We start from the raw sequence: 57,671 nt of genomic DNA on the forward strand, positions 1-57,671 counted from the left end.
ATAAGAGGCTGACTTCGAATCCAGCACAGTGATATCACCCTCACGCTCTAACAAAGACTTGCCGAGCAGGGCCGATTGATAGGTACCACTCATGCCGGATGACAGGTGGATCGATACAATCGGACGTTCCGGATTCTCATCGAGCAGCGCTTGATACACATTCATGAAATCCGTTGGAGATGGCTGTGAAGTTGTAGGCAACACAGAAACCTTCTTCAACTTATCGTAGAACTGTTCGGAAGTCAGATCAACGCCGTCTGCATATGTTTCTTCCCCGAACTGAACACGCAGAGGAACAATTTGGATTCCATATTTGCGAATGAGTTCTTCGGGAATATCTGCGGTACTGTCCGTTATAATCGCAACCTTGTGGCTCATGAGATCTCCTCCTCTTCGCTCAAGTGCTATTAGTGCAAGTTCAAAAAGTCAACGATTCAGCACTTTTTGAACAGCCTCTATTAGGACTCTACAGAGAACAAATAATAATACACCGGTTGTCCTCCAAGATGCACCTCTACCTCAGCATCAGGATACTGTTCATCAAGCCATGCAGCGAGGGCAGCGGTAACCTCAGGGTCAGCTTCGTCCCCTTCAAGGATCGTCACCACTTCATCTCCACTCTCCATCATCTGTCTGAGCAGATCTTCACATGCTTGCAGCATCGTTTCATCCGTCGCTACAATTTTGGAGTTATGGATCCCGATATAGTGCCCTGCCTTGATATCTAATTCGTCATATTGCGTATCACGAACCGCATGAGTCACTTGGCCGGACTGCACCCGGCTGATTGCCTCCAACATCTGATCGCGGTTCGTATCCGCAGACTCATCCTCCTGGAAAGCAAAAGCAGCTGCCATTCCCTGCGGAATGGTCTTGCTTGGAATAACCGTGATTCGACGCTCATCCTCAAGCAATTCCCGAGCCTGTTCGGCAGCCAGTACAATATTGGAATTGTTCGGCAGAATAAATACCTGCTCCGCAGCAATCGAACGTACCGCTTTCACAAAATCTTCGGTACTCGGATTCATGGTCTGTCCACCAGACAGAACGACATCCACACCAAGACTCTGGAAAATTTCCGCGATACCATCACCGGAAGATACGGCGATAAAACCATACGGTGCCATCTCATCCGCAGGAAGCACAGCCTCTTCCATGCTGCGTGTTGCTTCAGGCGGAATCTCTGCAAACAGCTCAGGTGAAGGAGCGATGTCCATGCCGGCAGTTAACAAATCCCGATGCTGCTCACGCATATTAAGAATGTGGATCTGTGTGATTTCTCCATAACGTAAGGCCAGGTTCAATACCTCTCCAGGCGTCTTGGAGTGCACATGCACCTTGATTACTTCATCATCTGCAATAATGATGATGGAATCACCATCCACTGATAACGCTTTCCGGAAGGCCTCGTCATCGAAAGCCACGCCTGCGTTCTCTCCAAGCTCGCGGTTAATGAAAAATTCCATGTCATACAGGAACTCAATATCTTCCGTTTCCAATCTCGCCTGTGCAGATAACGGCATCTCCGGTGCGATCACCTGCTGTGCAGGCTTCGTGATCACCACTTCTGGTTGTGCAGCCGATTTCAGGGCAGCTGCTGTCGCAGAAGGAGTTACCTCTTTCTTCAGAGACGTACGACTGACTCCGTCACTTTGCAGCAATACTTCCATGAAGCCCTCGTAAATATATACAAGCCCCTGACCGCCTGAGTCCACAACACCGACCTGTTTCAGTACAGGCAGCAATTCTGGAGTCATAGCCAGTGCTTCTTTTGCTTTTAACAAAACTTCATTCATTAATTCAGTAATATCATTCGTCCGTCTTGCGTAGTAGCTGGCATGTTTCGCCGCTTCCTTGGCTACGGTAAGAATGGTCCCTTCAACGGGTTTTACGACGGCTTTATACGCTGCGTCAACACCGTTCTGCAGGGCTGCGGCAAACTGGAGCGTGTTCAGTTCCTCGTAAGGAGCAGCTGAACGACTGAATCCACGGAACAATTGCGACAGAATAACTCCCGAATTCCCCCGTGCGCCCATAAGCAAGCCTTTCGATAAAATACCGGCAGCTTCTCCGATGGAGGCAGAACTTTTTCTTTTAATCTCTGCCACTCCTGCACTCATTGTCAAATTCATGTTCGTTCCCGTGTCACCATCCGGCACAGGGAAAACATTCAGGGAATTGACGTGCTCTGCATGCTGTCCAAGTTGTTCCGCTCCGGCAAGTACCATTGCGGTGAAATCTGTTCCATTTAAAGAACGTATACTCAAGTGAGAATTCCCCTTCCTAGCTTGATACACGAACACCTTGCACCAAGATGTGTTCTGGTCTGTTCATGCGCTAACGCGGACTGCGTTATTCTTCGTCCATACCTTGTCCGGCACAGGCATACAATACAAATGTCAGCCGGATTAACGGTCTGGGCGGCCGGGCTACCAATATCCTGCACTCTCTGCACCCCTAACTTCGGGGCATACGGATATGCACCGGTATCAAGCGCCGGCATGAATGCCGCATGGAGACTGGTGCCAAAGATGGAATGCCGCAGCTCACAGCGTTGCCAAAAAGCAGACCACCGACATCTAAGTACGGTTTATTCTCCGACTTCCTTGCGGCAACAGCCTGTTCACCACTGTATTATGGACTATTCAACATTGTACTATATTAGACAGGAGAAATAAATAAAGTTTTTGGATCAGTTGACGAAGCTTTTTTGATTATGATATTATATTTAAGTATTGTTTTATGCAGGTTAAGTAATGGAAATGATCCGGCCATGCCGGTTTGAACAACGCCATTAGCTACTGGAACCTGACCATTGCGGTCAGGAAGAACAATTTTAATCCGTATGGATGGACAATCGTCTCTCCGAAGGATCACTGGTTATTTTAGGATAGGAGGTGTAATCTATGTCTCGCAAATGTTATGTGACAGGTAAGAAACCGGGCACCGGTAACCACGTATCCCACGCTAACAACCGTAACCGTCGTACTTGGGGCGTAAACGTTCAGAAGGTCCGCATTCTCGTTGACGGCAAACCAAAACGTGTATACGTAAGCACCCGTGCACTGAAAGCCGGTAAAGTGACTCGCGTATAATCCACGCAAAGCTACTATAAATCGGGTAAGCAAAAAGCACCTTGTTCCTTGCAGGTGCTTTTTTGGTATTCAAAAGAGGATCTTGAATACTCTCATTAACATGTGAATGGCCGCCGCATGGCGCTTCGCAGGTACGAATCTCAGATAAGCCTGAGCCAAAGCGGCGGTATTCTCTGTTACCTTGTCGATCTTGTCAGTTCTTTTGAAACGTATTAAGAATCGCCTTTACAAACCCTCCCAAAAACTTCGGCAGTTTGAATGTGTAAAATTTCATAATTCACCCTCCCCATCATGCTCATGCGTCCGTCGTATTCTATGCTTCAGGCCTTTTTCACCCTAAACACGACAAAAAAGGCTACATGAGAAACCTGCTCATGTAACCATATTTATGCGGAACCTTCGATCCCTATTCCACAATGACAAGCCCGAAACTCAGGTCATTTACGTTTGAGTAGGAATATATTGATAAGCAGCGATCATGAAAACACTCATTAAATAATACAGTATGCCGAATATCACAAAAGTAACCCGATGTCCCGTACGATCAAATTTGCGGAAATACATAATGACAACGCCCACCCCGATCAATGACGTAATGGCATTATACGGGGATTGAATAACCGCAAACAGAGCAAGCACGAGTCCCGTCACGAGACTCGCAGCCATCGTCCACAGCGTCTCCTTGAGGGTCATAGATCATCCTCCGTAGCTACGGCGAATTTCCGTAATCGCAGCAGCACGATCTTCACGTCCGAATACGGCGCTTCCGGCAACGAGCACATCTGCTCCAGCTTCTACCACAAGCGGGGCTGTATCCGCAGCAATTCCGCCGTCTACTTCGATATGTACATCATGACGTCCCTTTTCGTTCAGCCAGGTGCGAATCTGTTTGATTTTGTTCATCGTGCCCGAGATGAACGCCTGTCCGCCAAAACCGGGATTTACAGTCATGACAAGAACCATGTCCACGTCATCCAGAACTTCCAGAATGGCACTGGCTGGCGTTCCTGGGTTAAGAGCAACCCCAGCCTTCACTCCCTGCTCCTTGATCAGATGAATGACCCGGTGCAGATGCACACAAGCCTCAGCATGAACGGTAATTACCGCTGCTCCCGCTTTGGCAAAATCCTCAACATAACGCTCCGGATTCTCAATCATCAAGTGCACATCAAGAGGCAAGCTTGTATGTGGCGCGATTGCTTTCACAATGGCAGGTCCAAGCGTAATATTAGGGACGAAATGGCCGTCCATAACGTCAACATGAATCCAGTCTCCTCCTGCAGCTTGGGCTTCTGCAACTTCTGCACCAAGTTTGGCAAAGTCAGCTGATAATATCGATGGGGCAATTTTAATCATGTTAATACCTCCGCTTCTTATCTTTCATTTCGGTAAGGAACAGCACATAGTGGTGATAGCGGCTTTCGGAGATCAGACCTTCCTCCTTGGCTGCAAGGACTCGACAACCCGGTTCATGGGTATGGGTACAGCCTCTAAACTTGCATTGATCTGCAAACTGGGCGAATTCCCGGAAACAAGTGGAGAGTTCCTCCACACCGATCTCCAGAAAGTCCAGTTGGCTGAATCCCGGCGTATCTGCCACAAAGCCACCATTATCCAGGGGTATAAGCTCCACGTGTCTGGTGGTATGTTTCCCTCGTCCTAGACGCATGCTGATTTCATTCGTCTCCAATGTCAGACCTGGCATCAATGCATTCAACATGGATGACTTGCCTACACCGGATTGACCAGAGAATACACTGATCTTGCCAGCAAGACGCTCCTTGAGCAGGTCACTGCCTTCACCGGTACGTGAACTTGTGGAGATCACTTCATAACCTACCTGTTCATATAATGCTTTCACTTCAGCAACAATGTCCCGGTCTTTGGCTTCCGGATCAACCAGATCCTGTTTGGTCAGCACAATAAGTGCATCCAGTCCCGCCTGCTCAATATGAACAAGGAACTTGTCCAGCAGGTTCAGGTTCATATCCGGTTCCTTCACAGAGAATAAGAGAACAGCCAGACTTACATTGGCTACCGGAGGACGGATCAATTCCGTATCACGCTTTCGGATCTCATCTACCGTTCCTTCTCCATTCTCTGTCAGCATGTAGTTGACGCGGTCACCTACAAGCGGTGATGTTCCTCGCTTTCTGAAGATACCTCTGGCTCGGCATTGAACGGCGGAACCTTCGACCGAAGGAACCCCGTTGTCTTCCACTGGCATGACATAATAGTAACCGCTTAGCGCTTTAACGATGATACCTTCTGGCATAGCTCCGTCGCCCTCCTTTAGATGGTGATACATTTACTCCAGACGCCAGCATAAGCCGCCCTTATGGACGGCTTGATGCGTTAATAACTTCCTTTTTCTTTTCTTTTTCCTTGCCGTGACCTTTACCATTGTTCATGGCAGAAGTATCTTCCTCTTCGCTATCACCCTCAACATCCGCCGGCGTGGATTCAGGTTCACCTTCCTGATTAGGGTCAACACTGCCTTCATCCCCACTACCTTGCGTTGGCTCATTGGCAGGTGGCGTCTCTGTGCCTTGTTCCGGATCGATCGAAGGCACGATTACTGTTCCATTCTTGGCCTCACTGTAGGAAACCAGATACGTATCCAGGAATTGACCATCGCGATAGACCGATACAGCACCATTTTCATTTGGAGCGAGCACCAGCGGAATGGTTAGCATCTGGGCTGAGTTAACCGTACGTGTACCCCACTCCTGATTCTTGCCGCGTGCATCTTCATATGTGATGCGTATCTTACTATTTTTACCGTCTTCTTTGGGTGATACATTGATATTAAAAGAGTATTTCAGTGCTTCAGGCGGATACCCTGTGCTGATAAAGATCGTTATTTTATCACCAGGATTCACTTCTGTGCCCGCTTCCACAGGCCATTGCTGCGTCACTTTGCCCCGCTCCACTGTATAACTGAATTCTTCCTGTACCTGAGCAAGCTCAAGTCCGGCTGATTTAAGCTCTTTTTCAGCTTCACTACGGGTAAGATCCTTCAAACTAGGCATTTTAACCGTTTCAGTCCCTTTACTTACGGTTAACTCAATTTGAACCGTTTCCGGATCGAATTCTACATTCACACCAGGTGTCTGGGAAATAACAGTACCTGACGCCACATCATTGGAGAACTCCTCTTTGCGCTGAATCTGATCTTCTTTAATGCCAAGCGCAGTCAATGTTTTGACAGCCTCATCATATGTTGCCTGTTTGACATCGATCATCTTCGTCAGTTCTTTTTCTGCACCAACACTTAACTGGATCTCGGAGCCTTCTTTGACGACATCGCCTTCTTTTCTGCTCTGGTCAAAGACAATACCCGGTTCAACATCTTTCTGGTATAGACGGACTACCTCGTCACTGACGACAAGTCCCTTCTCCTCTAACATTTCCCGAGCCTTTTCTTCCGTTTGGGTAAGTACGTTAGGTACGATTACCTCAGGCACAACCAGCATACCCTTGACATACCATACAACCCCACCATGGCGATCAGAATGAGAACGGTTAATGAGATCAGTAGTGTCGGTTTCTTCCAGTTCTTAGATTTGGATTTATTCTTACCCGTCTCTTCGTTCGATTCCATCTCAGGCACAGCACCCGTTGATGTAATTCCACGAGGTTCCGGCTTGATGGCTGGCATGACACGGGTCTGATCAATATCATCCTCATCCGGAAAATCAATCTTCGTTTCATTGCGTCTCTCCGGCATAAGACAAGTTTCCAAATCGGTCTGCATTTCTTTGGCCGACTGATAACGCTCCTGCGGATTTTTACGCATGGATTTCAGAATGACATTTTCCACACTTTGCGGAATCAATGGATTGAATTTACGTGGTTCATCGAACTCTTCCTGCAAATGCTTCAACGCAACACTAATTGGACTTTCACCCAGGAATGGAAGCTGACCAGTAAGCATTTGGTAGAGTACGATACCCAGAGAATATAAGTCCGACTTTTCGCCAGTAACGATGCCCTTAGCATGTTCCGGTGAGAAGTAATGTACAGAACCGACCACGGAGCCGGTCTGTGTAATCGTTGTGGATGTAACCGCACGGGCAATCCCGAAATCCGTTACTTTCACACGGCCATTCCGGCCAATCATGATGTTATGCGGTTTGATATCCCGATGAATAATCTGGTTATGATGTGCATGATCGAGAGCATCTGCAATCTGGGAAGCGATTCGAACCGCTTCGTCCACTTGCAAAGGCGCCCGCTCTTTAATAATTTCATTCAGGTTTTTGCCTTCAACATACTCCATAACAATATAATGAACGTCATCTTCCTGCCCTACATCATAGACACTGACCACGTTAGGATGAGACAGCGACGCTGCGGATTGTGCTTCCCGGCGGAAACGACGAATAAACTCTTCGTCATGCACAAATTGCTGTCTCAATACCTTGATCGCCACATTCCGGTTCAGAAGAAGATCCTGGGCCTTATACACAAGAGCCATGCCGCCACCACCGACACGCTCAATCACTTCATAGCGTCCGCCTAGCTGGTGCCCAATCATGACTCACACCCCGTTTCCGTGTCTACGGAACCTTCCTTCTGCAACTCGAACAGTGCAATTGTGATGTTGTCATCTCCCCCGGCAAGTAAAGCGAGCTGTAGCAGTCGATCTGCACGATCTTCCAATGGCAGTTCCAGATTGCCGGCAACCTGAATGATCTGCTCATTGCTAACCAGGTTACTGAGACCGTCACTGCACAGGAGAAGAACTTCGCCTTCCTCCAGCTTGACGTTATCCAGATCCACCTTCACTTCAGCATCTGTTCCAACCGCACGGGTCAGCACGTTGCGACGTGGATGATGGGGTACATCTTCTTTGCTAATCTGACCATTTTTGAACAATTCATTCACGAGCGTATGGTCTTCGGTCAACTGAACCACATCTTTGTTTGCAATTTTGTAGGCTCTACTGTCACCGATGTGACCAATAACCCCTTCTGCATCATTCAATAACGCCGCAACCACCGTCGTTCCCATGTTGTGGTACTTGTCATCTGTGGATGCCGTACGGAATATGACTTCGTTGGCATGCAAAATAGCATCGCTGAGCGCAGCGGACAGAGACGCATGCGACAGACCTGGTTCCAGCGTTCCCAGATCATGTACCAACGTCTCCACCGCCAGGCGGCTTGCCGTATCACCTGCAAGATGTCCACCCATGCCATCGGCAACAATACCAAGAATATATCCTGTATCGAGACTTCGAATCCAGGCTGAATCTTCATTCACCGAACGCACCCGTCCGATATGGCTCACATGAACTGTTTTGATCAAAACGTTCTCACCTCAACTCCATATGCTTTGCACGAAGCTGACCGCAAGCGGCAGCAATATCATGTCCCTGTTCACGACGAATGGTTACATTGACTCCCTGATCCGAGAGAATCTTCTGGAAATTGAAAATGTCGCTTCTCGCTGTTCGTACATACTTGCGTTCAGGTACATGGTTAACCGGAATCAGATTCACATGGCACAACATGTTCTTAAGCACACTTGCCAGTTCTTCTGCATGCTCCGGCTGATCATTCACCCCGCCAATGAGTGCGTACTCAAACGTAATTCTCCGACCTGTTTTGGCCAGATAATAACGAAGGGACTCCATCACATCTTCAAAAGGAAAACGCCGGTTAACCGGCATCAATTTCGAACGAAGTGCATCATTCGGTGCATGGATCGAAATAGCGAGGTTAATCTGTGTATCTTCATCTGCAAACTTGTAGATGTTCGGAACGATCCCACTCGTGGATACAGTGATGTGACGCTGACCGATATTCAGTCCTTTTTCATGAATCATAATGCGCAGGAAAGTCATCGTTGCTTCGTAGTTTTCGAAAGGTTCACCCGAACCCATGATTACGATGCTGCTGACACGCTCACCGCGTTCATCCAGAATCTTCTGAGCCTGCACAACCTGAGCTACAATCTCCCCAGCCGTAAGGTTACGCTTGAGACCACCCAATGTGGATGCACAGAAAGTACAACCAATACGACATCCAACCTGTGTGGTTACACAGATGCTGTTTCCGTAGTTGTGCTTCATAATTACGGTCTCAATGGCATGATCATCATGAAGACCAAAGAGGAATTTAACGGTTCCGTCCTTGGATTCAAACTTTGTAATTTCCTTAAGTGTTACGAACTCAAACTGTTCTGTCAGCTTTTCACGCAATGGCTTGGACAGATTCGTCATTTCACTGAAATCATTCACACGTTTCACATAAATCCAGTCAAAGATTTGACCACCGCGAAAGGCTGGCTCCCCATTCTCCACAGCCCATTGCTGCAGTTCTTCCAGAGAATAATCATATATAAAAGGTTTCATTTTGTTGTCAACACCTATTCCTTCTTTTCTTTTCGTTTAGCTTCCATCTTTTCGTTCCATTCGTCCTATTCTATCACAAAGACCACTTTACATCCATGTATCCCCTTGATGCCTGTACTTCATGCATTATAACACCTCAATGCCGCCATCGCACCCCGTCATCCCTTTTCTCAACAAAAAAATTGGAGTCCTATCACAAAGAAATCCGCCGAAGTTCCCCTCGGCGGCCATCCTCCGTGCTCTATTAAACTGTTATTCTGCCGTTCTTGTCAACCTCGCGATGAAAAAACCGTCGCTGTGTGCATCTTGTGGCAAAATCTGAACCCCACCGTTCACTACCTTCAAGTTCACTGTCTCCGATTCGGAGCAAACGGACGCTTCAGCTGGACTGTATTCCGGATGTCTGTTCAAGAAGTCTGCAACCATAAGTTCATTCTCGGAAGGCTCAATAGTACACGTACTGTAGACCAGAATCCCCCCTGGTTTTAACAACGGTGCAACCCGATCCAACAGTTCACGTTGCAGGTTGGAGATATCTTCGATATCTTCTACAGATTTGGTCCATTTTACATCTGGCTTGCGACGAATAACACCCAGACCGGAACATGGCGCATCCAGCAAAATACGGTCAAATGACGACATCGGATACCGCTCACCCAGATCAAGAGCATCCCCTGTCACAGCATCGATACAACTCAGACCGAGACGATCCGCCTGATCGAGGATCAACTGACGCTTGTGAGCATGTACATCGTTAGCGACAATGTGGCCACGATCCTGCATTTTCTCCGCCATATGAGCTGTCTTTCCGCCCGGAGCTGCACAGCAATCCAGTACATTCTGTCCCTCTTCCGGAGCAACAGCCTCGGCTACAAGCATGGAACTTTCATCCTGTATTGAAAACAACCCATTCCGATACCAGGACGTTAGAGCCATATTCCCGCCACTGCGAACAAGAATACCGTCGGAACTCAGCTTGGAAGCTTCAACGATTGCACCCGTGTCAGCCATCTCTTGCATCAACTTCTCCCGAGTGGTCATCGTTGTATTCACCCGAACACTGACCGCTGGCGGTTCGTTATTTGCACGACAGATTGCTTCTGCCGCCTCTTCACCATATTGAGCAATCCAGCGTTCAACCATCCATAGCGGGTGAGAATGCTCAAGTGATATACGTTCGGCAACGGGCAGATGCTCAGAAATACGAAGTTCATCCCGTTGACGAATCATATTCCGCAGCACACCATTGACCATACCCGAGATTCCCTGATGGCCCAGCTTCTTCGCCAGATTGACCGCTTCGCTCACCACTGCGTGTTCCGGGATACGATCCAGATAGATCATCTGATATACACTGATTCGTAGCAGGCTGCGAACCCAAGGTTGAAGTTTGGATACCCCTTTGGCGACGAATCGTTCCAGATAATAATCAAGTGTATTCAATCTTGCAATGGTTCCGTACACCAATTCAGTAGCCAGTCCAGCATCTGCCGGACTAAGGTCCGCCTCTTTCAGGCGACGGTTCAACTCCAGATTACTATAAGCCCCATCTTGCTCAACCGCACTGAGAACCTTGACTGCCAATGCGCGAGCAGAGGTCTTCGGTTTCTGGGAGCGAGATGCACCATTTGCAGAAGCATGGCCTGCGCCACCCGATTTACCTGAATTCGGACGACGGTTTCCTTCGCGCCCAGATGTATCTCCTGCGGCTCTATGACCTTTGCCTGACGAACGCCCCTGTATATTCCCGCTCATCGCAGCACCATTCCAGGTTTCAGTGTACCGCCACGAGCAAAATCAGCGGCTTGCATCACTTTTTTGCCTGCAGGCTGCACCTCAGTCAACCAGAGAGATCCATTGCCTGTACGAACTTCAATACCCGCCTTATTCAATTGCAGAACCGTTCCCGGCTCCGCTTGTCCACTATCCGAAGAAGGGGCCAGATCCGCGTGATCGGGATTAGCCGCTGCCCAGATTTTGAAGACCTGATCATCCCACATCGTAAATGCACCTGAGAAAGGTACAAGACCACGAATCTGGTTGAACAATTCGCGTGATGTCCGACTCCAGTCCATCTTCTCGTCATCCCGGGTCAGATTACGGGCATACGAAGCCTCGGCTTCATCCTGAGGGACAGCCGTTGTCTCGCCTGCAATCAAGCGTGGCATTTCAGCCTGAAGCAGTCTGGAACCCGCTTCACTTAGTTTTTCGAACATGGAGCCTGATGTATCTTCATCCGTAATCGGCAGTTCCACACGCGAGATCATATCGCCAGTATCTAGGCCTTCAGCCATATACATCAATGTGACTCCTGTCACCGACTCTCCATTAATAATGGAACGTTGGATGGGTGCTCCGCCGCGATATTTCGGCAAAAGAGAACCATGCACGTTCACACAACCGCGAACGGGCATATCCAGCACGGCTTTGGGCAAAATCTGCCCAAATGCTGCGGTTACGATCAAATCCGGCTTCCATTCAGCCAAACGTGCCACCGCTTCCGGATCACGCAGTTTGACAGGTTGAAACACCGGCAGACCATGGCGTTCTGCTGCGGCCTTCACCGGTGTTGGCGTGAGTACTTTTTTGCGCCCCTGTGGTTTGTCAGGTTGAGTCACCACACCCACCACATGGTATCCTTCTGCAATCAGCATATCCAGAGAAGGAACTGCAAATTCAGGTGTTCCCATAAAAACAATATTCAAATCAATCACTCCTTAATTACGACGCGGCCCAGTTTGTTCGGCTGCAATTTCGTACACTTTCTCGGCAATATCCGTAAAGAGTACACCATCCAGATGATCAATTTCATGCTGGAATGCACGGGACAGCAGACCACTCCCCGTAATAATCAACTCTTCACCTTCACGATCCAGTCCTTTGACCGTAACGGTCTCAAAACGACGAACGTCACCATTAATTCCAGGAATACTCAGACAACCTTCCGGTCCGAATTGTTCCCCCTCACTCGCAATGATCTCCGGGTTAATCATCTTGATCAGTCCCTGCTCATCACCTGCGTCAATAACAATCAGACGTTTCAAAATTCCTACCTGCGGCGCAGCAAGCCCCACACCTTCAGCGTCGTACATCGTATCAGCCATATCATCCAGCAATTTTTGTACATTTGGTGTAATCTTTGGTACTTCTTTGGCCCTCTTGTGGAGTACCTCATCTGGTTCTTGAACGATAATGCGAATCGACATGTTGTAAGCACCTTCCTAATCCTCATCATAATTTCAGGACGATATTCTGTATTTTTGGTTTGTTCTTTTTATAATCTATGTTTATACCGCTTGTTTGCATCCACATTGCTGTATCATGCTTACATCAACATTTGCGGGTCTACATCCAGACTAATGAGTAATTTTTGCGCCTGAACATCATCGTCCATGCGCCGGGCCGTAGCCAAAGCGAGTGCGATGGCGTCGACATCCCCCCGCCATTTTATCATACATTGGAATCTGTATCTATTCTTGATCCGCGGAATTGGAGACGCTACCGGGCCCAGCACATCAAAGGCATCATTGCTGAAACGATCCAGACTGCCCAGCCATCCGGCTGCATTGGCCTTTTCTTTTAGTATGCGCGTGTAGTTCTCGGCAAGTCGGATCAGTACCGGAAGCTGCTCATGCGAAAAGGTCACCAAAATAAGGCGACAGTATGGCGGATATTGCAGATTCCGACGGTGCAATAACTCTTCGCGAACAAACGATACATAGTCATGCTGGCTCGCATGCCCGATGGAGTAATGTTCCGGCGTATAGGACTGGACAAACACCTCACCAGGCAATTGGTGACGACCGGCTCGACCAGCAACCTGTGTTAACAACTGAAACGTTTTTTCGGCGGCCCGAAAATCGGGTAAATTCAGTGCCGAATCCGCAGTTATGACGCCAACCAGGGTTACATCCGGGAAATCAAGTCCCTTCGCAACCATCTGGGTGCCGAGCAGTACGTCGGCCTTTTTCTCGCGAAACTGTTTCAAGAGCTTCTCATGAGCCCCTTTTTCCGTTGTTGTATCGACATCCATCCGAATGACCCGAATGCCCGGAAAGAGCTTCGCCAGCTCTTCCTCTACCCGCTGCGTACCTGTACCAAAGTAACGAATATGCTCACTTCCACAATCTGGACACACTTCTGGAGCTGCTTCTGCATAGCCACAATAGTGACAACGCAAGTTGTTCGAGCGCTGGTGGTACGTCAAAGAAATATCGCATTCAGGACAACCTGCCACATACCCGCAGCTCCGGCACATCACAAAGGTCGAATATCCACGGCGGTTCAACAGCAGCACCGTCTGTTCTCCACGCTCTATGCGCTCCTCCAGCCCTTTATGCAAAGCCCTGCTGAACATGGAGCGGTTACCATCCTTCAACTCTTCGCGCATGTCAACGATTCGCACCTCAGGCAGCTTGTTACCCAGCGCCCGTGTTGGCATTTTCAGCAAAAGTGGTGCAAACTCATCATTGCTCTGCGAGCGTGCGGCATAGTAACTTTCCAGCGAAGGTGTCGCAGAGCCCAGAACAACGACTGCCTGGTGCTGCTGTGCTCTTTTTACCGCTACATCACGGGCATGGTATTTCGGTGTTTCCTCCTGTTTGTAGGAAGTCTCATGTTCTTCGTCCATGATGATCAGACCGAGTCGGCTGAACGGAGCAAATACGGCTGAGCGCGCTCCAATCGCAACCTTCACCTGACCCTCACGAATTTTGCGCCATTCATCATAACGTTCACCGCCAGACAGACGACTGTGCATAACAGCAACCTGGTTACCGAAGCGCCCTTTGAAGCGCTCCACCATCTGTGGTGTCAGTGCGATCTCGGGCACCAGAACGATAGCCTGCCGATCCTGTTCAATGCACTGTTGAATGGTTTGAAGATAGACTTCCGTCTTGCCACTTCCGGTGACACCATGTAGCAGAAAGACTCCGTGACGTTGTTCCTGCAATCGGCCATTGATATCGTCATAGACCTGTTTTTGCTCATCGGTCAGAACCAGCGGTTCCGTCGCTTTGAACTTCCTGCCCTGATAAGGGTCACGGAAGACCTCAACATCCTCGGTTACGATTAACCCTTTTTCCTCAAGACCCTTCATCGTTGCCGCTGATACCTGCAGCGTAGATAACACTTCCTTCATCGGCATGGGCAGCAGCTCTTTCATTTCCAGCAAAAAGGTAAGAATCTCCTTCTGCCGCTGTGCTTTTGCCGGGAACGAAGCAAGTGCTTCCTGCGCAGCAGGGACATCTACAGCCAGATTCACAGACTTCATTGTTTTTTTATTCAACTTGTCCTTGATAGCCTGACTCTCCAGCAACACGCCACCAAGCAATAATTTCTTAATTAACGCCGCATGATTGGGGTATTTTCGACTTAGCTGTTGCAGCGGTATCTGACCTCGACTTTGGACAAAGCGGATGATATCCTGCTGCACTTTCTCCGTTGTAGACTCTTCTCCCCAAACAAGTAGAACCTCATTATCAGGCTGTGCACCAGCCACCTTTCCGTCCAATGCATCTCCCAGCGAGATGTAACGTTCCGCCTTGCCTTTCAATGCGGTTGGTACCATCACCTGCAATGACATAATCCGGTTGCTGGCATAACGCCCACTCATCCATTCGGCCAACTCAACCAAATCTTTGGACAATGGGGGAACGATGTCCAGCAACTCCTGAATCGGTTTCAGCTTGAAGGATTCCTCCCCGGTACGCGGCACAAGATCAATCACGAATCCCTGTACCGTCCGATGACCAAAAGGAACACCTACCCGGCTGCCGATCTCGATCCATTCCCTCATCGATTCAGGTACCAAGTAATCAAACGGCCGGTCTGTTGCCTTCACGGGAACATCGACAATGACCTTGGCAATCTCCATATCCTAATTCCTCCCGGCAATGCGCTCCGCAGCAATCCGGAGCAACCGATGAGCCACATCATCCTTGGCCATCACCTGTAGCTCCTCCACCAGACCCTCCCGGTCATAGATATGTACCGCGTTGGTGTCTGTTCCAAATCCTGCACCCGTGCGGGTTACGTCATTGGCTACGATCAAATCACAGTTTTTCCGTTCCAGTTTCTCACGTGCATACCTCTCAAGCGACTGAGTCTCCGCAGCAAAACCGATCAAAAACTGATGGGTCTTCCGCTTGCCCAGCGTTTCAAGAATATCTATATTTTTAACAAGTTCAAGCGACAGTGTGTCGCCTTTCTTCTTGATTTTCTCTGTGTAAACTTCCTTCGGACGGTAATCCGCTACAGCCGCCGCCTTAATCACGATATCCGCATCATCCCACTCACGCGATACCGCTTCATACATGTCCTGTGCAGACAGCACAGGAATGATCTCAACATTCCCTGGTGGCTGTGCCTGTGTATTACCCATGACGAGCTTCACATCGGCCCCCAAATCACGTGCAGCGGCGGCAATGGCAAATCCCATTTTCCCCGACGAATCGTTAGTAATGTAACGAACAGGGTCAATCCGTTCCACTGTACCTCCAGCCGTAACGACAACCTTTTTGCCTTGTAAAGGTAAAGCTTGTCCCTCCCGCGGACGAACTGCTGGCTCACGCTGTTCAAAGAAACGTTCTACCACATCCACAATGGACTCCGGTTCTTCCAGGCGCCCCTTGCCCACATATCCACATGCAAGCAGACCTTCACCAGGCTCGATCATCATCGTTCCTCGTTCAGCAAGCAGACTCATGTTATGCCGTACAGCTGGATGATCGTACATATGTACATTCATGGCTGGGGCAATCATTACAGGAGCTGTCGTTGCCAGAAGAGTCGTTGATAGCATATCATCTGCCATGCCATGCGCCATCTTGGCAATCACATTGGCCGTAGCGGGAGCAATCAGAACGAGATCAGCCAGATCGGCCAGATGAATATGGGATACGACGGAGGGCTCACGCTCATCAAATGTATCGGTATATACAGTGTTTCGGGTCAACGTTTGCAGCGTTAATTCGGTAATAAACTGTGTAGCGGAAGCTGTCATAATCACATGAACATCCGCCCCCTTTTGCACCAGTCTGCTGCACAATGTCGCCGCTTTGTATGCGGCTATGCCGCCTGTTACACCCAGCACGATTTTTTTACCGTTCAACATGTTTATTTCCCCCGATAGTTATACGACGTCTAAACAATGATTTCATTGAAATATGCTTATTCGTAAAAAAATAACAACCTCGCGGTTGTCAAATAAATGCGGCTTGCGCCGTATGCAGTTGAAGAGCAGCCGCAGGCGGCTTACTCTTCTTCTTCGTCTTGTCCTTTGATGACAACGAGCAGGTCTCCATAGATCTCTTCCAGTGCAACGCCAACTTGTTTGTGGGACTTCGCACCTCTTAAATCCGTTTTTTCACCTTCACGTAGCTGTCTGGCCCGGCGGGAAGCAGCAACAACAAGGGAATACTTGCTGTCGACTTTGTTCATCATTTCATCAATAGAAGGATACAGCATATTAAGAAACACCTCTTCGCATTAGTATAATCGCAAGTTGCCGCCTGACAGAACTCATGTGGCATGTCTTCACATTCGAGCAGTCCGAGATGGACTTCATCTGTACATGATATGACAACAGCCCCACTAATATCGCTTTCTGCAGCGGCAAAAGGGATTATTTATTGATCTTACAATGTTCGGCGATTATGATGCTTTCTATTCTCTTGCACGCCAAATCAATTTCATCATTAACAACAGCGTAGTCATACTGCTCCAGCAGACTGATCTCATCCACCGCTACGGACATCCGGTGATCAATCGTCGCCTGGCTTTCCGTACCACGGCCCTGAATGCGATCTTTCAGCTCGTCCAATGAAGGAGGCAGCAGGAAAACAAAGATCCCCTCAGGGAATTTCTCTTTCACTTTTAACGCGCCTTGAACTTCAATTTCAAGAATAATGTCATGGCCTTCGTTAATCGTTTTCTCTACAAAATCACGCGGTGTTCCGTAATAATTGCCGACATACTCGGCATGTTCCAACAATTGATCTTCTGCAATCATGCTCTGAAATTCTTCATGACTTCTGAAGAAATAGTTCACACCATGTTCCTCACCCAGACGAGGCTGACGGGTTGTCGCCGATACGGAATAGATCAATTCCGGCACCCGTTTGCGCAAAGCGTTGCATACTGTACCCTTCCCGACCCCAGATGGGCCGGACAACACTACCAGTAGTCCTTTAGACATATTACACTCCATTTTATTCGTCGTTGTCATCATCTTTCGAAGAAAGACGATGGGCGACCGTCTCAGGCTGAACGGCAGACAGAATGACATGGTCGCTATCCGTAATAATTACGGCACGAGTACGTCTTCCGTACGTTGCATCAATCAGCATGTGACGATCTCTTGCCTCTTGTATAATTCTCTTGATCGGCGCCGATTCCGGACTCACGATGGATATAATCCGGTTCGCCGATACGATGTTACCGAATCCAATGTTAATGAGTTTGATTGCCATAATCAGGTTCTTCCCCCTATACATGCGACTCTTTTGCCGAAATTTGGCCGATTATTCGATATTCGCCGCTTGCTCACGAATCTTCTCCAGTTCCGCCTTCATCTCGACAACACGGTTCACCAGAGCCAAATGGTTGGCTTTTGAACCAATCGTATTAACTTCCCGATTCATCTCTTGAATTAGAAAGTCCAACTTACGACCTACCGGTTCCTCACTCTTCAGCAGATCCCTGCTCTGTGCAAAGTGACTGAGTAGACGCGTAAGCTCCTCCTCTATGTTAGAACGATCGGCAAACATTGCAATTTCCATACCCAATTTATGCTCATCAAAAGGGAAAGAGCCTTCTTCCTGCATCTCCGTAAGTCGCTGCCTTAACTTGTTGCGGTAATCACTCACCACAGTCGGTGCAAGAGCGAGCATCTCGGTATGCAGTGACTCCAGACGGATAATCCGCCGTTCCAAATCACTGGCCAGATGAAGACCCTCGACAGCACGCATCTGCTCCAGGCTAGACAGAGCCACCTTCAATCCTTCCTGCAGTACCCGCTCCCATTCATCCTTCTGCTCTTCCGGAATAGAACTTGTCCCATCCGAATGAACCATGACGTCTGGCAGCCCAAGCATATCCACAATACTTGGTTTGCCCTGCATTCCAAAGTGAGTCTCCAGCTTCTCTGCAGCCTGAAGATAGGCCCTGACCGCCTGCTCGTTCAGAACAGCGGGAAGAGCCTGGTCTTCTTCTTTTTCTTTCATTACATAAACATCAATCCGCCCACGCTTCAAACGGCTCTGTACCATCTTCCTCAAACCGTCTTCATAATACGTCCACTCTCTTGGCAGACGCATCATCACTTCGCAATAACGATGATTAACAGATTTGATCTCTAATTGTACCTTATAGCCGCCAAAATGAAAGGCGGATTGACCGTATCCGGTCATACTGAATGACATCGGCATCACATCCGTTTTACTATTGTAATTGATTATTAGGGTTGAAACAAGTAGGACATTGATGCTCCGACTTCTCCCATACATATTGAGTCAGTTCAGCCGTCATGCCGTAGAACATAAAAGGGGTCATCAGATAGATCCCCTTGAAATGTGCTGTTGCTACGTCCAGCAATTCCTTGGCAATCTTTACACCCATGGCACGACCCTCTTCACCTTCCAGACCTGCCATGCGGGAACGCACTTCATCTGACAGTTGAATACCCGGAACCTCGTTGTGCAGATATTCTGCATTTCGACCGCTTGCCAGTGGCATGACACCTACAAAAATAGGTACGTCCAAGTGCTTGGTTGCTTCATGCATAGCCACAATTAATTCAGGGTCATAGATCGGCTGTGTCATGATGTAATCTGCGCCAGAGGCAATTTTCTTCTCCAGGCGCTGCACGGCTTTCTCCAGATATTTCACATTGGGATTGAACGCCGCTCCAATAACGAAGCCCGCTTTTTGCTTCAGCGGTTTACCGGAGAATGCAACCCCATCGTTCAATTGTTTGATCATGCGTATAATTTCAAAAGAAGTCAGATCGTATACCGAGCTTGAACCAGGCAGATCGCCAAATCGTGCAGGATCACCTGTCACTGCGAGCACATGATTAATACCCAAGGCATCAAAACCCATCATATGTGACTGTGTACCAATCAGATTCCGGTCACGGCAGGCAATATGCACGAGTGGACGGAGGCCCGTACGGTCCTGAACGAGATGACCCAGCGCCATGTTGCTCATACGTGTAACCGCAAGTGAATTATCAGCCAATGTCAATGCATCTGCTCCGGCTGCTTTCAATATCTCGGCACCTTTCATGAACTTGGCAATGTCCAGATCACGCGGCGGGTCGAGTTCAACAATGACCGTGTGGCGCTGCTTGACCAAATCCACGATGGTTGGCTGCCCTCCACGTCCGGCACGTTCATCCACATTTTCGTGTAATACAATACGTGGTTTGAATTCTGACGGATCGGGTTCCAATATAGGCAAAGGTACAAATTCAGCAAGCGCCTCTTTAATGGCGGTAATATGATCCGGTGTTGTACCACAGCAACCGCCGATAATACGAGCGCCCAGATCAGCAAATTGCACTGCCGTCTGACCAAAGTACTCCGGAGTTGCACCATAACGGAACTGACCATCCACATAATCTGCTGCACCCGCGTTCGGATAGACAGACATCGGAATACCGATACGTCCGGAGACGGTTTCCATGGCACGCATAATCCCGTTCGGACCGGAGCGACAGTTAAAACCGATGACGTCCGCGCCCTGCTCCCGCATGATTCGGAAGGCTTCCGGCATCGTATATCCATCCAAAGTATGTCCTACATCCTCAACAGCAAACTGACCAATCACGGGCAGATCACTGAGCTTGCGCGCTTGCAAAAGGGCAATATCCATCTCCTCAATATCATAGAAGGTTTCAAGCAGAATGCCGTCTACCCCTTCATCGAGCAGAGCAAAGATCTGTTGTTGATAGAAACGTTTCAGTTCACTTGTCGACACATTTGTCCGCTTGCCACCGCGAATGGAGCCAACTGCACCAAGAACATAACCGGTATCTCCCGCGACTTCTTTGGCAATACGTACACCCGCACGGTTCACATCCTCCACCTTGGACTCCAGGCCGAACTTGGACAACTTGTCGTAATTGGCAGAGTACGTATTCGTCTCGAATACTTCTGTACCTGCATCTCGATAACGTCGATGTACATCAGCCACCACTTCCGGTGAAATCAAGTTCAACTCTTCATATGAGATCCCCACCGGAAATCCCATTTGGTACAGAAATGTTCCCATTGCCCCATCTCCAACGAGAACCCGTTCCTGCATAGCCTTGCGCAAATCTGCCTTCATCCCTTTTCCCCCCGCCTGCTGTGATCATTTCATACTAATGTAACACAAAAAACGCTAACAAAACGAAGAAAAACACAGGTTTTTGTTGAATATCCAGCTCATATGGACTTTCTTGCCACACAGCTCCCGGTATGTCTCTGTACAGGAGACACACACTATCCCTTGACAAAAAAAGAGGCCCGCAGGCCTCCTCGATTAAACCATCCACTTTTTAGGATGTTACTCCCTTAAAAACAACTTCAGCAGGTCCAGTCATGTACACATGATTGTCAGCTTCATTCCACTCAATGTGGAGATCCCCACCCTTGAGGCTGATGACAGCTGTACGATCTGTATGTCCATTCAGAACAGAGGATACGAGGGTTGCGCAAGCTCCGGTTCCGCAGGCAAGTGTTGGGCCAGCTCCGCGTTCCCATACACGCATGTCTACATATCCACGGTCAGAAACTGTCGCGAATTCCACATTGATTTTTTTCGGGAACATAGGGTGTACTTCGAGAAGAGGTCCCCATGTCGTGAGATCAAAATTCACAGCATCATCCACATAAATGACCGCATGAGGGTTGCCCATGGATACAGCAGTAAATTTGAATGCATGTCCATTGGCTTCAATATAGTGATCGACCACGGGATTAGCATCCACCGTTGTAGGAACTTGAAGACCGTTCAGGATGGGCTCACCCATATCCACACGAACTGTTTCCACTTGACCATCACGAATGTTGAGGCTCACAGGTTGTACCCCTGCACCAATGGTTTCAATGGTAATCTGCTCCTGGCTGACATGCCCATGATCGTATACATATTTGGATACACAGCGGATCGCGTTACCACACTGCTCTGCCTCTGATCCGTCCGAGTTCATGATGCGCATCTGGAAATCCGCCTTCTCCGAAGGCAGTATATAAACCAGGCCGTCCGCACCGATACCAAAGAACCGGTTGCACCATTTCACAGCCAATTCCGCAGCATCTGCCGGAAGCTCTTTTTCACCAAATATAACGATAAAATCGTTCCCAAGTCCGTGCATTTTCGTAAATTCCATAACCTTGCCCACTCCTTTTGGCAGTCTGCTGCCAAAGCATTATCTTGCTCTTCTACAGGGTCACCATAGACGTTCATATTCAACATTTGAATACCAAAAAAGCTACCCTGCAAAATGCCAAAGCTTCCGCTTTGAATCATTTTGAGGATAGCATAACGAAACGGGTACGGAAAAGCTATTGATTTTATGCCGAAAACTTTGTACTTTTCGGTACGAAGCGTCCAGGACCCACGCGGCGACGGTTGCGACGGCCTCCCCAGACGCTGCCAGCTCCCATGAGGAACGTTGGAATGCCTGCGGCAACAATGGAGAGCGCCCACTCACGCATACCCAGAGGTACCGTTTTGAAGATCGGTTGCAAAGGTTCAACGTACATCACAACCAACATCAGCACAACCGATGAAATGACGGCCAGAACAAGGTACTTGTTCTGTAGCGGATTCCGATGAAAAATCGACCGTGAACTGCGGCAGTCAAAAACATGAATGAGTTGAGCCAGAACGAGTGTAGCAAAAGCCACAGACTGTGCTTTGATCAGTTGACCCGGGTTATCCGGTGCAGCCTGAAGAGTAAGCCAGAAGGCCCCGAGTGTACATAATCCGATCAATACACCCCGGCTGACGATTTTCCATCCCAGTCTGCGGGCAAAAATATTTTCCTTGGCACCCCGAGGCTTGTGTTCCATCAAATCCTTTTCAGGCTGATCCACACCCAGCGCCATGGCAGGCAAGCCATCCGTCACCAGGTTAACCCACAGAATCTGAATAGGCACGAGCGGCAACGGCAAGCCCATCATCATCGCAAAAAACATAGTCAAAATCTCACCTACGTTCGATGCCAGCAAATAACGGATAAACTTGCGGATGTTCTCATAAATATTACGGCCTTCTTCAATGGCAGCCACAATGGTCGAGAAGTTATCATCACTCAGAATGAGTGCGGAAGCTTCCTTCGTGACATCCGTACCTGTAATGCCCATCGCTATACCGATGTCAGCCGCCTTAATGGCTGGAGCATCATTGACCCCATCTCCCGTCATGGCGACGACATGTCCCTTGCGCTGGAACGATTTCACGATGCGAAGTTTGTGTTCCGGCGATACTCTGGAGAACACATAAATGCCCTCTACCTGTTTATCCAGTTGTTCATCCGTCATACCTGCCAGTTGCTGTCCACTTAGTGAAGCTCCTCCGCGCGGAAGAATCCCCAGTTGATGGGCAATCGCCTCTGCCGTGGTTCCATGGTCCCCTGTGATCATTACGGTACGTATGCCGGCCTTACGGCAAGTTGCAATCGCATCTCGCACTTCACGCCGCGGCGGGTCGATCATACCTGCAAGCCCTACGAATACAAGTTGACTTTCGGCAGCATGTTCGTCAGCCACTTTTTCTTCCGGCCGCACTTCACGGTAGGCCATACCCAGGACACGCAGTGCTGATCCGGCCATACTTTCATTGGCTGCCATGACTTTCTGCCGCAGCGTTCCGGTGAATGGTACTACCCTGCCTTCCCATAAAATATAGCTACAGTGTCCAATCAGCACATCCGGTGCACCTTTGGTATAGATCATTCGTCCACCCTGATGATGTACCAGAACAGACATGCGTTTCCGCTCCGAATCAAACGGGAACTCTTGCTGACGTGTATACAACTCTTTGAGTCCTGCCGGGGTCAGGCCCATCTTGGATGCGAGTGTAACCAGAGCTCCTTCCGTTGGATCGCCTTTCAGCTCCCAAAAAACACGATCTCCCTTAACCGCTTCTTCGGGTTGCTCCCCTTTTTTCCGGCCATTCTTCCCGTCTTTTTTGGGTTCCTTGCCCTTTTTCTTATTTCCCGCCTCGTTCGCAACAGACTCGACAATACTGGCATTATTACACAGCGCGCTAATCTGGAGCATTCTTCTTAATGACTGGTCACTCTTCAGCTCCACCAACCGGTCATTCTCCAGCATGTTTCCTTCGGGTGCATATCCGTCCCCGGTCACCTTAATACTACGACCCTCCAGCCATACATCCGTCACTGTCATCTTGTTCTGGGTCAACGTGCCTGTTTTATCCGAGCAGATTACGGATGCACAGCCAAGGGTTTCGACGGAAGGCAGCTTTCGTACAATGGCTTTTCGTTTGATCATTCGTTGCACGCCGAGTGCGAGTGCAATCGTGACTATGGCAGGCAAGCCCTCCGGAATGGCAGCCACCGCGAGGCTAACCCCTGCCAGAAACATGCCAACGGCTGGTTGTCCATGCAATATTCCTGCGACAACGACCATCACGGTTAAGCCCAATGCAACAAAAATCAAAATTTTGCCCAATTGTTCCAGTCTGTGCTGTAGTGGGGTCTCCTGTTCTTCCGTATTCTGGATCAGATCGGCGATCTTGCCCATCTCCGTCTCCATGCCTGTACGGATAACCACCCCTTTGGCTGTGCCACGAGTGATCATGGTTCCCATGAAACCAATGTTTTTCTGATCACCAAGTGGAACATCTTCGTCGGCGATTGGACGGCAATGTTTGCTTACGGGAACCGATTCACCGGTAAGTGCCGACTCCTCGACATCCAGGCTGTTCGTCTCCAGCCAGCGCACATCCGCAGGTATACGGTCACCACTTTCCACCATAATAATATCACCGGGCACAAGCAGTTTGGCAGCCAGATGCACTTCCTGGCCCGACCGAAGCACTTTGGCAAGAGGAGCCGACAACTGTTTGAGTGCACGAAGCGATCGCTCCGCCCGAAATTCCTGTACGAAACCCAAAATAGCGTTCAGAACGATAATCGCAACAATCGTTACCGCATCCAGATACTCTCCAAGCAATCCGGATACCAGCGTTGCTCCCATCAACACCAATACCATAAAATCCTTGAACTGATTCAAGAGCAGTGTGATTGGAGATATGCGTTTCCCCTCGCTCAGCTCATTTGAACCGGCGGCTACCCTCTTCTCTGCCACAGCTTCATCTGTTAACCCCTCCTGCGGGCTGACGCCAAGAGTGTTGCGAAGCTCTTCATCGTTTAATTGATGCCACTTGGTATGTTCCATGCTTCAAGATTCCCTCCCAGTCTGTATTTCATCTGCAAAATAAGCTCACTGCTTCACCGGCGCGCTGGTCAACAGGCTGTACACAATGCCGGACAAACTACCTGCTCTATATGTATTCGGACAGGTCTGCAATTAGCACCCGGAAGGTGAATCCTTTCCCTGATGGACAGAATAGGCTAGAATAAAAGTCTGCGATGTTCTCTGCGCAGTACCGATTCCAGTGTTCAACTGCAAGCAACGAAGAATATGCAGCCGGTCCTGGTTTTTACATAACCTGGTTGCTCGTTTCAGTTATAGATGAAGCATCTAGCATAATATCATGCAGATGCTCGATAGAGAGGAAGTGGATAAAATGGCATTGGACGGCATCGTAACACGAGCCATTGTTCATGAACTGCAAGGCTGCATTGGCGGACGTATCAGCAAAATTCATCAGCCTAATGGTCATGATGTAGTTCTCACACTGCGTGCTCAGCGCGGAAATAGTAAATTGCTTGTTTCGGCAAGCCCAACATATCCCCGTGTACATTTTACGGAAAAGACATTCCTTAACCCCACTGAAGCACCTATGTTCTGCATGCTGCTTCGCAAGCATTGTGAAGGGGCAATCATTGAAGAGATCCGCCAGATTGGCATGGAACGTATCATTCATATCGATGTGCGCCAGCGCGATGAACTGGGTGATGTGTCTATGAAACGGATCATCATTGAGCTGATGGGGCGTCATAGCAATATTATTGTCATGGACCCGGTCACAGGAACGATCCTGGATGGAATTCATCATGTGACTCCTTCCATCAGTAGTTACCGGGTGATCATGCCTGGATTTTCATATACGGAACCACCGGAACAACATAAGAGCAATCCATTGGAAGTAAGCAGAACTGAATTCGAAAACAGCTATAACACCTCTGAAGAAGAAGCTTCACGCTGGCTTGTGAATTCGTTTAGCGGTCTTAGCCCATTAATCTCCGGAGAAATCACTTCTCGGGGATCTGCTGCTGAAAGCACAGAGTCAACTGTAATCGATAGCGAGATCCGTATTGAGGCTGGAGCGCTCTGGAACGCTTTTGATTCCGTGATGGCACCCGTCAAAGACCATATCTACAGTCCCGTAACCGGAATGAACGCCAAAGGCAAAATGATTTTCTCGGCCGTGCATCTTCATAGTATTCAGGACTTGGAGAAAACCTATGACACGATGAGCAAGTGCATGGAAGATTATTATGGTGATAAAGCCGAGCGGGATACGGTAAAGCAGAGAGTGAGTGATCTGCTACGTTTTCTGCAGAATGAGCGCAGCAAGAACATCAAAAAGCTGGACAACCTGAATAAGGACTTGCTGGACGCGGACGATGCAGACAAGTTCAGACTTTGGGGTGAATTGCTGTTTGCCTCCCTGCATCTAGTCAGTAAAGGGGACAAGAGTGTAGAGCTTGTGAACTTCTATGATGAGAATCAAGCCAACATGACCATCCAGCTTGATCCGCTGCTTACACCGTCGGACAACGCACAGCGCTATTTCAAGCGATATAACAAATACAAGAACAGTCTGGCTGTCATTCATGAACAACTTGGCAAAACCAAAGACGAGATTGCTTATCTAGACAACCTTTTGCAGCAACTGTCCATTGCATCCATGAACGACATTGAGGAAATACGGGATGAGCTTGTGCAGCAGGGGTACCTTCGTGACCGTAACAAAAAGGGCAAAAAGAAAAAGAAAAATGATCGCCCTACCGTTCATCAGTTCACGTCCTCAGAGGGCATTGATATCCTGGTGGGCAAAAACAATTTGCAGAATGAGTATGTGACCAACCGTTTGGCGTCTGCCAACGATACATGGCTTCATACGAAAGACATCCCGGGTTCGCATGTCGTCATTCGCAGTACAGACTTTGGCGAAGCAACATTGGAAGAAGCTGCTCAACTCGCGGCCTATTTCAGCCAAGCCAAAGAATCGAGCAGCGTACCTGTGGATTACACATTTATCCGTCATGTGCGCAAACCAAGTGGTGCGAAGCCAGGATTCGTCATCTATGATCATCAGAAGACCTTGTTCGTCACGCCTAATGATGAATTGATCAAGAGTCTGCCATCCACCATTAAAAATGGGTAAGGCTATATAAGTTGAACTAAAGATTATTTACACGGACACTACGATGACAGAATAACCTTCCAATCGCTGTTATGGATAAAGGCGAAGCTTATGCTTCCGAAGTAGCTTTCTTGCAGAAAGCTTTTAGCTCCGCTTTTTCAGGTTTTTTCTGTCCTCTCCGTTATCGTGTAAATGATTAGTTCAACTTATATAGATGTAACAGTAACAATAGCAAAATCCCCTGAAGAGTAAACGGTTCAGGGGATTTTGCTAGTTGCATTGTTTGTTTGAATTAAATGTGAATCTAAGATTATTTATCTCCTTATTGAATATTAATTCATTTATATGTATAATAATTCAATTGTAGTGAATTAAAAACGATAATTAAGGATGTGTACCATGACCATACATATTAGAGAGACTCAACCTGATGATCTGAAATCACTGACTGCATTGATGCATGACTATGTGGTGGGATTCTACAACAACCCCTGGCCTGGTGATCAATCCATCGAGCTTTTGATTAACAACCTGCTTGATCAGCAGATCGGTGCACAATTTGTGGCAGAACAGAACGGAAAATTGATCGGATTCTCCACATTATTCTTTACTTACAGCACGATGAAAGCGAAGCGCGTAACCGTTATGAATGATCTTTTTGTCGTGGAAACCTGTAGGGAGGGTGAGGCAGAAGCCTTATTATTTGAACACTGTCAGCAATACACCCGTGAACAAGGATGTGCTTACATGTCCTGGATCACTGCGGTGACTAATGAACGCGCACAGAAATTATTCGAACGTCTCGGAGCTACACGCGGCGCTTGGGTAAACTATTCTATTAAGTAAGCCTCTATTCAAAAAAGGACATGAGTACATGAGGGCTGAGCCCTGACCATGTGTCATGTCCTGAATTTATTTAACATTTCAATGTGCCAACAGAAGTGAACATCCATGATACTCAAGCAGCAGCGTCTAATATTTCCCGCTTACTTCCTCTTGCTGTGAACAGCTGCCTGCAGCCTTTCCAACACATCCACTGATACCGTCTTGCTACCGAGATCTCCATGAAAAACAACACCTTGCCGTTCACCATGATAATCCGATCCACCCGTTTCAATAAGATCATATTCCTTGGCCATTTCAGCATATTTGCGTTCCTCTTCCGGTCCATGGTCCGAATGAAATACCTCCATACCGTCCGGACGAGAGTCTGTGATGATACGACGAACCAATTCATCGTCTCCATACAGCCCCGGATGGGCGATAACAGCAGCTCCACCAGCAGCTCTGATCCACTCGCACGCATCCTTAGGCGCAACTCGGGGTACAGACACGAAGCCAGGCTTGCCCTCAGCAAGGTAACGATCAAATGCATCTCGCATGTCGACAGCATATCCTTTCTTTACAAGCACATCGGCCATATGAGGTCTGCCAATGCTTTCATCCGGCTCTAGCGGCCGTCCCAGCCCGTCCAACACTTCCCGCCAGCTTATCTCAAGACCAAGCTCTTGAAGTTTGGCTATGATCAGATGATTACGTTCTTCTCGCGCTTGTCTTAATCCGCGCAACTCTTGCAGGAATTGCTCATCCTCTGTATTCACGTAATAGCCAAGCACATGAATATCCTTCCCGCCAGCCCGGGTACTGATCTCCACACCGGCAATGACTTCGATGTCGTACTCTACCCCGGCCCGCTGTGCTTCCGCTACACCAGCTACCGTATCATGGTCCGTTAGGGCAACCGCAGATAATCCTTTTCGCTTGGCGAGCTTCACATTATCGGTGGGTGATTGCATTCCATCCGAGGCTTGGCTATGGGTATGAAGATCACAGCGTCCTTGACGTTGATCCATGAACAACAGCTCCTTTGTTTATGGTGGGATTATAACTCAACTTTAGCCTGCTATTATGCCTTTTCCGTCTTGTGTTCCAACTCATTCTGCTCCTGTAGACGCAGATAGTTCAGGAAAGCAACAGCGGATAGAGGCAACAAGGACGATTTAAGATGGATGGCATAGAACTGCCGTTTGAATTCGAGTCCTCGGATATCCACAATATGAACGAGACCCAATGCCAGTTCATGCTGCACCGAAGAAGGAGATAACATCGTAATGCCCACCCCTGCCTCCACAGCCGATTTTACCGCTCCTGTGCTACCAAGTTCCATCACAACATTCATATCCTGTGGATCAATTTTTCTCTTTTGCAGTTGGTCTTCCATCACCTGTCGTGTACCGGAACCCTTCTCTCGCAGGACAAAAGGGTAATTCATCACATCTTCAAGATTGACTTTGCCTCGCTTAGCCAGATCATGCCCGGCAGGTACAATCAGTTTCAGTTCATCTTGCATGACAGGCTCCACAATCATATCCGGGTGGTGCACCGGCGCTTCAATAAGGCCAAAATTAAGCTGATGTTTCAATATATCATCCATGATTTGCGTTGTATTCATCACTTTCATGACGATAGAAATATCGGGATATTGACGTGCAAACGGTCCAAGCATGCGAGGGAGCACATATTCCCCAATCGTTAAACTGGCTCCAAGCTGAAGTCGGCCCTGCAACATCTGGGTAAATGCCGACATTGCCTCATCGGTCTGTCTGACCAAATCAACGCTCCGTTTGGCATGAGGCAATAATGTCCGGCCAGCCTCGGATAATTCTATTTTTTTGGTGGAACGATGCAATAACTTGGTCCCATAATAGTCCTCCAGGGATTGAATCTGCATCGTCACTGCGGGTTGTGTCATATGTAATGCTTGTGCAGCAGCGGAGAAGCTGCCCTTCTCTGCTACCGTATAAAAAATATGCAATTGATGAAAATTCATATCTTCGCCCCTCTTCGAGTACACTCCCTATATTGTAGCCGATTTCCACGCTTGCCAACAAAAAAAGCATGCAGCTTGTCTGCATGCGATGGTACCTGAATCTATGATTTCAACATATTGGATCTACTCCACTTACTTATGCTTGCGACTATTTTTGACCAGCGTCATTCTTCTTGAATGTCTGAGCCATGAATAATACGATTTCAGGTCTCTCAGTTCAATGGTCTCCGACATTCGCCCCAGAAACGTCACTACAATCATTTTGTGCAGCGGGTTGCCAGCAATATCATATTCTCCTTCAAGTTCGGAAAATTCGGCGACCACGACCAGATCCTCATCAATAAGGTAGACGTCCTGTTCATTACGGTAGTATGGTGTTATACGGTCCTGCTTCAGACACTCCCATAACCACGCCGCAATATGATCATCATCACTACGTGCAGGCTCAATACGGTCTTCATACCGCATCTTGGCATGATGGGTAATGACGATGTCGGCCACTTTCTTGTCTCCAAGAGCCACGAAAAACGGCTCGTAGGTGCTCCAACGTTGCATCACCTTATCACGCATGGGAATCACTCTCCACCAGATAGGACTTTCTATCTATTTATTACCAAATATATTACAACATAAGTCCTGCAACCTCAAGGCGTAAGTTTAACTTTTTTTCACAAAAGCCTATTTGTGAATAATTTAAGAAAAGAGCGACCACAAAGGGTCCCTCCAGTTCCTCGTCTATACTCCATAAAAGCTGGTTTTATCCATGGTTTTGCTGGCATACTCTGTTTTGATCTCATTTCGATACGAACGTTCGATTTTGCGCACATAGGAAAGTCGCTTCACATTTTTCATCGTATCATCTGCCCGTTCTGCATTAACATACATGACCACATAATGCATACGGCGGGAGATATAATGCACGGTGCCATATTTTTCGAGATTACGGGCAGCCTTCAAATCACTGACCCAAATAATGAATCCAGTCCGTTCCGCAAACATCATCGTTCCCCGCCTTTCTATAATGGAGACCGGCGCCTTGGATGATTGTTGCTCGGTCACTTGCACCAAGCAAGCATTCATCCCCGGATGATTGTTGCTCGGTTACTTGCACCAAGCAAGCATTCATCCCCGGATGATTGTTGCTCGGTTACTTGCACCGAGCAAGCATTCATCCCCGGATGATTGTTGCTCGGTCACTTGCACCGAGCAAGCATTCATCCCTAAGATCCGATCTGTCTGAGTCTGAATTAATTACCCGATGCTGGCTACTTAACTGCAACCGCACTTGCCACCACTACCGCAGCCGCCCTTCGGATTCGGATCATTGCTCGGCACCTTAATGGTTGTTGATACGGCAAATGCAATGGTCTCTGACATCTGAAATAACATCTCATCCAGCGACTTCTCTGCCTGCTTGAAGCGGGCTACCGCTTCAAAATTCTCCAACTCCATTTCCAGAGCGTTCACTTGATCTTTCGCTGCGTGAAAATCCGGGTGGAAATGACCGAAACGTTGTGTTTCTTCAAATAATTCCTTCTTGGCATTCAGCTTTCGGATCCCCGCTTGAATCTCAGGGTTACTCTCGACTTGCTGCTTCCAATATAAATAATCCGATACTTCGGCAGATTGGTTAATCATGTCGCCCAGTTCATATGCGCCCGTTAACACTTGGGCCATATCGACCGTGTTCATTTCCGCTACGCTCATGAAATTCATCCTATCTATATATAAAGTTCTACTTAACGTAGACTACTTCATCATAGCATATCCATGAATAGTTAAGAAGAGTTTTTCCTACAAATAGAAATAGATGGAACCCAGAAATTCGGGTTTGGTCCTGGCAATCCTCTGAAATGATCAGGTTATGACATCACCAGGCAGGATAAGACGCATTGTATCCCACTCTGACGGGGAGAATGTACGCCATTCAGTCTCTGACGTATGTTCATTTGAATCCAGTATGCACCAACCGCTTAATGTCCATTGTTCATGTCCCTGTACCTGATGTGGAATGAGATATTGGGTACATTTATCCTGTTGTATTCCCAGCTTGGTCTGCCACTCAATGGCTTTGGTAACGATCTGTCGTGCTGTTGACATATGATATCGCCGCCACTCCCTGTACCAGTTCTCCGGTATCTCATCAACCCCCAACATAGAGTACGTCTTCTCGATAACAGAATCATCCCGTTCCATCGCATGGAATAATACAGGGACTTCAACCAGACCTTGATTACGGGGTGAGTAGAAAGACAAATACATATCGCTCAGCACATCTTTTTGGATTAAATCCTGATCTGAGGTCGTGTCTCTACACGCTTCCATGTACCGTTCTATATTCGAGGGTGCACAGTCTGCTTCCTTTCCCCAACCCTCTAATGCAATAAGAACATGTTCCGGCACACCTGTCAGGGCATACTGATACAGAAAATTCATTATTTTTTGCAGTTCCATTCCTCCAGCTATGGCCGAGAGCATTCGTTCACGCGTCAAGCGATAGATGGACATATGATCACGGGTAACCCGTTCAGCGCATAGATCCAGCATCCAGTACATATCAGGTCTCACTTCAGGTGGCACCAACATTTCGAAATCAGCCTGCACGTAAAACCCACACTTCTCCGTTTCTGTGACCCTCTCTTGCCCACGATATAACAGGCTTTTCGGTTCGATCAACCAGCGAAATGCCAGCTCCCCTGACGAATTTTCTCCAACTTCACCGTAACCCCAACCAGCCAACGCATTAAGCCAGCTTCTGATCTGTGGTTCCCATTTCGAATTCAATATTCGGCACCATAGGTCCTTTCCCGGAGTAAGGACTGTCAATTGATTACGAAAATGCTGCAACGCAGGTTCGGTATCCCCATATCTGCCCACACAAGCATGATATATCTCCCGATGCATCTGGGTCCATGAGAGTTTTAACCATTCTTGTAATTGATCATCTACGATCTGAATTCGGCCTTTTACCTTCTGAGCCAGATTCAGACTAAGTAGCAGATCGAGAAGGATTGCAACGTGGATCGGATATAGGTCCGAATCTTCATATCGGATGCGCAAACCATCAAAGTCTGCAGAAGAAAGTACCGTTATCACACTTAATTTTTGAATCGTTCTCTTATGTATGGTGCCCTTACCTGTCAAGGGCAACCCTTCTCTTCTTATCCATGCGATCAGATGGAGCAACTCTCCAGCTATATCCGGCTTTCCCTCCTCTAATACATCAGCATGTATCGTCATCTGTTCAACGTATACACCCACTCTTCGGGCATAAGCAGTCGTCAATATCTCCAATAAGAAAACAGGAATATAAAATAAACGTTCTCCCAACTCTTATAAACAGACTCAATCCATCTTCGATTTTTCAGCATCGCAAATGTAGCTTTGGCCTCTGCACCACTTATCCCTTCAATAGCCCATTGTTCTGGTGGCATGAGAGAAGAAAAAGGTTGTCCCGCATGTTTGTGAAAAATGGCACCAAGCACTCGCTGTTCTACTGAAGTAAGCTCCGACCATGAATTAAGGTCGGGTTGTACGGCAGGCACATCTTTGGGGTCTAATGATGGGTCCAATGATGGGTCCAATGAAGATGACATTCCTATTCCCTCCTTTTCCACAAGTGCTAACAAACTATTCGGATTCATGAACGACAGCATACTCATAGCCCTGCTCAACCAAGAACATCTGACGATTTAATGCAAACTCCTGTTCCTTACTATCCTCTGATACCAAAGCGTAGAAGTACGCCTTGTTCTCCCCAGATTTCGGTCTCAAAATCCGTCCCAATCGCTGTGCCTCTTCCTGCCTTGAACCGAAACTGCCTGATATTTCAAGAGCAACCGCAGCATCAGGTAAATCCACGGCAAAATTGGCTACCTTGGACACAACAATCGTTCTAATCTCACCTCGCTTAAATGCTGAAAACCATTGTATTCTCTCTTGCTGAGACATTGCTCCTGAGATCAGAGGTGCTTCAATTTCCCGGGCAATCATCTCAAGCTGAGTCAGATATTGTCCAATCACAAGTGCAGGCAGATCCCGATGACGCTCCAGCAAACGCTTGACTACATGCACCTTTGCCGGATTTTCAGCAGCCAAACGAAATTGATGCTTCGCCTCAGCTTGCAGATAATTCGATCTTAACTCTGACGAGAACGGGACACGTATCTCCTGACACTGTACATCAGCAATCCAGCCTTGCTGCTCCAGTTGTTTCCATGGCATATCATAGAGTTTCGGTCCAATCAACGAGAATACATCCTGTTCACAGCCATCCTCTCGAACCAGTGTGGCTGTTAATCCCAGCCTTCGCGTAGCTTGGATATCCGCAGTTGCACGAAACACCGGGGCTGGTAGCAAATGCACTTCATCATAGATGATCAGACCCCATTGCCGCTCGCTGAGCAGTTTGATATGGGTAAAATCAGCATCCTTTGATTTCCGATGCGTAAGAATCTGATAGGTTGCCACCGTCACAGGTTTCACCTGTTTCTTCTGACCGGAATACTCACCAATCTGTTCACTGGTAATCGTTGTTTTGTCTTGAATTTCCTGAATCCACTGTCGCACAGACGTTGTATTGGATGTCAAAATGAGGCATTCACATTGAAGCCGCTCCAGAACGGCTATGCCAATGACCGTTTTACCAGCTCCACAGGGCAAGACAAGCAACCCGCTGCCCCCCATGCCCTCACTGCCTTCAAAAGCATCCACGGCTTCTCTCTGGTATGAACGTAACGCAAACCGCTCTGATTGATCACCAGAAACATTGCACTGCCATTCAAATGAAAGCCTGGTTCCCTCCCGATATCCCACATAATCAAGCACCGGATAACCCAGACGTGTTAATTCCCTCTTCAATAAACCTCTCTGTTCCCCTGACAGCAGAAGCTCATGAGCATCCGTGCGTTCCATGCGAAAGGCAGCTATTGTTTTCAGTCTGCTCAGTTCATCCAGTAATTGCTCATCTTCACTGATCAGACGCATTCTGATGTGATCTGCTTCAGAATGTAGCTTTAATTTGCCATACTGATCTATTATTCTTCGAACATCCTGCATTAGTGCTGCAGGCACATTCCAGCGGGATACCGACTCCAGACTGCTAATGACCTGATCTGCATTCCATCCCAGTGCAGCTGCATTCCAGAGGGACAGTGGCGTAATTCGGTATGTATGAAACCCCGCCGGTGTCTTGACCAGTTCTGAATACATCCCGATTTGCGCTCTTGCTCTTTCGAATCCAGGATGGCCGACTTCCAGCAAAACCGTAAAATCTCGCTGCACGATACAGGCATCCGTTCTTTCTATATGTTCCGATCCTTCCATTCAGCCCTTCCTCCTATCACAAAAAAAGTCCAGTTTCGGTAACCACCGAAATGAACCTCTATAATTGCCAGTTCAAAAAGTCTAATTTTCAGTACCGAGAAGATGGAATGAAGCTAGAAATGGAGTAGCGGAGCGTAGGAAACCTACGTGAGCAACGGACATTTCGGCTGAATTTCATATTCGATGCTGATGATGCCGCTAGGCATGATTCGTAATCAAAAGTGGACTTTTTGAACAACCTCTATAAAAATCCACAAAAAAGCATCCTGCTCATACCTTGGTATGAAAAGGATGCCCAACTGCCTATAATGTCATTCGGCTGTATATCCCTTCGCCATGGCAATAAACAATTGTACAGCCGTTTGCATGGCGTCTTCATCAAAATCAAACATCGGATGATGATGCGGATAGATGGCATTTTTATCCGGATTGCCGGCTCCGACAAACATAAAGCATCCCGGGATCTTCTGCAGGTAATACGCAAAGTCTTCCGCAGGCATTAACATCGGAGATGTTTGCACACGTTCTGTACCAAATACTTCAGTAGCTTCTCTGAAGAAACGTGCTGTCTCCTGTTCATCATTCACCACAGGTGGATACCCTATAATATAATTCACTTGAGTCTCTGCTCCATACGCAGCACCTGTCTGAGCCACCATGGTAAGCACCCGCTCTTTCATCCCCATTCGTGTCTCTTCATCGAATGTTCTTACCGTGCCGCTCATTTTACACTGCTCTGCGATCACGTTCTGAGCAGAACCCGCCTGCATTGTACCAATGGTCAGCACCGCAGGGCGCAATGGGTCAACTGAACGACTAACAACAGTCTGAAGTTGCATCACAAGTGCAGACCCCACAATAAGACTGTCAATCGTGGATTGCGGCATCCCGCCATGTCCACCTTTTCCTTTGATTTCAATGTAAAAGTCATCTGCTGCCGCCATCATCGGCCCTGCTGTACTGGCAACAACGCCCACAGGAAGCGGGGTCCACAGATGAATTCCGTATATAACATCCACACCCTCAAGTGCGCCATCCGCAATGACTTGAACTGCACCGCCTGGCAGCAGTTCTTCTGCTGGCTGGAACAAAAAGCGAATCTCGCCTCGAATCTCCTGTTGGTGACGGCTGAAATACAATGCAGTACCCAGCAAAATGGAGATGTGACCATCGTGGCCGCATGCATGCATTGCCCCGGCTTGTTGTGAAGCATATGCTATATCTTTCTCATCCTGAATGGGTAGTGCGTCCATATCCGCTCGTAACATAACGACAGGTCCAGGCTTGTCCCCACGAATGGTACCAATCACGCCATGACCGCCTACATGACGTCTCACTTCGACTCCAAAGCTCTCCAACATGTCTGCTACAAAAGAGGATGTCTTCTCCTCATGAAAGGAAACTTCAGGATTACGATGAAGGTGACGCCGCCATTCCACCATGTGGATCTGCAGATCTTCCCACCATATATTATTAGTCATGTCTCTCCATCCTTTCAATCTGGAACGGAACTTAGTTCAAGCCCGAACCTTCCTCCTCAAACCTATTGCTGTATATTGTAGCAGAATTGGAAGAAAACCGATACGAAACGCCTCTGGAAAGCTTGCACGAGAAGGGGAAACATACTATCATGAACTAGAGAAATGCACGAGAAATTATACTCGGAAGCTTATGAGGAGGATCAGACGCTTATGATTTTTGAGAATACAGGCTTGGATGGCTTGAAAAGCGACTTGGCATACCTGGATGAGAGCGCCGAGAAAGTCGGATTTGTCCGGTGGCAATGGGAATATTACCGTGCTACATATGACTACAAAATTGAAGATGAACAAACCAAATCAGAATACTTTGTACGCATTAATACCCGCGCAGTAGAAGGCAAACTGGAAAAACCGGATACCGTTCTTGCTGTTGAAGCGGTTTATCTTGGCAAAGCTACCTTCCCGCATGGCCTTGATTATGACTCTTCCGTTCCGCAGCCAGTCGTGAAGCTGGCAGCCCAAAAATTACAGCAGCTCAAAGAACTGCTGGAAGCTTAGGCTGGGCCAAACCATGAAACAACAAACGGCCCAAACGAGAACGAAGAGAGGCACGCCGGATTTTCAACTGCTAATCCTCACTTTATTGTTGGTGGGCTTCGGACTGGTGATGGTATTCAGCTCCAGTTCCAGCATCGCAATCGCAAGCGAAAGATTTAACAATGATGCCCTTTACTTCACGAAAAAACAACTTATGTGGGCGGTTATCGGTCTATTTGGCATGTTTTTTGCCATGAACATCCGTTTTAACAAGTACAAAAAGCTCTATGCACCTTTTTTCCTGTTCACCACGGTATTGCTATTGATTGTTTTGGTCTCAGGTGCAGTATTAAACGGTGCACGAAGCTGGATTCGTATCTTTGGTTTCAGTCTTCAGCCTGCGGAGTTCGCAAAAATTGCTATCATTCTATATCTCTCTGCTCTTATCACCAAAAAAGGTGAGAAATTCAGGGTTTTCAAGACAGGGTATTTTCCCGTCTTGTTCATCGTTGGATTCATCGCAGGACTGATCATGCTGCAACCAGACTTTGGTACCACCTTCATCCTGGTGTCCACCTGTGGTCTCTTGATCTATGCCGGTGGAGCCAGTATGAAACATATCCTGGGTTCGATTCTCTTGGTTGTACTCGGTGGAGCACTGGCGTTCGGAGCGAATTCCCTGTTCTCTTCCATGTCTCCTTCAGACACGACAACGGCTACAACAGCGGTTACTGCCGAGCAGAACTACAAGATCGGACGTATTCAGGCTTTCCTGAATCCATTATCTGATATTAATGGCGGAAGTCTTAACCTTTACCGCTCCCTCGTTGCCATTGGTGATGGCGGCATGACGGGTTCCGGGATTGGACAAGGTACGATGAAGCTGCACTATTTGCCCAATGCGTATAATGACTTTATCTTCTCTGTCATCGGGGAAGAACTTGGTTTCATTGGCACGACATTATTCCTGCTCGTGTACCTGTACTTCATCTGGCGAGGAATTATCGTCTCGCTGCGTTGTCCCGATCCATTCGGAACACTGGTCGGTATAGGTATCATGGGATTGATCGCGATTCAGGCGTTTATCAACATCGGTGGGGTAACTCAGACCATTCCGGTAACGGGGGTTACGCTTCCGTTTATCAGTTATGGGGGAACTTCACTCTTTGTAATGATGGTGGCGATGGGCATTCTGCTCAGCATCTCGCGCACCAACAATCTGGATGTGATCAAGGAAGAGAAAACCAAGTCAGTGACTGTACAGACACAGACTCGCACCTCTCCTGCTCTTCGTTCACGTGAGTCCATCCGTCGGATTCGGTAAATGGGATTGGTTTTATATGAACAAAGCTCGAATTAAATTATCAATAGAAAAACAACAAAAAGAGGCTGTGCACCCGATGGGATGCGCAGCCTCTTTTTATGTGCTCGATACAGTCTGTCTATCAAGATGAAGAACGAAGTCCATATGCCTCTGTTCTCCATCGCGGATTGCGAAAGGTTACAGATCGTCGCCTCTGAAAGATACGCCTTCTACCTTAACATTGACTTCAACCACGCGTAATCCGGTCATGGTCTCTACCGCTTCTCTTACATTCTGCTGAAGCATACGGGAAACTTCATGAATCGGGGTTTCGTACAGGACGATGATGCGCAGATCAATGGCTGCTTCCAGCTGGCCGACCTCAACGCTCACGCCTTTCTGTACGTTTTTACCGCTGAGACGCTTGGCCCAGCCCTCTGACAATCCTCCAGACATTGCGGCAATACCGGGCGTTTCCATTGCAGCCATTCCGGCAATTTTCGCGACCACGTCATCAGCAATACGGATGTTTCCGCTCTCCAGTTGAAGTTGTTCTGCCATGCCACATCCTCCTCTACTTCGTTACTCGTATTTTAAATCCTTTCCACCCCAAAAAGCAAATTAAACTCAAAAAGATGCGTTTACAACCTCCCACCATTTGGTTATATTGAAATATGAAAATAATCTCATAAGCAATGTTCATGCAATCCAAAACAAAATATTGAATAACCGAGGTGTTTATTGTGAGAAACCGGATTTCATCAATTTTGCTGATTGCCTTCTTCGCTCTCAGCGCCATCGCCCACTTCTTGAAATGGGATTCGATTCTACAGTTCGTGATATCAGCCATTTCGGTTATTTTTGTAGCCGGTTTTTTAGGCAAAGCCACTGAAAATGTCGCCCACTATGCTGGACAGCGACTGGGTGGATTCTTGAATGCCACCTTCGGCAATGCCGCCGAATTGATCATTGCGATTTTCCTCGTCAAAGAGGGGCTGTTCGACATGGTCAAAGCAAGTCTTACAGGTTCCATTATCGGAAATCTGCTATTAGTGCTAGGGTTAAGTATTTTTGCCGGAGGACTCAAGTTCAAAATCCAGAATTATAACGTCTCACTCGCAGGGTTGAATGGTTCCCTGATGGTTGTAGCAATCATTGCCCTGTTTATTCCGGCAGTCTTTCTCAATACACATTCCATTACTCAGAAAGACACGAATACACTCAGTCTCATTGTGGCTGGACTGCTCATACTGGCGTACATAGCCTGGTTACTGTTCTCCATGGTGACACATAAGAACTACCTTGCCGATGTCACGGTAGACAGCGACGAGGAATTACCCCATGAACATGCTCCGGCATGGTCCAAGAAAAAATCCATCATGTATCTCGTACTCGCAACAGTCATGGTTGCCTTCGTCAGCGAATGGCTTGTTGGCACGCTAGAAGTGTTCACCACCGAGTTTGGACTGAGTGAGCTGTTTGTCGGTGCATTCCTTGTAGCCATTATCGGTAATGCAGCAGAACACAGTGCAGCCATCATGCTGGCCATGAAAAATAAAATCGGAGCCGCAGTCGAAATTGCCGTAGGTAGCAGCTTGCAGATTGCGCTCTTCGTTGCCCCTGTTCTGATTTTTGTCAGCTACTTCACAGGCAGAACCATGGATATCGTATTTACAACCATTGAACTGGTCGCCATTGGCGTATCGGTATTTATAGCCAAATCGATCACTCAAGATGGTTCTACGAACTGGTACGAGGGTCTGCTGCTGCTCGTGGTCTATATCATTCTGGGAGTATCTTTCTTCCTTGTATAACCTTTCATTCACCATGATATCATTAACAAAATCAGCAGAAAAGGCAGCCCGAATACGACATTTCGAGCTGTCTCTTCACTTATATACAGCTTCTGGCTGAGGTGCATCACTTTCCGCTCAGACGTACAAAAAAAGCATGCATTAACGCCTGCATGCCTTCTATTCTGACCCGCGCATCTGCAGGCTATTGCTCATTCTTTTTGTTCAAGGCTTCATATAGAATTGCCAAATTCCGCTCAAGCGCGCTAACCAGCTGCTTACCTGCACCTTCTGGAAGGAGCCCTGCACGAACAGCAAAATCAACTTCCTTGGAGAACCCATACATCTGTGTATCCAATACTTCCTCATAGAGAGGGCAGTAGCGGGTAGCCAGATTCTCCATCTGTACTTCAATAAGCTTCTGTATTTTATCTGCATCTTCTTGAAGAAGACTGATCGCTTTCAAATTCAGCTGGTCCTGCAGATCAGATGAAGTCATGCATTTTCCCCCCTATGTCCCAAAATCGCGTAAAGACGTTCTACCCCTAATATTAGACGAAAAGAACAGCTAATACAAGAACCTGACCAAAATAACCACACAAAGTGAAGGCTCCTGTTATCCCTTAATCCCCCTGTTTCAGAGACCTCCCGAAGAACATGAGAATCCTCTGAAGCCCAAAAACACCCCTGCCAAAAAAGGCAGAGGTGCTTCTCGAGAGCTATTACTCGGCTGCGATGCTTACGTTCAGTCCATGCTTGGAAAATACTTCAGACATAGCTGCTTTCGCTTCAACTGCATCCGGGCCATGAACATGCAGTTCATAGCTGTGTGTGCTGATCAGTGTTGTGAACAACCCGAGAATACTTTTGACATCAATATACTTGTTCTCTGAATGAAGCACGATTGAAGAAGTAAACTTGCCTGCTGTTTGAGCAATTTCCACTACAGCAACATTGTTACTCGACATAGGAATCCCTCCGTCTTTTTCACTTTTAGTATCATGTATGAATTACCACTACATGATACCGTGAATCCGCTTTCCTAGCAACAGCTAAATCCTGTTCCTATTTTAAACGGTCCGGATTGAGACATTCCAGCTCAGGAATTACAAAGATACCATCTTTACGAATCAACACATCATCAAAATAAATCTCTCCACCGCCATAATCTGGACGCTGGATCAACACCAGATCCCAGTGAATGGACGAGCGATTGCCATTATCCGTTTCTTCATAAGCCTGACCCGGTGTAAAGTGTAAGCTGCCTGCGATTTTCTCATCGAACAGGATATCTTTCATCGGGTGCAGGATATGCGGATTAAAGCCAATTGCGAACTCACCAATATGACGAGCGCCCTCATCCGAATTCAGAATGTCATTTAAGCGCTCTGTATCGTTGCTGGTCGCTTCAACGATTTTGCCATCCTTGAACGTGAACTTGATATTCTCAAATGTTACTCCGTTGTACAGCGTTGGCGCGTTATAACTAATCGTTCCATTCACGGAATTACGTACAGGGGCACTGTACACTTCACCATCCGGAATATTTTTTTGGCCGGAACATTTCTCTGCGCCGATATCTTTAATGGAGAAGCTCAGATCTGTTCCTGGTCCAGTGATACGCACGTTATCCGTCCGCTTCATCAGGTTAGCAAGTGAGTCCTGCGCTTTGTCCATTTTGGCATAATCGAGGTTACATACGTCGAAGTAGAAATCTTCAAACGCTTCTGTGCTCGTATTCGCAAGCTGCGCCATACTTGCGTTAGGGTAACGAAGTACAACCCATTTCGTATGTTTGACACGCTGTTCACTATGTACCGGGTGGGAGTACAAGGAATTGTACATTTTCATTTTTTCTTCCGGCACATCGGACAGATCATTTACATTTTCTCCCGCACGAATGCCAATATAACAATCCATCTGTTTCATGCGGTTCAAATCAATCTCTGCCCATGTTTTCATCATTTCTTCTGTCGCATTTTTCAGCATAGCACGCTGCACGGTCTTATCGGTCAACTGTACAAAGACGTTACCACCTTTTTTGCCTACTTCTTCAATAATGGCGTTAATCAGATCGCGTTCTGATCCAATCATCTCAACCAATACATTCTCTCCGGGCTGAACATCTACAGAATAGCCCACCAGGCTTGCTGCAAGCTTTTGAATTCTTGGGTCCTTCATCTTGGGTAAAATCCTCCTGTCATATGCCATACTTGAATTGAACAACGGTAAATTACGATACTATTGTAGCACGCGGATAGCCATCCCGTCAGCAGGCAGTCCCTCATTTCATTTATTGATATGACTTGAAGTTTACATCTGTGACGAGGGCTTCTTTGTTGCTTCTATGGCTGTTGTCCGTGTAACTCACCTGACTTTCAGAGGATAAGCGAAGAGGCAAGCTGGTCTTCCGATCTACCGTGAGATGATACACCGTCTGTACTTTAGCTTGTTCCATCATCTGTTGCATCGTTATTTCACCCTGTTTCCATACTTTATCCAGATCCTTCTCCAACTTTTCTTTACTTGTTCCAGTAACCATACCTGCCTTGTGCATATATTCTGCTCGAATAGCTGTCATCTCATCGTTCAGCTGGGCTTGAGCCCAGATTTTGGCATCTTCCGGCGCAAGCTCAATTCGTAAGGTTCTGGTTCGACGACCGGACCCATACTCGGACTGAATCGTTTTGTGCATCCCATCGATTTTCTCCATTTGTGCGATTGGATTGAAGCGGGAAAGAGAACCACGCAGCGGCTCATGCTGCGCGGACAACGCCATCCATTGACCTTGTTTCCGCTCGAAAGAGGCACTGAACCCACTGGGCTGTCCATTAGGATTTACTGCAGTAGGATGAACGCCTGTGCCTACAGCGGTAACGGCTCCGGGTAATCGGGTCTGCAACGTCAGACGATCATGATTCTCCAATTTCCCTTCAAATTTGAACTGATTCTCGAAAAGTCCACTGTTCTCTCGTCGTAAACCCGCTTCCCCCTCAAAACTTAACGTTTCTTTTCCCGCTATCCCGGATAAGGCCAAGGAAAAAATTTCTTCAGGAGTTCGATCACGTTGGATCCATCCACACCCTGGAACACCAATAATTACTATGCTCACGAATAACCATAATGTACCTACAGACCGGCGGTTAAGCATACCCATCACCCTTCCGTCAACTTTCTCCATAGATTGCCCTGCCTGTATACGCTTATACTTCCTTCCATTAACAACTTGGCTCCTTAAAATAAAAAAATTAGAGAACGACTCCGCAATTGGAATGGTTCTCTCTTAACGTGTTACTTCCTGTTCCTCTACAACGATTCTGTTCCGACCTCCATTCTTGGCGCTATACAACGCCATGTCAGCCCGATAAAACAAAGACTCTACACTAACCTTCTCATCCATCCAATTCCATTCAGCAATGCCACTGGATACCGTAACGAAAGGTCTCGTCTCTTCCGCAACCCTTGTCCGGATCACTTCCGCATATTCAAGCGCTTGATGGACACTAACCTGTGGCATATAGATAGCCAGTTCTTCTCCACCCCATCTGGCACAGATGTCCTCCGGGCGAACAGAACTAGTAACAATTTCACTCACTTGCTTCAACACTTGATCACCCGTCTGGTGTCCGAATGTATCATTCACCTGTTTGAATTGATCAATATCCACCACAATGAGAGAACCACAGAACTCATGAGCCTGGCGCTCGTGAATTACGCTGTCCAGGTAATGCCTAACGTACAACCCGGTCAACATATCCAAATTAGCCAAACGCCGAACCTCGGCATGTAGCGTGGCATTGGAAAGAGCTAGACCGATATGAATGGACAACATCTGCAAGAGCCGATAATTATCATACGAGAAGTAGTGCTCTCTAGTGTGTGCTAGCAGAATGGCACCTTTCACTTCACCATTAACACTAATCGGTGATGCAATCAGTGACATGGAACCGGTATTTTCCATGAATACGGAGGATACTTTGTCGTATTGAGCATAATTGGATATAATTAGCGGTTCCGCTGTTCGATACAGCAATCCTGCGATACCGTAATCCACAGAGAATGATTGGTGATACACATCTTCCATGTTAGATGACATGACTTCGAAGTGATTCGTATTATCATTGAGTTGAAGAATGCAACACGTTTCAGCCTGAAATATTTCCTTTAACTCTCGCTGGGATATTTGATAAATCTCCATAAGTTGCAGGCTTTGGTTCAAGCGTTGTGTAAGGCCATTAATTAAACGAAGTTCCTGAATCAACATATTAGACTGTTCATGCAACTTGGCATTTTCGAAGGCCGTTCCTGCTGTGTCTACCATCATCGTAATCAATTGCAGATCCGATTCTTCCATGAGCTCATCATTCATTTCAATATGGAATACACCGTATATGCCTTGTTTTCCTTTAAGAGGAAGACCCACCTCAACAATGCGGCTTTCTCCATCATCCGACCGGGCGACAATCAGTTTGCCCTCCATGAACGTCCGAACACACAGATCTTCTCCTCGTTCGTTTAGAAGCAACGGTTTGATCCGCGGGTTAAAATTGCTCTGATCCTGAGACATATACAATTTGATGTAAGTGGCTGGGTACAAGTAATCCATGCTGTCAAATACCTCATCCAATATGGCGCCGACATCCATTTTCTCATGCATTCGCTGAACAATCTGAAAGAGGATAGACCTCCGGTGTTCCTCACGTGCTGTTTGTTCATGGGCATGTAACAGGTCCGTCATAAATATGTATTCAAATCTTCGGTAAAAGCAGGTACGATAATGCAATGCCTCAGATCGAACCACAGCTTCAGACGTTTCATCTCGGTTGGTTTCATAGATCACAGCAGTAAATACGGCAAACATGTCCTTGTTCGTTCTGGAGAATAGGGGGTGAGTTATTAGAAGATATTCTCCCCGTTCGCCTGATCCTCTGTGAGACAGAGCCTGTCTCTTATCAATGCATTCCAATACAAGCCTGTGTACATCCACGCCAGGATTAGCTTCACGATCGCTATCATATCCCAGACAGACGCCTTCCGTATTCCATACACTGTACAACGTCGTTGTCATGGCCAAGCCAGAATCCACTTGGGATTTCCAGTCACTGTAAGCCTGTTGCAGCAAGTTGCCCAAATATGAAAAATCAAAAGGTGTGATATCCATTTTTTGCATCCACAATACATGCTCTTCATGAGGATGAGGAGCCGCAAAGGAAACGGAATCGCCCGAACTTCGTGAATTCAAGCTGGCAGGTAAACTTCTTAGATGTTCTAACATGTCAGGCGCTCCTTTGCACCGTTTTTTTATCCGATAGGATGCATTAATCTGCAGACGCTATCGCAAACCTGCAAATCCTCTACAATATCCTTGATACACAAGATCATTTAAAGTTAAGATACATTCTATTTTACTCTGTTTAAAGCTTTTTTGCATCCATATTTCAGAAAATTGTCCTATTATTTTAGGCCCAATGACCTATCGACAAATTTAGACGTTTTTCTGACTTTATCCTATGCTTGACTTTGCATCTCTTAGACTGTAGAATAAATTGTTGATGAAGACTACTAAATGGGTCTTTAAATTTGGGCATTACCGGTTGTGTCACCCTCATTCTTTTTGTTGCTTTCAGGACAGCGGCTGAACTATCCTGATCGTTCTATGCGTGGCCAAGCCCGCATCAACAAATTGGAGCGCAAACAGAGCCCTAATATGAACTTTAACTAAAAAGGAGCTACTTTAAACATGGCACGTTACACTGGTCCTAAATTTAAATTGAGCCGTCGCCTCGGCATTTCCCTGAGCGGAACAGGCAAAGAATTGAAACGTCCTTTCCCTCCAGGTCAGCACGGAGCTAACCAACGCAGAAAAATGAGCAACTACGGTATGCAGTTGCAAGAAAAACAAAAATTGCGTCACATGTACGGTTTGGGCGAGAAGCAATTCCGCACACTGTTCTCCAAAGCGCAAAAAATGCAAGGTATTGCCGGCGAAAACTTCATGTTCTTGCTTGAGTGCCGCCTTGACAACCTCGTTTACCGTCTTGGCTTTGCTAACTCCCGCGCTGGAGCGCGTCAGTTGGTAGCACATGGTCACGTAACTGTAAACGGCAAAAAAGTTGATATCGCTTCTTACCAAGTAAGCACTGGCGATCTAATCAGCTTGCGTGAAAGAAGTCGTGGTCTTTCTTCCGTTAAGGAATCTTTGGAAGGCCGTTCGCATCTTCCAGCATACGTTGAATATAACGAAGCAGCTGTAGAAGGTAAATTCATCCGCTTGCCTGAGCGCGCTGAATTGTCCCAAGACATCGATGAAAAACAAATCGTCGAGTTCTACAACCGTTAATCGTTGCAATCACATTAAAGTTTCAATCCAAACAGCTGTCGAGATCTTCTCGGCAGCTGTTTTTCTATGCTTTTTTCTATTTCCCTTCATTATTGAAGTCTAAATAACGATATAAATGTTAACTCCCTTTTGGAGTAGCACACAAACATCAGAATACAGACATCGAAGGGGATAAAACATGCATTTCATACGTAACCGCAAGTTGGCAGTTAAGCTGGGACTTCTTCTCGGGGTAGTATTACTCTGTTGTATCGGAGCCTTGATCGCCTTTAACACCAGTACAATCTACGACAAAAGTCTTCAGTACGGCGAAACCGTTGCTGGACAGGCAGCAAATCGGGCCACAACCGAGTTCATGACGGACATTAATCAGGTCAAAAACACACTGGACACCTTAAGTACAACTTTAATGGATGCCGCTCAGAACGAGTCACTCAGCCGCGAGGAAGTCGTCAGACTCCTTGAACAATATCTGAAAAAGGACGAGCACGTTTTCGGCTTTTATACGGGTTGGGAACCGAATGCCTTTGATGGAAACGATGCGGATAACGTGAATAAAAATGAATATGATGATGCTACTGGCCGCTTTATTCCATACGTTATACGGGACGAGAATGCCCTGCATTTGGAACCTCTGCCTACCTATGAAGGAACTAGCGAAACAAGTGCTTATTATCAACAACCCAAGACGACCAAATCCATCTATTGGTCCGAGCCAATCACTTACACAGTTGGCGGTAAAGAAACACTGCTCGTTTCAATTGTGCTCCCACTATTAGACGATAATAATACCTTTCTCGGAATCGTCGGAGCCGACTTTACGATTGAACGCTTCCAGCAAAATATCGCATCACTTAATCCGGATAGTGGCTATGCCATGCTGATTACAAGCGGAGGTCAGATTGCTGCTCACGGCTCCAAACCGGAACTGGCCAATGGGGGAGCTGTGATTCCTTCTGAAATGAAGACGATCATTCAGCGTATCCAGTCTGGTGAATCCCAGTTTTATGCTTCTGACGACCATTCAGATTCGGAACTATTTATAGCAGAGCCCGCCAAGTTGCAAGGATCGAATTCGAACTGGTACCTGGTCTCCGCGCTTCCAAAAAGCCATATCCTTCAACCCTTCTATGAAAGCTTGAACTGGTCCATGCTCATTGCCGCGCTGGCTATTATTCTGCTTGCAAGTGTGGTCACTTACACCATCCTCTCCATTGTAAGGCAGTTAAATCAAGTCAATATTGTCGCTGGACAGCTGGCTGATGGAGATTTGACACAAAAGTTACCTGTACGATCCAAAGATGAATTTGGTGTCATGGCAGGTCATATGAATCAGATGATGGATACACTGCGTCATACGATATCCGTTATATCTGAACATGCTTTATCCGTGGGCTCTACCTCTCAGCAATTAACCGCAGGTGCCGAAGAAACAGGGAAAGCCGCCGAACTGATTGCGTTAACCGGACTGGAAGTTGCAGACAAAGCAGGTAAACAGGTGAACGAACTGCAAGAATCCTCACGTTCCATGAATGAAATATCTGCTGGAATCGGAAGAATTGCACAGGCCGCCGCAGATGTATCTGATTCATCTCGAACCGTGGCTGAGCGAACAACAGTAGGGTCTGATAAGATTCAGGCCGCCATGCGCATGGTCGATAACGCGACCTCTTCTGTACAGACCTCCATGACCGCGCTTGAGAATTTCCGTCAACGCTCTGAAGAGATTGGTCACATTACGGGCATGATAACGGAAGTTAGCCGTCAGACTAATCTTCTTGCACTTAATGCTTCTATTGAAGCATCTAGAGCAGGTGAACACGGACGCGGATTCGGTGTTGTGGCTTCCGAGATTCGCAATCTCGCTGAACAATCCAGAGCATCCGCAGCACAGATTGCAGAGCTAATCCATAATGTTCAGCAAGAAGTGATCTCTCTCGTTGAAAATATGGAAAAAGGCAATTCCGAAGTGATACACATTGCAGAAGTGATGAACGAAAGTGGCGACCTATTCATCTCTATTTCATCACAGATCTCAGATGTTAATGTGCAGATTGAGCATGTTTCAGCCATTGCACAGCAGATGTCCGCAGGATCACAGCAGGTTGATGCCACTTTGATGCAGCTCAAAAACATTGGTCACGAGACAGCTGATCATGCTACTCGAATGGCTTCTGCTTCTGAAGAACAACTCGCATCCATGGAAGAGATTACGGCGGCATCTGCCTCACTGGCTAATCTTACACAGGAACTGCTCGAACTGATTCAACGCTTCAGAACTTGATGTAGAGAATCTCCAATCCTACACTCCAATTGAGGCCGCCCTGTGCAACCTAGCATGGTGGCGGCCTTCTTCCTTTTAACTTTTAACTCATGAAATGTACTCCAATATCGCAAAATATATAGCATAATCCATGGCAGATTAGCAAATTTCGACTATTACTTGGATTTCTCAGGCATGCAAACCCGCCTTTTTATGCTATAATAAGTGCTGTTAAAAGGAGGAAGACACTGAATGGTTGATGTTAATAAGAAAAAGCCCGATGAACAGCCTGCACGCAAGCGTAGCTTTGCACGCAGACTGGGAAGTTTCGTCAAATGGATGGTTGTCCTTGGATTTATGGGGGCACTATTTGTAGGCGGTGCTTTGATGGGATACGTCAGTTCCATTGTCAAAGACGAGCCTGTCCGTTCAAGGGCCCTGATTGAACAAAAAGTCAGCGAAAACTCCATCACAGGCTTTGCTTACTTTGCCGACGGTAGCCCGATCGGTCAATTACGTACAGAAGAAGACAGGCGTCCGGTCACTTTTGACCAGATCCCGAAGAAAGTTATTGATGCCGTTATATCGATTGAAGACAATCATTTTTACGAACATAAAGGCGTAGACATGAGCGGAACGCTCCGTGCCGTGAAACAGAAAGTGCTGAAAGAATCAGTACAAACAGGCGGTAGTACACTGACTCAGCAATTGGCACGACGTGTATTCCTCAATCTGGATCGTACAGAAGATCGGAAAGTGAAAGAAATCTTGCTCTCACTCCGACTCGAACGTTTCCTGACCAAAGACGAGATCATGACAGCCTATCTGAACAAGGTTCCTTTCGGTAATGGTTCCAGCGGATACAACGTATACGGAATTAAGGCCGCTGCCAAAGGTCTGTTCAATATCAATGATCTGGAGAAAATCAACATCGCTCAGGCTGCTTATCTTGCTGGATTACCACAGCTTCCCTCCTCGTATTCGGCCTTTAACGGAAAAGGCGATTTTGTAGAGGATAATTTTGACCGCGCAATCAACCGTCAGCATCTGGTATTACGCCGCATGCTTGAACTCGGCAAAATCAATCAGTCCGAGCATGACAAAGCGCTTGCTTTTGATATCAAAAGTTCACTCGCTCCGAAGACCATCAAGGCTTACAATACTTATCCATACCTTATGATGGAAACCGAACGGCAAGCTACACAAATTTTGATGAAACAACTGAATGCAGACACAGTTGAAGCTGCAGACGAAAGTACTGATAAAGAAACACCTCAGAAGGAAAGCAGTGCATTATTGGAAGATGCTCAGACGCAATTGCGTACAGGTGGATATCGCATCTACACAACCATTAACAAAAGCATCTACAAAACGATGCGTACCATTGCCGAAGATGATAGCAATTTCTCAGCAGATGATCCTGTAAAAGGAAAAGAACAGACTGCTGCCATGCTGATTAATCACAAAACCGGTGCAATTCTAGGCATGATTGAAGGCCGAAATTTCCAGGATGAACAGATGAACTATGCTACGCAGATGATACGTCAGCCAGGTTCGACGATGAAACCGATCGCTGCTTATCTGCCAGCCCTGGATGAAGGTCTTGTCCAGCCTGCTTCTATTATTGATGACTCACCGATCATTCTGAAAAATGGCCCTAGCGGGTACCATATTGCGAAGAATGCCAACAATCGCTACCAAGGGCTTGTAACTGCCCGCAGAGCATTGAATTATTCACTCAATATACCGGCTTTGAAGTTGTTTAATGAAGAAGTGGGGATCGACAAAGCTTGGACCTTTGCCAAAAAGCTAGGTATTACCACCATCCAGAAGGAAGACTATCAGGCACAGACAGGTGTTCTTGGAGGTCTCCAATACGGTGTAACCGTTGAAGAACTGACCAATGCCTACGGTGCCATCGCCAACAACGGCGTATATAACGATTCCTATATGATTAGCAAAATCGTGGATTCCAAAGGTAATATCGTCTATAAACACGATTCTGAACCTGTTCAGGCCTTCTCGGAACAGACAGCATACCTGATGACCGATATGTTGCGGACCGTAATTACGGAAGGTACGGCAGATAAAGTACGTGAGAATTACAAGTATAGAAAGAGCGTGCCGATCGTAGGTAAAACGGGCTCGACTCAAAATTATGCTGATGTTTGGTTCGAAGGCTATACACCGGATGTCACACTTGGCGTGTGGGTTGGATACAAGCAGCCAGTGAATACACTCGAAAACAAGTCACAGCGTAAACATGCGCAGCAACTGTGGACGAAAATTCTGAATGAAGTAATTGATACGCAAAAAGATCTCTTTGTCACCGATTCGTTCAAAAAACCATCTGGCATCGAAACGCGGACCGTATCAGCTTATAGCGGTAAATTGCCAACATCGCTGACCGACAAATTTGTTACAGATATTTTCAACAGCAAATTTGTTCCCAAGGATCGCGACGACGGTGTCGCCAAAGCCAAATACATTACTTACAATGGTGTAAACTACATTCCACGTGATGGAACGCCTGCGGACATGCTGAAAGAAAAAACGGTAATCAAGCGCAAAAAGCCAATCTCTGATCTCATCAAGGAATTGCAAAATGCATTCACACGGATGAGTCGCCATGAGTCCCTTGCCTATTACCTTCCTGAAGATGCGGATGCAGACATGCCAACCCAGATTGATCCAAGAACAGATAACGGCAAAGCTCCTGATGCGCCAGGTAATGTTAGAATCTCAGCCTCGGGTGACAGAGCCGTCATTACATTTAATGCCACACCTGAAAATGATGTCGTTGGTTATCGTCTATACCGTTCTGTTAATGGTGGAGGATTCCAGAACCAGGGGCAAGTGGTCCTGACAGGAGAATCCAGATCATTCAGTGCGTATGCAGCACAAGGAGGCAGCTTCGCTTTCTATGTAACTGCAGTGGATGTCGCGGGTAGGGAGTCTGCTCCAAGTGCTACAGCGAATAGTGCTGGTATTGCAGCTCCTCCTGTGGAAGAGGTAAAAGAGCCAATTAATGTTCCAGGTACAGTTATTACTCCGGGAGAAACCCAAACGGATAATGCTCCCGCGACGGCCCCAGGTTCACCTGGCCAAGTCAGCGTATCTGCTCTCACACAAGGACTGCGTATTCAATGGGCATCGAATACGGACGCAACGAGTTACGCTGTATATTACAGTGAAACCGGTTCGGCTCCTTACACCAAAATCGGAACGACTGCGGGCACATCCATGGATTATGGCGTACCTGCATCAACCAACGGATGGTTCAAAGTATCTGCCAGCAACAGTGTTGGTGAATCAGAACCTTCTGCAGCCGTGCATTATCAACCCTGATGCAACTTTAGTTATTCCAATGCAGCCGCACCTTCAGTCTATGACTGAGGGTGCGGCTTTTCATTGTAAAATGAAAAAGCCTGATCACATGCCATCAGGCATGAACCAGGCTTCTTCTGAAATGGTATGAACTCATTTAATCTTCAATCGTGGATAGATCTCCTGCAGGCAGATCAAGCTCCCAAGCTTTCAGTACACGACGCATGATCTTGCCAGAACGTGTCTTGGGCAGTTTATCCTTAAACTCAATCTCACGCGGAGCAGCGTGGGCAGAGAGGCCTTCTTTGACAAACCGATAGATCTCTTCTTTCAGCTCTGGAGTCGCCTCATACCCTTCACGAAGAGCTACAAAGGCCTTGATGATCTCCCCACGTGTCACATCGGGTTTGCCAATTACACCTGCTTCCGCTACCGCAGGATGCTCCACCAGCTTGCTCTCCACCTCAAAGGGACCAATACGCTCGCCTGAGGAATTAATCACATCATCAATTCGCCCCTGGAACCAGAAGTATCCCTCTTCATCCATATAAGCGGAATCCCCAGATACATACCATCCCGTCAGCCTGAAGTACTCTTCGTATTTCGCAGGGTTATTCCAGATCTTCGCCATCATGGATGGCCAAGGTGAACGTATCGCCAAATTGCCCATACTGTATGGTGGCAATTCCTGCCCGCGATCATCAATGATGGCCGCGTCTATTCCTGGCAAAGGACGACCCATGGAACCTGGCTTAATTGGCATTCCTGGATAGTTACAGATCAGTTGTGCACCTGTTTCAGTCATCCACCACGTATCGTGGATTCGTTGACCATAGGCTTTCCATCCCCAACGAACGACCTCCGGATTGAGCGGTTCACCAACCGACATCACGTGACGCAGACTACTCAGATCATGCTGGGCTATCGTCTCTTCACCAGCGCCCATCAGCATGCGGAAAGCCGTTGGTGCACTGTACCAGACAGTGACTTTATTCTTTTGGATCGTGCTGTACCAATCATGAGGACTGAAACGTCCGCCACGTATCACGTTGGTCGCTCCATTTAGCCACGGAGCAAAGATCCCGTATGAAGTTCCTGTAACCCAACCCGGATCAGCTGTGCACCAGTACACGTCATCTTCACGTAAATCCAGAACAACCTTGCCCGTATAATAGTGCTGAATCATGGCATTCTGAACATGGTACACCCCTTTGGGTTTACCCGTTGAGCCTGAGGTATAGTGAATAAGCAAACCATCCTCACGATTCAGCCACTCCACTTCCATCTCATCCGAAGCGACAGACATCTCTGCATCAAAATCGATGAGTCCTTCTTCAGTCTGTGCGCCCCCACCCACAACAAATATATGTTTGAGTTCGGGCAATTCGGAACGTTTGATCCGTCCCAGCAATTCCGGAGTGGTGACGAGGGCTACAGCCCCGCTATCCTCCAGTCGATCCTTCACAGCCGTTTCCATAAAAGCTTCGAACAAAGGGCCCGCGACGGCCCCAGCCTTCAATATGCCGAGGAGACTGAAATATAGCTCAGGACTTCGCGGCATAAAAATGAAGACACGTTCCCCTTTGGCTATTCCGTACTTGCGGAGGACATTACCAAACCGACTCGACTGTTCGCTTAGATCAGCAAAGGTATAAGACTCATCGCGTGAAGCATCGCTATACAATAAAGCAGTTCTCCCGCCCCTTCCTTCCAGGACATGTCGATCAATCGCTTCATGCGCCATGTTCACTCTTCCGCTGGCGTGCCACGTAAAGTGCCTTTCCACCGATTCCCAATCGAACCGGCTTCTCGCCTCCGTGTAATCGCCCAGATTAGATTCAGACACAACCGTTTGCAGCATCTCACCATGTGCTTGACTCATGCTTGCCAGCCTCCTTCAACTCGACATTTCGATTCCCATTATGGGTTACTTCGTATTGCCTTTGTGTTGACTGAACTTCCAGTTAGCGCTTACATTAGTAGAGAGAACTTCTCATCATGTACTTGCCTGGCCAAACAGATGCATCCAAATTTCTGTTAAATTGTGAACATTTTTTGTCTACGCAATTATAGCAAATCTTTTCAATCATCGTCTATGGCTTTTCAATTTTTTGGTTTTTTGCTATAAGTAGGGGGAGAGAGGAGCATGAACTATGGAGCATATCAAGGAGTATCATATACGTTCCATCTTCAAGTCCGGCCACCGAATTACGGTTGAGGGTCCTGTGCAGGCCGAGGCGATTACCAGACTTCATTTCCATCCAGATCTGGATGCCTTTCGGCGTCCAACCGAGCAACAGGAGGCGCTGGCCGAGATTGCAGCTTTACCCGAAGGTCGGATTATGATTGCACATGATCAAGAAACGATTGTCGGCTATGTCACTTTTCACTACGCGGATGACTGTGAGCGCTGGTCTGAGGGTAACATGACTGATCTGATTGAGCTTGGGGCTATCGAGGTTGCAGACGACTACCGTTCTCTTGGTATTGGACGCGAAATGCTACTTACGGCTATGGAAGACAAACATATGGAGAACTATATCATTTTTACTACAGAGTATTATTGGCATTGGGATCTGAAGGGTAGTGGACTATCCGTATGGGATTATCGCAAAATGATGGAAAGGCTAATGCAGACGATCGACATGACCTGGTATGCAACAGACGACCCTGAAATATGCTCACATCCTGCAAACTGTCTGATGGTTCGAATCGGGAGTCAGGTACCCCTAACATCGGAAGAACAGTTCGATCGTGTACGCTTCCGCTATCGGTTTATGTATTAAAAAATGACGTATTCACGCCCATCATTATACATAAAAAAACCGCTCCTCACAGCATTCATCATGATTGATGAACAGCTACCTAAGGGCGGTTTATGATTTAGCGGCCTCTCAGCCGCATTCCATAAGCAGCACATGCGTTTACAGCTTTTACAATTACATATTGTGGAGCATGTGCTCCACAATACGGTGCGAACGCTGCGAGGATTCCACAGTAAATTCAGCAAAGTTAACATGGGCCGAACCATCCGCTTTGTCTGACATGCCGCGCAGAACAACGAAGGGTACACGATTCATGTAACAAACCTGAGCGACTGCGGCACCCTCCATCTCGGCACATGCCCCGTCCATTTCGGTATATAACATGTTCACCGTATCTTTACTTGCGATAAATTGGTCGCCGGACAGCACCTTACCGATCAGGTAATGTGTGCCCTGTGCTTTGCATGCTTCTTCAGCCAGCGCAATCAGCGAAGCTTCTGCCGGGAATGCAGACGTTTCCTGATAAGGAATAACCCCACGTTCAAACCCGAGTGGCGTTACGTCCATATCATGCTGTACACATACCGAGGATATCACCATATCGCCAATGTTCAGTTCCGGATGAACCGCTCCTGCAACACCTGTGAAGATCACTCGATTAACTTGAAAACGATCAATCAGAATCTGCGTCGTCACCGCTGCATTCACTTTACCTACGCCCGACTTGCATACCACAATCTGCTTGCCCAGCCATTCGCCTGCCACATACGTAATTCCGGTTTGCTTGACTGTCTCAAGCTGCTTCATACCCGCGAGCAAAAGCTCCACTTCTTCATCCATCGCTCCGATTATACCAATGGTTTCACGCATTTTTGATACCCCCTGTTTCATACTAAATCTGGTTACATTGTCTCCAGGTCCCTTGCCCGTTAGAGACTTCAGTTCTCATTCAGCACAAAAGCTCCGTCTCCGGAGCTTCTGCACATTCACTATGTAGAGAGAATCTCTTCTCCCTTTCCGTATAACTTGACTTAACCAGCGTGACTTACAGACAAACGAAGAATGGTTTCATGTGGCAAAATAACCCGTGGGTTCTCCACATTTTCTTTCTTCATAAGCTTCGTCAGCAGACGCATCGCTACAGCTCCGAGATCGTACATTGGCTGAGCTACTGTCGTCAACTGAGGACGCACCATGGAAGCCATGCGAATGTTATCCACACTAATAATGGAGAAATCATCCGGTACTTTCAGGCCGTCATCCTGAATACTATGAATGGCACCGATGGCCATTTCATCCGTTGCAGCAAAGATCGCTGAAGGTTTCTTCTTGAGTCCCAGGAAATATTTCATCGCTTCCACACCGGATTCATAACGATAGTTACCAATTCGAACGAGATCCTCCTGGTATTCAATCCCCGCTGCTTCCAGTGCTTTTTTGTAGCCTTGGAAACGAGCATATCCATTCGCTGGATCTTGCAACGTACCACTGATCATTGCGATTTCCTTGTGTCCGTGACGAATTAACGTATTTACCGCATCAAAGGCAGCAGCCTCATGATCAATATCTACAGAAGGGAATGTTCCCTTCTCATCACTCGTTGCACAAAGTACGATCGGCACAGCCGCAGACTGGAACGCCTGAATGTGTTCGTCCGTTACTGTTCCACCCATGAAGAGCAGTCCATCGACTTGCTTCTCAAGCAATGTATTAATTACACGAATTTCTTTTTCTTTTTTCTTATCCGCATTACACAGAATAATGTTGTAGTGATACATATTCGCAATATCTTCAATTCCGCGGGCAATCTCCGCGAAGGTTGAGTTCGAAATATCCGGAATAACGACTCCGACCGTGGTTGTCTTCTTGCTCGCCAGACCTCTGGCTACCGCATTCGGGCGATATCCCAACCGTTCGATGGATTCATATACTTTTTTACGCGTTTGCGGTTTAACATTAGGGTTATTATTAACTACCCGTGATACCGTTGCCATAGACACTCCAGCTTCACGTGCCACATCATAAATGGTTACCGTCACAGTACTTCTCTCCATTACCAGTAAATTTTCATACCATTTTCATTAAGATTTATATTACGACAATTTTTTGCATTAATCAATTAAAATAGGCTTTAGGACTCACTCAAAACATTCGTAAGTGTGGTCGTAGTAATATCTGAATGGGAAGTATGCCATACAGGAATTCCCTTTTTAATCAGGATCGCCTGTGGAGATTCGTGCTTAACACCTAGCTGTTCTGCTGCTTCGTTAGATACCGTACGATCTTCCACGACGTAGATGATGCCATATTTCACTTGTTCATTGGGAGTGTTATGCAAATAATCATTCATCTCCTGATAAGCATGCGCACTGATCGGGCAGCGTGTACTGTGCTTAAACAGAAGCAAGGGTTGATCCTCGGTAGCCTCCACCGCGGAGTTTAGCTGTTCAATACTTGTCATTTTAGTCATGTCAGCCATTAGATATACATCCCCCTTTACCAAGAATACCGCTATGTTGAGCGTTTTCACTCTTCGATAGCTTAACAAAAAGTACGAGAAAAAGCCAATTTTCATGAAAACAAGCATTCTACACGTCAAAATTAGACAGCATTCGAGAAGTGCGCCTGCCACACAAATCCGGATAATTGACTTAATCTGCGCTCTGTAGTCTCCATCCACGCAGCATCACCAGACTTCGTTGCGTAACCCATAATATCCAACAGCAGATTAATACGC

The 57,671-nt window shown here is 47.2% G+C and carries 50 protein-coding genes and 1 pseudogene (1 of these 51 running past the window's edge); 10 read left to right on the top strand and 41 right to left on the bottom strand.

Translation table 11 applies throughout. The features are described 5' to 3' along the window. Together C0Q44_RS26750 and C0Q44_RS26755 are read right to left on the bottom strand one after the other, a co-directional pair. Nucleotides 1-378, bottom strand: a 378-nt coding sequence (locus C0Q44_RS26750) for a DegV family protein (protein ID WP_146113519.1), incomplete at its 3' end; no start/stop codon positions are given. Between the two features lie 80 nt (nt 379-458). Beyond that, a complete protein-coding gene (locus C0Q44_RS26755; protein ID WP_105410211.1) occupies nt 459-2,267 on the bottom strand; it encodes a DAK2 domain-containing protein in 1,809 nt (602 codons plus the stop codon). 639 nt (nt 2,268-2,906) lie between these two features. On the opposite strand from C0Q44_RS26755, the gene rpmB reads away from it, so the two are divergent. Then, nucleotides 2,907-3,095, top strand: a complete 189-nt coding sequence (gene rpmB / locus C0Q44_RS26760; RefSeq protein WP_017687459.1) for a 50S ribosomal protein L28 — start codon at nt 2,907-2,909, stop codon at nt 3,093-3,095. A gap of 193 nt (nt 3,096-3,288) precedes the next feature. Here the strand turns inward: rpmB and spoVM are convergent, their stop codons facing one another. From spoVM to C0Q44_RS26855, 19 genes and pseudogenes are all read right to left on the bottom strand, one after another. Beyond that, nucleotides 3,289-3,369 (bottom strand): stage V sporulation protein SpoVM, encoded by an 81-nt coding sequence (gene spoVM, locus C0Q44_RS26765; RefSeq protein WP_019424875.1) that lies wholly within the window; start codon nt 3,367-3,369, stop codon nt 3,289-3,291. Between the two features lie 167 nt (nt 3,370-3,536). Continuing rightward, nucleotides 3,537-3,788: a hypothetical protein gene (locus tag C0Q44_RS26770; protein WP_105410212.1), complete on the bottom strand. Its 252-nt coding sequence runs from the start codon at nt 3,786-3,788 to the stop codon at nt 3,537-3,539. A gap of 3 nt (nt 3,789-3,791) precedes the next feature. After that, nucleotides 3,792-4,451, bottom strand: a complete 660-nt coding sequence (gene rpe / locus C0Q44_RS26775; protein WP_105410213.1) for a ribulose-phosphate 3-epimerase — start codon at nt 4,449-4,451, stop codon at nt 3,792-3,794. A gap of 1 nt (nt 4,452) precedes the next feature. Beyond that, nucleotides 4,453-5,370 carry a ribosome small subunit-dependent GTPase A gene (gene rsgA, locus C0Q44_RS26780; protein ID WP_105410214.1) on the bottom strand — a complete coding sequence of 306 codons (918 nt, stop codon included), beginning with the start codon at nt 5,368-5,370 and terminating at the stop codon, nt 4,453-4,455. A 61-nt stretch (nt 5,371-5,431) separates the two neighbouring features. Further along, nucleotides 5,432-7,635 (bottom strand): annotated as a pseudogene (gene pknB, locus C0Q44_RS26785) (Stk1 family PASTA domain-containing Ser/Thr kinase). Further along, entirely contained in the window at nt 7,632-8,408 is a 777-nt protein-coding gene (locus C0Q44_RS26790; protein WP_105410215.1) for a Stp1/IreP family PP2C-type Ser/Thr phosphatase, read from the bottom strand. The pseudogene pknB and the gene C0Q44_RS26790 overlap by 4 nt, the downstream one beginning before the upstream one ends. 7 nt (nt 8,409-8,415) lie before the next feature. After that, a complete protein-coding gene (rlmN, locus tag C0Q44_RS26795) occupies nt 8,416-9,456 on the bottom strand; it encodes a dual-specificity RNA methyltransferase RlmN (RefSeq protein WP_105410216.1) in 1,041 nt (346 codons plus the stop codon). A 252-nt stretch (nt 9,457-9,708) separates the two neighbouring features. Beyond that, nucleotides 9,709-11,211, bottom strand: a complete 1,503-nt coding sequence (rsmB, locus tag C0Q44_RS26800; protein WP_181151190.1) for a 16S rRNA (cytosine(967)-C(5))-methyltransferase RsmB — start codon at nt 11,209-11,211, stop codon at nt 9,709-9,711. Continuing rightward, nucleotides 11,208-12,161, bottom strand: a complete 954-nt coding sequence (fmt, locus tag C0Q44_RS26805) for a methionyl-tRNA formyltransferase (protein ID WP_105410217.1) — start codon at nt 12,159-12,161, stop codon at nt 11,208-11,210. Before fmt ends, rsmB begins: the two co-directional genes overlap by 4 nt. A 12-nt stretch (nt 12,162-12,173) precedes the next feature. Further along, on the bottom strand, nt 12,174-12,662 hold the full coding sequence (def, locus tag C0Q44_RS26810) for a peptide deformylase (RefSeq protein ID WP_105410218.1): 489 nt from the start codon (nt 12,660-12,662) through the stop codon (nt 12,174-12,176). 119 nt (nt 12,663-12,781) lie between these two features. Next, entirely contained in the window at nt 12,782-15,331 is a 2,550-nt protein-coding gene (gene priA / locus C0Q44_RS26815) for a primosomal protein N' (protein WP_105410219.1), read from the bottom strand. A 3-nt stretch (nt 15,332-15,334) separates the two neighbouring features. Further along, nucleotides 15,335-16,570: a bifunctional phosphopantothenoylcysteine decarboxylase/phosphopantothenate--cysteine ligase CoaBC gene (gene coaBC / locus C0Q44_RS26820; protein ID WP_105410220.1), complete on the bottom strand. Its 1,236-nt coding sequence runs from the start codon at nt 16,568-16,570 to the stop codon at nt 15,335-15,337. Nucleotides 16,571-16,710: 140 nt separating this feature from the next. After that, nucleotides 16,711-16,923: a DNA-directed RNA polymerase subunit omega gene (gene rpoZ, locus C0Q44_RS26825; protein ID WP_105410221.1), complete on the bottom strand. Its 213-nt coding sequence runs from the start codon at nt 16,921-16,923 to the stop codon at nt 16,711-16,713. A 157-nt stretch (nt 16,924-17,080) separates the two neighbouring features. Continuing rightward, complete coding sequence (gmk, locus tag C0Q44_RS26830) at nt 17,081-17,653, bottom strand: guanylate kinase (RefSeq protein WP_105410222.1); 573 nt, start codon at nt 17,651-17,653, stop codon at nt 17,081-17,083. A gap of 13 nt (nt 17,654-17,666) precedes the next feature. After that, entirely contained in the window at nt 17,667-17,927 is a 261-nt protein-coding gene (gene remA, locus C0Q44_RS26835; RefSeq protein WP_006209218.1) for an extracellular matrix/biofilm regulator RemA, read from the bottom strand. A gap of 51 nt (nt 17,928-17,978) precedes the next feature. Continuing rightward, a complete protein-coding gene (locus tag C0Q44_RS26840) occupies nt 17,979-18,878 on the bottom strand; it encodes a YicC/YloC family endoribonuclease (protein ID WP_105410223.1) in 900 nt (299 codons plus the stop codon). Nucleotides 18,879-18,897: 19 nt separating this feature from the next. Then, nucleotides 18,898-20,787: a bifunctional homocysteine S-methyltransferase/methylenetetrahydrofolate reductase gene (locus tag C0Q44_RS26845; RefSeq protein ID WP_105410224.1), complete on the bottom strand. Its 1,890-nt coding sequence runs from the start codon at nt 20,785-20,787 to the stop codon at nt 18,898-18,900. A gap of 211 nt (nt 20,788-20,998) precedes the next feature. Beyond that, nucleotides 20,999-21,832, bottom strand: coding sequence for a diaminopimelate epimerase (gene dapF, locus C0Q44_RS26850; RefSeq protein ID WP_105410225.1), 834 nt, complete (start codon nt 21,830-21,832; stop codon nt 20,999-21,001). 184 nt (nt 21,833-22,016) lie between these two features. Further along, nucleotides 22,017-24,872 (bottom strand): cation-translocating P-type ATPase, encoded by a 2,856-nt coding sequence (locus tag C0Q44_RS26855; protein ID WP_105410226.1) that lies wholly within the window; start codon nt 24,870-24,872, stop codon nt 22,017-22,019. A 352-nt stretch (nt 24,873-25,224) separates the two neighbouring features. Here C0Q44_RS26855 and C0Q44_RS26860 point away from each other — a divergent pair, with 352 nt between their 5' ends. Beyond that, nucleotides 25,225-26,991 carry an Rqc2 family fibronectin-binding protein gene (locus C0Q44_RS26860; protein WP_105410227.1) on the top strand — a complete coding sequence of 589 codons (1,767 nt, stop codon included), beginning with the start codon at nt 25,225-25,227 and terminating at the stop codon, nt 26,989-26,991. 378 nt (nt 26,992-27,369) lie between these two features. Continuing rightward, nucleotides 27,370-27,816 carry a GNAT family N-acetyltransferase gene (locus C0Q44_RS26865; protein WP_105410228.1) on the top strand — a complete coding sequence of 149 codons (447 nt, stop codon included), beginning with the start codon at nt 27,370-27,372 and terminating at the stop codon, nt 27,814-27,816. A 140-nt stretch (nt 27,817-27,956) separates the two neighbouring features. Here C0Q44_RS26865 and C0Q44_RS26870 read toward each other — a convergent pair whose 3' ends face one another. The 9 genes from C0Q44_RS26870 to C0Q44_RS26910 form a co-directional block, all read right to left on the bottom strand. Beyond that, the gene (locus C0Q44_RS26870) at nt 27,957-28,823 is read right to left on the bottom strand and encodes a PHP domain-containing protein (protein WP_105410229.1); all 867 of its coding nucleotides are present in this window, start codon (nt 28,821-28,823) and stop codon (nt 27,957-27,959) included. A gap of 53 nt (nt 28,824-28,876) precedes the next feature. Continuing rightward, entirely contained in the window at nt 28,877-29,800 is a 924-nt protein-coding gene (locus tag C0Q44_RS26875) for a selenium metabolism-associated LysR family transcriptional regulator (RefSeq protein ID WP_105410230.1), read from the bottom strand. Between the two features lie 132 nt (nt 29,801-29,932). Beyond that, complete coding sequence (locus C0Q44_RS26880) at nt 29,933-30,370, bottom strand: hypothetical protein (protein ID WP_105410231.1); 438 nt, start codon at nt 30,368-30,370, stop codon at nt 29,933-29,935. Nucleotides 30,371-30,535: 165 nt separating this feature from the next. Then, entirely contained in the window at nt 30,536-30,799 is a 264-nt protein-coding gene (locus C0Q44_RS26885; protein ID WP_105410383.1) for a YlbG family protein, read from the bottom strand. Nucleotides 30,800-31,069: 270 nt separating this feature from the next. Then, nucleotides 31,070-31,507, bottom strand: coding sequence for a YlbF/YmcA family competence regulator (locus C0Q44_RS26890; RefSeq protein WP_105410232.1), 438 nt, complete (start codon nt 31,505-31,507; stop codon nt 31,070-31,072). A 150-nt stretch (nt 31,508-31,657) separates the two neighbouring features. Beyond that, nucleotides 31,658-33,094 (bottom strand): helicase-associated domain-containing protein, encoded by a 1,437-nt coding sequence (locus tag C0Q44_RS26895; protein ID WP_105410233.1) that lies wholly within the window; start codon nt 33,092-33,094, stop codon nt 31,658-31,660. After that, a complete protein-coding gene (locus tag C0Q44_RS26900; protein ID WP_105410234.1) occupies nt 33,082-33,396 on the bottom strand; it encodes a hypothetical protein in 315 nt (104 codons plus the stop codon). Before C0Q44_RS26900 ends, C0Q44_RS26895 begins: the two co-directional genes overlap by 13 nt. 34 nt (nt 33,397-33,430) lie before the next feature. Further along, nucleotides 33,431-35,125 (bottom strand): DNA repair helicase XPB, encoded by a 1,695-nt coding sequence (locus C0Q44_RS26905; RefSeq protein ID WP_105410235.1) that lies wholly within the window; start codon nt 35,123-35,125, stop codon nt 33,431-33,433. Between the two features lie 311 nt (nt 35,126-35,436). Continuing rightward, complete coding sequence (locus C0Q44_RS26910; protein WP_105410236.1) at nt 35,437-36,606, bottom strand: M20 family metallopeptidase; 1,170 nt, start codon at nt 36,604-36,606, stop codon at nt 35,437-35,439. A gap of 210 nt (nt 36,607-36,816) precedes the next feature. On the opposite strand from C0Q44_RS26910, the gene C0Q44_RS26915 reads away from it, so the two are divergent. Then, entirely contained in the window at nt 36,817-37,164 is a 348-nt protein-coding gene (locus tag C0Q44_RS26915) for a YugN family protein (RefSeq protein WP_105410384.1), read from the top strand. 13 nt (nt 37,165-37,177) lie between these two features. Next, nucleotides 37,178-38,467 carry a putative lipid II flippase FtsW gene (gene ftsW, locus C0Q44_RS26920; RefSeq protein ID WP_105410237.1) on the top strand — a complete coding sequence of 430 codons (1,290 nt, stop codon included), beginning with the start codon at nt 37,178-37,180 and terminating at the stop codon, nt 38,465-38,467. Between the two features lie 177 nt (nt 38,468-38,644). Here ftsW and C0Q44_RS26925 read toward each other — a convergent pair whose 3' ends face one another. Then, nucleotides 38,645-39,007, bottom strand: a complete 363-nt coding sequence (locus C0Q44_RS26925; protein WP_105410238.1) for an Asp23/Gls24 family envelope stress response protein — start codon at nt 39,005-39,007, stop codon at nt 38,645-38,647. A gap of 182 nt (nt 39,008-39,189) precedes the next feature. Here C0Q44_RS26925 and cax point away from each other — a divergent pair, with 182 nt between their 5' ends. Then, entirely contained in the window at nt 39,190-40,260 is a 1,071-nt protein-coding gene (cax, locus tag C0Q44_RS26930) for a calcium/proton exchanger (protein ID WP_105410239.1), read from the top strand. Between the two features lie 184 nt (nt 40,261-40,444). Here the strand turns inward: cax and C0Q44_RS26935 are convergent, their stop codons facing one another. The 5 genes from C0Q44_RS26935 to C0Q44_RS26955 all read right to left on the bottom strand — a co-directional run bounded on the left by C0Q44_RS26935 (nt 40,445) and on the right by C0Q44_RS26955 (nt 45,514). Then, nucleotides 40,445-40,738, bottom strand: coding sequence for an Fpa/YlaN family protein (locus tag C0Q44_RS26935; RefSeq protein WP_017687426.1), 294 nt, complete (start codon nt 40,736-40,738; stop codon nt 40,445-40,447). A gap of 223 nt (nt 40,739-40,961) precedes the next feature. After that, complete coding sequence (locus C0Q44_RS26940) at nt 40,962-41,207, bottom strand: HPr family phosphocarrier protein (RefSeq protein ID WP_105410240.1); 246 nt, start codon at nt 41,205-41,207, stop codon at nt 40,962-40,964. A 97-nt stretch (nt 41,208-41,304) separates the two neighbouring features. Next, nucleotides 41,305-42,420, bottom strand: a complete 1,116-nt coding sequence (locus C0Q44_RS26945; protein WP_105410241.1) for an aminopeptidase — start codon at nt 42,418-42,420, stop codon at nt 41,305-41,307. A 112-nt stretch (nt 42,421-42,532) separates the two neighbouring features. Further along, complete coding sequence (locus C0Q44_RS26950; RefSeq protein WP_105410242.1) at nt 42,533-43,420, bottom strand: hypothetical protein; 888 nt, start codon at nt 43,418-43,420, stop codon at nt 42,533-42,535. 102 nt (nt 43,421-43,522) lie between these two features. Then, nucleotides 43,523-45,514, bottom strand: coding sequence for a sensor domain-containing diguanylate cyclase (locus C0Q44_RS26955; protein ID WP_105410243.1), 1,992 nt, complete (start codon nt 45,512-45,514; stop codon nt 43,523-43,525). 465 nt (nt 45,515-45,979) lie between these two features. Between C0Q44_RS26955 and rpsD the strand changes: the two genes are divergently transcribed. The 3 genes from rpsD to C0Q44_RS26970 all read left to right on the top strand — a co-directional run bounded on the left by rpsD (nt 45,980) and on the right by C0Q44_RS26970 (nt 52,190). Next, the gene (gene rpsD / locus C0Q44_RS26960; RefSeq protein ID WP_105410244.1) at nt 45,980-46,579 is read left to right on the top strand and encodes a 30S ribosomal protein S4; all 600 of its coding nucleotides are present in this window, start codon (nt 45,980-45,982) and stop codon (nt 46,577-46,579) included. 178 nt (nt 46,580-46,757) lie between these two features. Then, nucleotides 46,758-48,863, top strand: coding sequence for a methyl-accepting chemotaxis protein (locus C0Q44_RS26965; RefSeq protein WP_105410245.1), 2,106 nt, complete (start codon nt 46,758-46,760; stop codon nt 48,861-48,863). A gap of 231 nt (nt 48,864-49,094) precedes the next feature. Continuing rightward, nucleotides 49,095-52,190, top strand: coding sequence for a transglycosylase domain-containing protein (locus C0Q44_RS26970; RefSeq protein ID WP_105410246.1), 3,096 nt, complete (start codon nt 49,095-49,097; stop codon nt 52,188-52,190). Between the two features lie 136 nt (nt 52,191-52,326). On the opposite strand, the gene acsA is transcribed toward C0Q44_RS26970, so the two are convergent. Further along, nucleotides 52,327-54,051, bottom strand: a complete 1,725-nt coding sequence (gene acsA, locus C0Q44_RS26975; protein WP_105410247.1) for an acetate--CoA ligase — start codon at nt 54,049-54,051, stop codon at nt 52,327-52,329. Nucleotides 54,052-54,322: 271 nt separating this feature from the next. On the opposite strand from acsA, the gene C0Q44_RS26980 reads away from it, so the two are divergent. Continuing rightward, nucleotides 54,323-54,955 (top strand): GNAT family N-acetyltransferase, encoded by a 633-nt coding sequence (locus C0Q44_RS26980; RefSeq protein WP_105410248.1) that lies wholly within the window; start codon nt 54,323-54,325, stop codon nt 54,953-54,955. Nucleotides 54,956-55,108: 153 nt separating this feature from the next. On the opposite strand, the gene C0Q44_RS26985 is transcribed toward C0Q44_RS26980, so the two are convergent. The 4 genes from C0Q44_RS26985 to C0Q44_RS27000 form a co-directional block, all read right to left on the bottom strand. After that, the gene (locus C0Q44_RS26985; RefSeq protein ID WP_105410249.1) at nt 55,109-55,804 is read right to left on the bottom strand and encodes a 5'-methylthioadenosine/adenosylhomocysteine nucleosidase; all 696 of its coding nucleotides are present in this window, start codon (nt 55,802-55,804) and stop codon (nt 55,109-55,111) included. A 161-nt stretch (nt 55,805-55,965) separates the two neighbouring features. Beyond that, nucleotides 55,966-56,973: a catabolite control protein A gene (gene ccpA / locus C0Q44_RS26990; RefSeq protein WP_105410250.1), complete on the bottom strand. Its 1,008-nt coding sequence runs from the start codon at nt 56,971-56,973 to the stop codon at nt 55,966-55,968. A 92-nt stretch (nt 56,974-57,065) separates the two neighbouring features. Continuing rightward, the gene (gene ytxJ / locus C0Q44_RS26995; protein ID WP_105410251.1) at nt 57,066-57,413 is read right to left on the bottom strand and encodes a bacillithiol system redox-active protein YtxJ; all 348 of its coding nucleotides are present in this window, start codon (nt 57,411-57,413) and stop codon (nt 57,066-57,068) included. 122 nt (nt 57,414-57,535) lie between these two features. Beyond that, nucleotides 57,536-57,671, bottom strand: the final stretch of a protein-coding gene (locus tag C0Q44_RS27000; protein WP_146113521.1) for a hypothetical protein. Its footprint extends 278 nt past the window's final position; only the last 136 of its 414 coding nucleotides appear in the window; its start codon lies off the right edge, out of view — the gene reads right to left on this strand; it ends in the stop codon at nt 57,536-57,538.

The organism is Paenibacillus sp. PCH8 (genome assembly GCF_002968835.1).
Lineage (GTDB): Bacteria > Bacillota > Bacilli > Paenibacillales > Paenibacillaceae > Paenibacillus.

What these genes read in the sequence shown, in the direction of transcription:
- rpmB (WP_017687459.1), top strand. Translation starts at nt 2,907, where the DNA reads ATGTCTCGCAAATGTTATGTGACAGGTAAGAAACCGGGCACCGGTAAC.
- spoVM (WP_019424875.1), bottom strand. Translation starts at nt 3,369, where the DNA reads ATGAAATTTTACACATTCAAACTGCCGAAGTTTTTGGGAGGGTTTGTA.
- C0Q44_RS26770 (WP_105410212.1), bottom strand. Translation starts at nt 3,788, where the DNA reads ATGACCCTCAAGGAGACGCTGTGGACGATGGCTGCGAGTCTCGTGACG.
- rpe (WP_105410213.1), bottom strand. Translation starts at nt 4,451, where the DNA reads ATGATTAAAATTGCCCCATCGATATTATCAGCTGACTTTGCCAAACTT.
- rsgA (WP_105410214.1), bottom strand. Translation starts at nt 5,370, where the DNA reads ATGCCAGAAGGTATCATCGTTAAAGCGCTAAGCGGTTACTATTATGTC.
- rlmN (WP_105410216.1), bottom strand. Translation starts at nt 9,456, where the DNA reads ATGAAACCTTTTATATATGATTATTCTCTGGAAGAACTGCAGCAATGG.
- rsmB (WP_181151190.1), bottom strand. Translation starts at nt 11,211, where the DNA reads ATGAGCGGGAATATACAGGGGCGTTCGTCAGGCAAAGGTCATAGAGCC.
- def (WP_105410218.1), bottom strand. Translation starts at nt 12,662, where the DNA reads ATGTCGATTCGCATTATCGTTCAAGAACCAGATGAGGTACTCCACAAG.
- priA (WP_105410219.1), bottom strand. Translation starts at nt 15,331, where the DNA reads ATGGAGATTGCCAAGGTCATTGTCGATGTTCCCGTGAAGGCAACAGAC.
- coaBC (WP_105410220.1), bottom strand. Translation starts at nt 16,570, where the DNA reads ATGTTGAACGGTAAAAAAATCGTGCTGGGTGTAACAGGCGGCATAGCC.
- rpoZ (WP_105410221.1), bottom strand. Translation starts at nt 16,923, where the DNA reads ATGCTGTATCCTTCTATTGATGAAATGATGAACAAAGTCGACAGCAAG.
- gmk (WP_105410222.1), bottom strand. Translation starts at nt 17,653, where the DNA reads ATGTCTAAAGGACTACTGGTAGTGTTGTCCGGCCCATCTGGGGTCGGG.
- remA (WP_006209218.1), bottom strand. Translation starts at nt 17,927, where the DNA reads ATGGCAATCAAACTCATTAACATTGGATTCGGTAACATCGTATCGGCG.
- C0Q44_RS26840 (WP_105410223.1), bottom strand. Translation starts at nt 18,878, where the DNA reads ATGTCATTCAGTATGACCGGATACGGTCAATCCGCCTTTCATTTTGGC.
- C0Q44_RS26845 (WP_105410224.1), bottom strand. Translation starts at nt 20,787, where the DNA reads ATGAAGGCAGATTTGCGCAAGGCTATGCAGGAACGGGTTCTCGTTGGA.
- dapF (WP_105410225.1), bottom strand. Translation starts at nt 21,832, where the DNA reads ATGGAATTTACGAAAATGCACGGACTTGGGAACGATTTTATCGTTATA.
- C0Q44_RS26855 (WP_105410226.1), bottom strand. Translation starts at nt 24,872, where the DNA reads ATGGAACATACCAAGTGGCATCAATTAAACGATGAAGAGCTTCGCAAC.
- C0Q44_RS26860 (WP_105410227.1), top strand. Translation starts at nt 25,225, where the DNA reads ATGGCATTGGACGGCATCGTAACACGAGCCATTGTTCATGAACTGCAA.
- C0Q44_RS26865 (WP_105410228.1), top strand. Translation starts at nt 27,370, where the DNA reads ATGACCATACATATTAGAGAGACTCAACCTGATGATCTGAAATCACTG.
- C0Q44_RS26870 (WP_105410229.1), bottom strand. Translation starts at nt 28,823, where the DNA reads ATGGATCAACGTCAAGGACGCTGTGATCTTCATACCCATAGCCAAGCC.
- C0Q44_RS26875 (WP_105410230.1), bottom strand. Translation starts at nt 29,800, where the DNA reads ATGAATTTTCATCAATTGCATATTTTTTATACGGTAGCAGAGAAGGGC.
- C0Q44_RS26880 (WP_105410231.1), bottom strand. Translation starts at nt 30,370, where the DNA reads ATGCGTGATAAGGTGATGCAACGTTGGAGCACCTACGAGCCGTTTTTC.
- C0Q44_RS26885 (WP_105410383.1), bottom strand. Translation starts at nt 30,799, where the DNA reads ATGTTTGCGGAACGGACTGGATTCATTATTTGGGTCAGTGATTTGAAG.
- C0Q44_RS26890 (WP_105410232.1), bottom strand. Translation starts at nt 31,507, where the DNA reads ATGAGCGTAGCGGAAATGAACACGGTCGATATGGCCCAAGTGTTAACG.
- C0Q44_RS26900 (WP_105410234.1), bottom strand. Translation starts at nt 33,396, where the DNA reads ATGTCATCTTCATTGGACCCATCATTGGACCCATCATTAGACCCCAAA.
- C0Q44_RS26905 (WP_105410235.1), bottom strand. Translation starts at nt 35,125, where the DNA reads ATGGAAGGATCGGAACATATAGAAAGAACGGATGCCTGTATCGTGCAG.
- C0Q44_RS26910 (WP_105410236.1), bottom strand. Translation starts at nt 36,606, where the DNA reads ATGACTAATAATATATGGTGGGAAGATCTGCAGATCCACATGGTGGAA.
- C0Q44_RS26915 (WP_105410384.1), top strand. Translation starts at nt 36,817, where the DNA reads ATGATTTTTGAGAATACAGGCTTGGATGGCTTGAAAAGCGACTTGGCA.
- ftsW (WP_105410237.1), top strand. Translation starts at nt 37,178, where the DNA reads ATGAAACAACAAACGGCCCAAACGAGAACGAAGAGAGGCACGCCGGAT.
- C0Q44_RS26925 (WP_105410238.1), bottom strand. Translation starts at nt 39,007, where the DNA reads ATGGCAGAACAACTTCAACTGGAGAGCGGAAACATCCGTATTGCTGAT.
- C0Q44_RS26935 (WP_017687426.1), bottom strand. Translation starts at nt 40,738, where the DNA reads ATGACTTCATCTGATCTGCAGGACCAGCTGAATTTGAAAGCGATCAGT.
- C0Q44_RS26940 (WP_105410240.1), bottom strand. Translation starts at nt 41,207, where the DNA reads ATGTCGAGTAACAATGTTGCTGTAGTGGAAATTGCTCAAACAGCAGGC.
- C0Q44_RS26945 (WP_105410241.1), bottom strand. Translation starts at nt 42,420, where the DNA reads ATGAAGGACCCAAGAATTCAAAAGCTTGCAGCAAGCCTGGTGGGCTAT.
- C0Q44_RS26950 (WP_105410242.1), bottom strand. Translation starts at nt 43,420, where the DNA reads ATGGAGAAAGTTGACGGAAGGGTGATGGGTATGCTTAACCGCCGGTCT.
- C0Q44_RS26955 (WP_105410243.1), bottom strand. Translation starts at nt 45,514, where the DNA reads ATGTTAGAACATCTAAGAAGTTTACCTGCCAGCTTGAATTCACGAAGT.
- rpsD (WP_105410244.1), top strand. Translation starts at nt 45,980, where the DNA reads ATGGCACGTTACACTGGTCCTAAATTTAAATTGAGCCGTCGCCTCGGC.
- C0Q44_RS26965 (WP_105410245.1), top strand. Translation starts at nt 46,758, where the DNA reads ATGCATTTCATACGTAACCGCAAGTTGGCAGTTAAGCTGGGACTTCTT.
- C0Q44_RS26970 (WP_105410246.1), top strand. Translation starts at nt 49,095, where the DNA reads ATGGTTGATGTTAATAAGAAAAAGCCCGATGAACAGCCTGCACGCAAG.
- acsA (WP_105410247.1), bottom strand. Translation starts at nt 54,051, where the DNA reads ATGAGTCAAGCACATGGTGAGATGCTGCAAACGGTTGTGTCTGAATCT.
- C0Q44_RS26980 (WP_105410248.1), top strand. Translation starts at nt 54,323, where the DNA reads ATGGAGCATATCAAGGAGTATCATATACGTTCCATCTTCAAGTCCGGC.
- C0Q44_RS26985 (WP_105410249.1), bottom strand. Translation starts at nt 55,804, where the DNA reads ATGCGTGAAACCATTGGTATAATCGGAGCGATGGATGAAGAAGTGGAG.
- ytxJ (WP_105410251.1), bottom strand. Translation starts at nt 57,413, where the DNA reads ATGGCTGACATGACTAAAATGACAAGTATTGAACAGCTAAACTCCGCG.